This window comes from Streptomyces sp. NPDC017056, assembly GCF_044332485.1.
Lineage (GTDB): Bacteria > Actinomycetota > Actinomycetes > Streptomycetales > Streptomycetaceae > Streptomyces.
This window is the reverse complement of the sequence record NZ_JBIRPD010000012.1, coordinates 54019-111689: the sequence shown is the minus strand read 5'-3', so window position 1 is coordinate 111689 and position 57671 is coordinate 54019. Positions and strand designations below refer to the sequence as shown.

Annotated in this window: 43 protein-coding genes, 1 tRNA gene and 2 pseudogenes (2 of these 46 only partly in view); 23 read left to right on the top strand and 23 right to left on the bottom strand. The window is 70.6% G+C overall.

Annotation, left to right across the window (positions count from 1 at the left end; genetic code table 11):
- The 9 genes and pseudogenes from ACH4OW_RS23025 to ACH4OW_RS22985 form a co-directional block, all read left to right on the top strand.
- On the top strand, positions 1-587 hold the final stretch of the coding sequence (locus ACH4OW_RS23025; protein WP_398029837.1) for a MinD/ParA family protein. Its footprint begins 595 nt before the window's first position; only the last 587 of its 1182 coding nucleotides appear in the window; its start codon lies off the left edge, out of view; it ends in the stop codon at positions 585-587.
- A gap of 53 nt (positions 588-640) precedes the next feature.
- Positions 641-4615 (top strand): type VII secretion protein EccCa, encoded by a 3975-nt coding sequence (eccCa, locus tag ACH4OW_RS23020; protein WP_398029836.1) that lies wholly within the window; start codon positions 641-643, stop codon positions 4613-4615.
- Between the two features lie 82 nt (positions 4616-4697).
- On the top strand, positions 4698-6113 hold the full coding sequence (locus tag ACH4OW_RS23015; protein ID WP_398029835.1) for a DUF6177 family protein: 1416 nt from the start codon (positions 4698-4700) through the stop codon (positions 6111-6113).
- A gap of 193 nt (positions 6114-6306) precedes the next feature.
- Positions 6307-6639, top strand: a complete 333-nt coding sequence (locus ACH4OW_RS23010) for a hypothetical protein (protein ID WP_398029834.1) — start codon at positions 6307-6309, stop codon at positions 6637-6639.
- 49 nt (positions 6640-6688) lie between these two features.
- The gene (locus ACH4OW_RS23005) at positions 6689-7000 is read left to right on the top strand and encodes a pore-forming ESAT-6 family protein (RefSeq protein ID WP_398029833.1); all 312 of its coding nucleotides are present in this window, start codon (positions 6689-6691) and stop codon (positions 6998-7000) included.
- 127 nt (positions 7001-7127) lie between these two features.
- Positions 7128-7562 (top strand): DUF6507 family protein, encoded by a 435-nt coding sequence (locus tag ACH4OW_RS23000; protein WP_398029832.1) that lies wholly within the window; start codon positions 7128-7130, stop codon positions 7560-7562.
- Positions 7559-10087 carry a hypothetical protein gene (locus ACH4OW_RS22995; protein ID WP_398029831.1) on the top strand — a complete coding sequence of 843 codons (2529 nt, stop codon included), beginning with the start codon at positions 7559-7561 and terminating at the stop codon, positions 10085-10087. The genes ACH4OW_RS23000 and ACH4OW_RS22995 overlap by 4 nt, the downstream gene beginning before the upstream one ends.
- Before the next feature lie 9 nt (positions 10088-10096).
- The gene (locus ACH4OW_RS22990) at positions 10097-10741 is read left to right on the top strand and encodes a hypothetical protein (protein WP_398029830.1); all 645 of its coding nucleotides are present in this window, start codon (positions 10097-10099) and stop codon (positions 10739-10741) included.
- A gap of 280 nt (positions 10742-11021) precedes the next feature.
- Positions 11022-12156, top strand: a pseudogene (locus ACH4OW_RS22985) (serine hydrolase domain-containing protein).
- A 173-nt stretch (positions 12157-12329) separates the two neighbouring features.
- On the opposite strand, the gene ACH4OW_RS22980 reads toward ACH4OW_RS22985, so the two are convergent.
- Positions 12330-12809, bottom strand: a complete 480-nt coding sequence (locus tag ACH4OW_RS22980; protein ID WP_398029829.1) for a hypothetical protein — start codon at positions 12807-12809, stop codon at positions 12330-12332.
- 230 nt (positions 12810-13039) lie between these two features.
- Here ACH4OW_RS22980 and ACH4OW_RS22975 point away from each other — a divergent pair, with 230 nt between their 5' ends.
- Both ACH4OW_RS22975 and ACH4OW_RS22970 read left to right on the top strand, forming a co-directional pair.
- Complete coding sequence (locus ACH4OW_RS22975; protein ID WP_398029828.1) at positions 13040-14296, top strand: hypothetical protein; 1257 nt, start codon at positions 13040-13042, stop codon at positions 14294-14296.
- Complete coding sequence (locus ACH4OW_RS22970; RefSeq protein WP_398029827.1) at positions 14262-14930, top strand: pentapeptide repeat-containing protein; 669 nt, start codon at positions 14262-14264, stop codon at positions 14928-14930. Before ACH4OW_RS22975 ends, ACH4OW_RS22970 begins: the two co-directional genes overlap by 35 nt.
- Positions 14931-15802: 872 nt before the next feature.
- Here the strand turns inward: ACH4OW_RS22970 and ACH4OW_RS22965 are convergent.
- Positions 15803-16672 carry a hypothetical protein gene (locus ACH4OW_RS22965; RefSeq protein WP_398029934.1) on the bottom strand — a complete coding sequence of 290 codons (870 nt, stop codon included), beginning with the start codon at positions 16670-16672 and terminating at the stop codon, positions 15803-15805.
- On the opposite strand from ACH4OW_RS22965, the pseudogene ACH4OW_RS22960 reads away from it, so the two are divergent.
- Positions 16605-17925: pseudogene (locus tag ACH4OW_RS22960) on the top strand (tyrosine-type recombinase/integrase). The gene ACH4OW_RS22965 and the pseudogene ACH4OW_RS22960 sit on opposite strands and share 68 nt — an antisense overlap.
- A gap of 45 nt (positions 17926-17970) precedes the next feature.
- Here the strand turns inward: ACH4OW_RS22960 and ACH4OW_RS22955 are convergent.
- The 6 genes from ACH4OW_RS22955 to topA form a co-directional block, all read right to left on the bottom strand.
- Positions 17971-18044, bottom strand: a tRNA-Thr gene (locus tag ACH4OW_RS22955).
- Positions 18045-18103: 59 nt separating this feature from the next.
- On the bottom strand, positions 18104-19726 hold the full coding sequence (locus ACH4OW_RS22950; RefSeq protein WP_398029826.1) for an alpha/beta hydrolase: 1623 nt from the start codon (positions 19724-19726) through the stop codon (positions 18104-18106).
- 227 nt (positions 19727-19953) lie between these two features.
- Positions 19954-21183 carry a DNA polymerase III subunit delta' gene (locus ACH4OW_RS22945; RefSeq protein ID WP_398029825.1) on the bottom strand — a complete coding sequence of 410 codons (1230 nt, stop codon included), beginning with the start codon at positions 21181-21183 and terminating at the stop codon, positions 19954-19956.
- Between the two features lie 237 nt (positions 21184-21420).
- Positions 21421-24612 (bottom strand): dTMP kinase, encoded by a 3192-nt coding sequence (gene tmk, locus ACH4OW_RS22940; protein ID WP_398029824.1) that lies wholly within the window; start codon positions 24610-24612, stop codon positions 21421-21423.
- 65 nt (positions 24613-24677) lie between these two features.
- Positions 24678-24938: a hypothetical protein gene (locus tag ACH4OW_RS22935; protein WP_360130731.1), complete on the bottom strand. Its 261-nt coding sequence runs from the start codon at positions 24936-24938 to the stop codon at positions 24678-24680.
- Positions 24939-24951: 13 nt separating this feature from the next.
- Complete coding sequence (topA, locus tag ACH4OW_RS22930) at positions 24952-27813, bottom strand: type I DNA topoisomerase (RefSeq protein WP_360130733.1); 2862 nt, start codon at positions 27811-27813, stop codon at positions 24952-24954.
- A gap of 331 nt (positions 27814-28144) precedes the next feature.
- Here topA and ACH4OW_RS22925 point away from each other — a divergent pair, with 331 nt between their 5' ends.
- The gene (locus ACH4OW_RS22925; RefSeq protein ID WP_398029823.1) at positions 28145-28732 is read left to right on the top strand and encodes a hypothetical protein; all 588 of its coding nucleotides are present in this window, start codon (positions 28145-28147) and stop codon (positions 28730-28732) included.
- Between the two features lie 7 nt (positions 28733-28739).
- A complete protein-coding gene (locus tag ACH4OW_RS22920; RefSeq protein WP_398029822.1) occupies positions 28740-29150 on the top strand; it encodes a DUF2752 domain-containing protein in 411 nt (136 codons plus the stop codon).
- A gap of 104 nt (positions 29151-29254) precedes the next feature.
- On the opposite strand, the gene ACH4OW_RS22915 is transcribed toward ACH4OW_RS22920, so the two are convergent.
- From ACH4OW_RS22915 to bldG, 6 genes are all read right to left on the bottom strand, one after another.
- Positions 29255-29656, bottom strand: coding sequence for a hypothetical protein (locus ACH4OW_RS22915; RefSeq protein WP_360130739.1), 402 nt, complete (start codon positions 29654-29656; stop codon positions 29255-29257).
- A gap of 244 nt (positions 29657-29900) precedes the next feature.
- Positions 29901-31445 (bottom strand): methyltransferase, encoded by a 1545-nt coding sequence (locus tag ACH4OW_RS22910; RefSeq protein ID WP_360130742.1) that lies wholly within the window; start codon positions 31443-31445, stop codon positions 29901-29903.
- A 204-nt stretch (positions 31446-31649) separates the two neighbouring features.
- Positions 31650-32231: a small secreted protein gene (locus tag ACH4OW_RS22905; RefSeq protein ID WP_360130745.1), complete on the bottom strand. Its 582-nt coding sequence runs from the start codon at positions 32229-32231 to the stop codon at positions 31650-31652.
- A 204-nt stretch (positions 32232-32435) separates the two neighbouring features.
- On the bottom strand, positions 32436-34832 hold the full coding sequence (locus tag ACH4OW_RS22900) for a sodium-translocating pyrophosphatase (RefSeq protein WP_360130748.1): 2397 nt from the start codon (positions 34830-34832) through the stop codon (positions 32436-32438).
- Between the two features lie 881 nt (positions 34833-35713).
- Positions 35714-36187, bottom strand: a complete 474-nt coding sequence (locus tag ACH4OW_RS22895) for an ATP-binding protein (protein WP_398029821.1) — start codon at positions 36185-36187, stop codon at positions 35714-35716.
- A gap of 109 nt (positions 36188-36296) precedes the next feature.
- Positions 36297-36638 (bottom strand): anti-sigma factor antagonist BldG, encoded by a 342-nt coding sequence (gene bldG, locus ACH4OW_RS22890; protein WP_004571875.1) that lies wholly within the window; start codon positions 36636-36638, stop codon positions 36297-36299.
- A gap of 136 nt (positions 36639-36774) precedes the next feature.
- Between bldG and ACH4OW_RS22885 the strand changes: the two genes are divergently transcribed.
- Positions 36775-39162 carry a DEAD/DEAH box helicase gene (locus ACH4OW_RS22885; RefSeq protein WP_398029820.1) on the top strand — a complete coding sequence of 796 codons (2388 nt, stop codon included), beginning with the start codon at positions 36775-36777 and terminating at the stop codon, positions 39160-39162.
- A gap of 21 nt (positions 39163-39183) precedes the next feature.
- Here the strand turns inward: ACH4OW_RS22885 and ACH4OW_RS22880 are convergent, their stop codons facing one another.
- From ACH4OW_RS22880 to ssd, 7 genes are all read right to left on the bottom strand, one after another.
- Positions 39184-39639: an Rv3654c family TadE-like protein gene (locus ACH4OW_RS22880; protein ID WP_398029819.1), complete on the bottom strand. Its 456-nt coding sequence runs from the start codon at positions 39637-39639 to the stop codon at positions 39184-39186.
- Positions 39614-40003: a TadE family type IV pilus minor pilin gene (locus ACH4OW_RS22875; protein ID WP_398029818.1), complete on the bottom strand. Its 390-nt coding sequence runs from the start codon at positions 40001-40003 to the stop codon at positions 39614-39616. The genes ACH4OW_RS22880 and ACH4OW_RS22875 overlap by 26 nt, the downstream gene beginning before the upstream one ends.
- A complete protein-coding gene (locus ACH4OW_RS22870; protein ID WP_398029817.1) occupies positions 39996-40190 on the bottom strand; it encodes a DUF4244 domain-containing protein in 195 nt (64 codons plus the stop codon). Before ACH4OW_RS22870 ends, ACH4OW_RS22875 begins: the two co-directional genes overlap by 8 nt.
- An 89-nt stretch (positions 40191-40279) precedes the next feature.
- On the bottom strand, positions 40280-41089 hold the full coding sequence (locus ACH4OW_RS22865; protein ID WP_398029816.1) for a type II secretion system F family protein: 810 nt from the start codon (positions 41087-41089) through the stop codon (positions 40280-40282).
- Positions 41079-42068, bottom strand: coding sequence for a type II secretion system F family protein (locus tag ACH4OW_RS22860; protein WP_398029815.1), 990 nt, complete (start codon positions 42066-42068; stop codon positions 41079-41081). The genes ACH4OW_RS22865 and ACH4OW_RS22860 overlap by 11 nt, the downstream gene beginning before the upstream one ends.
- Complete coding sequence (locus tag ACH4OW_RS22855) at positions 42061-43209, bottom strand: TadA family conjugal transfer-associated ATPase (RefSeq protein ID WP_398029931.1); 1149 nt, start codon at positions 43207-43209, stop codon at positions 42061-42063. The genes ACH4OW_RS22860 and ACH4OW_RS22855 overlap by 8 nt, the downstream gene beginning before the upstream one ends.
- 134 nt (positions 43210-43343) lie before the next feature.
- The gene (ssd, locus tag ACH4OW_RS22850; protein WP_398029814.1) at positions 43344-44519 is read right to left on the bottom strand and encodes a septum site-determining protein Ssd; all 1176 of its coding nucleotides are present in this window, start codon (positions 44517-44519) and stop codon (positions 43344-43346) included.
- A 436-nt stretch (positions 44520-44955) separates the two neighbouring features.
- Between ssd and ACH4OW_RS22845 the strand changes: the two genes are divergently transcribed.
- Positions 44956-45840, top strand: a complete 885-nt coding sequence (locus tag ACH4OW_RS22845) for an HAD-IB family hydrolase (RefSeq protein ID WP_360130774.1) — start codon at positions 44956-44958, stop codon at positions 45838-45840.
- A gap of 337 nt (positions 45841-46177) precedes the next feature.
- Here the strand turns inward: ACH4OW_RS22845 and ACH4OW_RS22840 are convergent, their stop codons facing one another.
- Positions 46178-46999: an oxidoreductase gene (locus tag ACH4OW_RS22840; protein ID WP_360130777.1), complete on the bottom strand. Its 822-nt coding sequence runs from the start codon at positions 46997-46999 to the stop codon at positions 46178-46180.
- A 110-nt stretch (positions 47000-47109) separates the two neighbouring features.
- Between ACH4OW_RS22840 and ACH4OW_RS22835 the strand changes: the two genes are divergently transcribed.
- A complete protein-coding gene (locus ACH4OW_RS22835; protein WP_360130780.1) occupies positions 47110-48096 on the top strand; it encodes an ATP-binding protein in 987 nt (328 codons plus the stop codon).
- On the opposite strand, the gene ACH4OW_RS22830 is transcribed toward ACH4OW_RS22835, so the two are convergent.
- Positions 48097-49386 (bottom strand): hypothetical protein, encoded by a 1290-nt coding sequence (locus ACH4OW_RS22830; protein WP_360130783.1) that lies wholly within the window; start codon positions 49384-49386, stop codon positions 48097-48099.
- A 327-nt stretch (positions 49387-49713) separates the two neighbouring features.
- Between ACH4OW_RS22830 and ACH4OW_RS22825 the strand changes: the two genes are divergently transcribed.
- The 6 genes from ACH4OW_RS22825 to ACH4OW_RS22800 form a co-directional block, all read left to right on the top strand.
- Entirely contained in the window at positions 49714-52017 is a 2304-nt protein-coding gene (locus tag ACH4OW_RS22825) for a bifunctional SulP family inorganic anion transporter/carbonic anhydrase (protein ID WP_398029813.1), read from the top strand.
- 108 nt (positions 52018-52125) lie between these two features.
- Positions 52126-52257: a lasso RiPP family leader peptide-containing protein gene (locus ACH4OW_RS22820; protein ID WP_398029812.1), complete on the top strand. Its 132-nt coding sequence runs from the start codon at positions 52126-52128 to the stop codon at positions 52255-52257.
- Positions 52258-52535: 278 nt separating this feature from the next.
- Positions 52536-54500, top strand: a complete 1965-nt coding sequence (gene acs / locus ACH4OW_RS22815) for an acetate--CoA ligase (protein ID WP_398029811.1) — start codon at positions 52536-52538, stop codon at positions 54498-54500.
- A gap of 394 nt (positions 54501-54894) precedes the next feature.
- Complete coding sequence (gene nhaA / locus ACH4OW_RS22810; RefSeq protein WP_398029930.1) at positions 54895-56247, top strand: Na+/H+ antiporter NhaA; 1353 nt, start codon at positions 54895-54897, stop codon at positions 56245-56247.
- A 44-nt stretch (positions 56248-56291) separates the two neighbouring features.
- Positions 56292-56750, top strand: coding sequence for a phage holin family protein (locus tag ACH4OW_RS22805; protein ID WP_398029810.1), 459 nt, complete (start codon positions 56292-56294; stop codon positions 56748-56750).
- Positions 56747-57671, top strand: the 5' portion of a protein-coding gene (locus tag ACH4OW_RS22800) for an alpha/beta hydrolase (protein ID WP_360130801.1). 2 nt of this gene lie beyond the right edge of the window; only the first 925 of its 927 coding nucleotides appear in the window; its start codon is at positions 56747-56749; its stop codon straddles the right edge of the window (only 1 of its three bases is visible, at position 57671). Before ACH4OW_RS22805 ends, ACH4OW_RS22800 begins: the two co-directional genes overlap by 4 nt.

The following is a 57671-nucleotide window of genomic DNA, read 5'->3' as shown; positions in this document are numbered from 1 at the left end:
AGACGGTGCGCTGGACGACCGGCGATATCGCGGACATCGTGAAGCCGGACATGTCGCTGCTGGATGTCACCGGCTATCTCGTCCGGCTCCCCAACGGCTCCTGGCTGCTGCCCGCGAGCCGGGGGCAGATCGGTGTGATGCTGGACAGCCGGGCGTATGAGCAGGCCGTGGTGGCGCTGCGCCGGTACTTCGGCGTGGTGGTCATCGACTGTGAGACGCTGCCCGCCGAGGTCGCCCGGGTGGCGATGGCCGCCGCCCATGGCCGTGTCCTGACCGCCCCCGCCACGCCGGAAGGCGTCACCAGCACGTACTCGGTGCTGCGGTGGATGCAGGGGCTGCCCCGGCGTGTGATCACCGGCACGGTCGTCGTGCTCACCGAATTGGTACCCCGCTCCGGGCTCGATCTCGATGAGGCTGCCCGGAAACTCGAGTCCACCGGAGCAGGTGTCCAGATCCTGCCGTACGACCGGCATCTGGCGGCCGGCGGCCCGATCCGTACCGAGTTGCTGGCCCACCCGACCAGGGAAGCCGCCACCCGCCTTGCCGCAGACGTCTTCCAGCTCTGCCTCTCCCGGAAGAGTCACTGACCAGATGCCGAGCCCGACCAGATGCCGAGCCCGATCGTGAACGACGGACGACGATGACTACCCGACTGATACACCGCCCGGCCAGGACCACCAGGCCACCGGCCGCTTCCGAGGCGCGCGTCATCGAGGCCCCGCCCAACCTTCCCGAGGGGAAGTCGGGCAACATCGCGATGTCGCTGCTGCCCGTCGCCGGCGTCATGTCGTCCGTGGTGATGATGACGGTCGTACGCAACAGTCAGTTCGCCGCGCTGGGCGCGATCATTCTCGTCGTCACCGTCATCGGGTCCGTCGCTCTGGTCTTCTCGCAGCGCGGCAAGGCTCAGCGCACTCGGCGCACTCAGCGCGAGGCGTACCTGGCCTACCTGGAGGACCTGCGCGAGGAACTGGCTGCCGAGGAGCGCCGCCGACGCGACCGTGCCGGCGTCCTCAACCCACCCCCGGCTGCTCTCTACGACGTGGTGCGCGACCCGGCTCGCCTGTGGGAGCGCCGCCGCGTCGACGGGGACTTTCTCCGCGTGCGGGTCGGCACCGGCGAGATGCCCGTGCGCGATCTGCAGATCGCTCAGCAGGGTTCGTCGGTGCTCACCCCGCCGGACCGTTTCATGCTCAATGAGGCATCGGCGCTGATGGCGCGCTTCCGCACCGGCACCGAGCTGCCACTGACCGTTCCGCTCGACCGGGTCGGCAACGTCAGTGTCATCGGCCCCCGGGAAGACTGTCTGCGCGTGGCACGTGCCCTGCTTGTCCAGGCCGCTGCCCTGCACGCGCCGGACGACGTGGCGATGGCGCTGGCAGTGCCCGGGGACCGGATCGCCGATTGGGAATGGGGCAAGTGGCTGCCGCACCTGCTCGATGGCGAGCAGTTCGACGGCCCTGTCGCCGCTCGCCGTATCGCTCCCTCTCCGTACCAGCTCGCCCGGCAGATCGGTCCAGAACTGCGGCGGCGCGCCTCCTACGCGGCCGAGGTACGGCGTGGCCTGTCCGGCAACGACGCGCTGTCCATGACATCCCGCCTGCTCGTCGTCGCGGACGGACACGGAGACGACGCGGTCGACCTGCCGCGCCCCGACGAGGCGGTCGGCCTGCGCGAGATGGGAGTCACCGTCCTGCATCTCCTGGAGCACCGGGTTCAGGAGCCGGGGCATGTCGGTGTTCGGATCACCGTGGACGGAGATCAGGTGGTCGTCGAAGACCTTCGTGCACAGGAGCCGGTCAGTGGCCGCGGCACCGTGGACGAGGTCAGCGGCCCGTTCGCGGAGGGCCTGGCCCGGATGCTGGCGCCGATGCGTCTGTCCGCCGAATCACTCGCCGATGCGCCGCTGACCGGGCCGGTGGATTTCGCCGGACTCCTCGGCATCGAGGACGTGGCACAGCTCGATCTGTCGCGTCTGTGGGCGCCGCGCGGCGAACGTGCCTTCCTGCGCGTACCCATCGGTGTCAACGACTCCCACGAGCCGGTGCTCCTGGACCTCAAGGAGTCGTCGGAACTGGGCATGGGGCCGCATGGCCTGTGTGTGGGCGCCACCGGTTCGGGCAAGTCCGAACTGCTGCGCACCCTCGTCCTCGCCCTGGTGACCACGCACCCGCCGGAGGACCTCGCGCTGGTCCTCGTCGACTACAAGGGCGGCGCGACCTTCGCGCCGTTCGCGGACCTGCCGCACGTCGCCGGTGTCATCACCAACCTGGAGAACCAGGCGGGCCTCGTCGAGCGCGTCCACGCCTCGCTCGCCGGCGAGGTCAAGCGCCGTCAGCAGGTCCTCAAGGACGCGGGCAATGTCGCCGACATCGGTGACTATGCCGCGCTGCGCGCCAGCCGTCGGCCCGATCTGGAGGCGCTGCCGCATCTGTGTGTCGTCATCGACGAGTTCGGTGAACTGCTCACGGCCAAGCCGGACTTCATCGACCTGTTCCTGTCTATCGGCCGCATCGGCCGCTCGATCGGAGTGCATCTGCTGCTGTCCAGTCAGCGCATCGAGGGCGGCAAGCTCAAGGGTCTGGACACCTATCTCTCGTACCGGCTGGGCCTGCGGACCTTCTCCGCCGACGAATCCCGTACGGTCCTGGACACCACGGACGCCTTCCACCTGCCGCCGCTGCCCGGATTCGGCTATCTCAAGGTCGACACCAGCCACTACGACCGTTTCAAGGCGAGCTACGTCTCAGGCGCCTACCGCGGCCCCGTACAACGCCCGGAGGAAGCGGACAGCAGGCCCCTCGCCCTCCCCTATGAAGCCTTCAACGCCACGTCCCCTGCGGAGGGTGCGGAGGCGCAGGAGCCGGCGATGCGGCGCCGGGAGATGGGGCCGACCGAGCTGGGCGTCATGGTCGAGCAGCTGGCCCATGCCGCCGGTACGGTGCGCCGCATCTGGCTGCCCCCGTTGCCCGATGCGCTCGCCCTGGACACGGTTGCCGGGCCGCTGGGCGTGGGCGCGCGCGGTACACAGCTCGCGGGGCGCCGCGGCCTCCTGGAGATACCGCTCGGTCTGCTCGATGATCCGGCCAGGCAGTGGCAGGGCCAGTGGTACCTGGACCTGACGGTGGCAGGCGGTCACGCCGCTGTCGTCGGCGGTCCGCAGTCCGGCAAGACCACGCTGCTGCGCACCCTCGTCCTGTCGCTGGCGCTGACCCACACCCCGCAGGAGGTGGGCGTCTACGGCCTCGACCTGGTCGGCGGCGGTCTGCAGGCCGTGGCGGGGCTGCCGCACGTCGGGGGCGTCGCGGGCCGCGCCGACCGCGAACGCGCGGCTCGCACCGTCGAAGAGATACGGAACATGCTCGCAGTCAGGGAGGAGTTGTTCCGCGAGCACGGCATCGACTCCGTGGAGCAGCTGCGCGACCTCCACACGGCGGGCCGGCTGCCCCAGCTGGCCTCCGCTGAGATCGTCCTGGTCATCGACGGCTTCGGCGCGCTGCGGGACGACTTCGAGGCGCTGGAGGACGACGTCGCCGACATCCTCCAACGGGGCGGCGGGTACGGCATCCACGTCGTGGCGGGCATGCTCCGCTGGAACGATGTCCGTATCGCCGTCCAGTCGAACTTCGGCACCCGCGTCGAGCTGCGGCTGAACGACCCCGGCGAGTCCAGCATCGACAGCAAACTGGCAGCGACCCTCTCACCCGACGAGCCGGGCCGTGTCCTGACCGCGGGCAAGCTCTTCGCACAGGTCGCGCTGCCCCGTACGGACTCGCTCGCCGACACCGCGGACCTGGGCGCGGTGCTGGAGCGTGCGGCCCGGACGATCCGTGCGACCTGGAGCGGCGAGGTCGCCCAGCCGGTACGGGTGCTGCCGCACCTCCTGGAGCCCCGACTCCTGCCGGGCCCGGTCGCCGAACCTCAACGGGTGCCGATCGGCCTGGACCAGACACAGCTCGAACCCGTTCTGCTCGACCTGTTCCAGCACGACCAGCACCTGCTGGTCATGGGTGACAGCGAATGCGGCAAGACCAACCTCCTCAAGGTCATCGCCGCCGGCCTCATCGAGCGCTACGGCGAGGACGAGCTGGTCTTCGCCGTCATGGATCCCAGGCGCAGCCTGCGCGGCGCGGTCCCCGAGGAGTTCAACGGTGGCTACGCGTACAACCCCAAGCTCTGCGCGGGCCTGGCCACAGGGATCGCCACCGTGCTGGAGCAGCGGCTGCCCGATGACAGCGCGCGGCTGGAGGACCTGGAACCGGGCAGCTGGGGCGGCGGCCCGCGGATCGTCGTCCTCGTCGACGACTACGACGTGCTCACCACCGCAGGCCAGGACCCCCTGGCCCCCTTCCTGCCCTACATCCCCTCCGCCGTGGACATCGGCCTGCACTTCGTCCTGACGCGCCGTGTCGCAGGCGCTTCCCGCGGTATCTACGAACCCCTCGTCCAAGGACTGCGCGAGTCGGGGTCCTCGGCCCTCGTCATGGCGGGCGACCGCGGCGAAGGGCAGCTCTTCCCCGGCGTGTACGCCTCTTGGCAGCCTCCCGGCCGCGGCGTCCTCATCCGCAGGGGCCGGCCCAACCGCCTGATCCAGACGGTGCGCTCCCCGCGGTGACCCACCGGCGACCGCTCCCGCGCACCAGCTTCACGACACGTACGGCATCCGTGCCACGAATGACGAAGGACCGGACGACCACATGACCAAGGACGTCATCGCCCTCACCCAACGCATGCCCAACCCGTCGGCCATGCTCGCCGGCCTGCTCTCCGGAGGCCCCGACAAGCTGGTGGACACCGCGGGCGAGGGCGCCCTTATGCGGCTGTGCGACGCGGAAGGCCGACCGCTGGTCTCCGTCGAGGCACCGTTGCTCGTGCAGGTCGCCGGTGAGGCCGAGCGGCTGCTGGGGGCCACCCCGCCGCCGGTTCCGTACTGGTGGACGGAAGCCCGCGCCACCACCGGCGTCGAACACGCCGAGCACCTCGCGGGCACCTTCGCCGCCCGGCTGGCCACACTGGCCGATGGCTCCGCCTGGCCGCCCGAAGCCGCGCAGTCCCTGGCCGTGGTGCAGACCGACGACGTGGGCGTCGTGCCCGCACCCGCCGCGCAGCCCACGGTCGACGTTCTCACCGACAAGGTCGCCGTCGTTATCCAGGACCGCCCGGTGGTGGCCATGACAGCCTGGCTCCAGGACGCCTTCCGGACTGCCGGCGACGCCGGGCTGGGACTTCAAATCGTCTCCCCGGCCGGGACCACGCTCTCCCCGGCCGTACTCCATGGCCTGAGCAACTGGCCCTGCCGCTGGGTCGTGCGCGACGAGCGGGACGGCTACTACGACGGGCAGTCCGGAGCCGTACTGCGCTGGCAGGACGGCATGTTCACACCGGTAGCGGGGCCCGCACCGACCGCCGACGACCCGGGCACCCCGGTGGCCGCCTCCTACCAGGAGGTCACGGATACCGGGGAGCGTCAGCTTGCCGTGACGTTCCGCACGGCCCACCCCGCAGACGAGCGTCTGGTCCTCGGCGGCGCGCTGGAGTCGATATGGCGTGAACTGACCGGCAAGCCTCCGGCCGGGTGGGGAACCGCCGAGCCCGCCAACCTTCCCTGGTCACCGCGCCAGATGACCGACATCGCCTACGAAAGGGCACCCGAGCCGACCTGGTTCGTGGTGGTCGGCAGCCCGGGCCGGCCGGGCCTTGCCACGGTGCGCGTCAGCCGTACGAAGGCGGGTGTGGAGGAGCACGTCACGCTTGCGTTCGGCTACGGAAGCGACGAGGAACTGCCGGTGGACGCGCTGCCCGGGGCCGCGGAGATGCTCGCCACCCGCCACAGCCTGCTGTCGATGCTCGTCCAGGTGCGCAAAGCCCGCCGGGACCTGGCGGTGCCGCCCCGCTTCGAGGGGCCCGGTGTTCCCCTGGCTTTCGTGCTCGGCGCGGAGGAGGTCCGCCAGATGCCCGGCGACCGCGCCCGGAAAACCCCGCTGCCCCAGCCGCCCGTCCCGCTCGGCCCGAAGACGCGCCCCGCGATGTACTACCCGCTGCCGGGCGACCCGTTGGACCTGTCGGGCTGGCAGGACTTCGAACGCCTGATGCGCCACCTGAAAGGCACGTGAGAGCACCCGAGCCGGGGTGGGCCGACCGCAGGTCTCCCCACCGAACACGGCGTGCCGGTGCGGCGGCGCACGACGAATCCGGGCGCGTTGTCACACCTTCGTCATAGCATGAGGAAAGCGGATTGCAGCAACGATCCGCAGTTGATAGGCATGGCCATACCTGTGATCGTCACGTCTGGTGGGGGAGCACACAATGAAGTTCGATATGGGAGCGCAGACGCTCTCGACCCTGAGGTCGAAGTCGCAGGGGTCGAGCTCGGAACTGGGGACGTTGATTCACCAGCTCGTACAGGCAGCACAGCCGTTGGAGGGCAAGTTCAACGGTTCGGGCAAGGCGGCATTCGACTCCTTCAAGTCGCGCGCGGACGAGATCACGGCGGCCCTGAACAGCGCGCTGGCCGCGATTGTGGGCGGCCAGTCGGGCATGGAATCGGCATTCAGCTCCGGCGTCCAGGAACAGGCCGACAATGCGCGGTCACAGATGTCGGCCGCGAACTTCGACGCGGCCCGCTTCTCGGGCCGCTGACAGCCGCCGTCCGGCATACCTACTCATATTTCGACGGGGAGTGATTGTGATGGCTGCTGGCATGGACCGGCGCTCGTACGACACGGGAGCCTCGACGGAGGCGCAGGGCAATGTCCAGGCGGTGATCGGACGTCTGGAACAGGTGATCGCGGAGCGCGATGCACAGGTAAAGGCGGCGATGGCGGACTTCACGGCGGATGGCGTCGCCGAGGAGTACCACGGCAAGGAAATGCGCTGGAACCGCGCGTCTCAGGAAGTCAAGAACATCATCCAGCTGCTGAAGACGACGCTGGAGAAGAACGATGCGACCGCGCACCAGACGCTGGCGCGCGCGAAGTCCGCGGTCGACAACATCGGCTGAGTCAGCCCTCACGCACCGGCAGGAGAAGTCACCCTTCACGGTGCGCCGACGGGGGCCGGCCGGTGGGGGACCGGCGTCCCACAGCCGTGACGGGATGCGACGACAGAGAGGCACACAGGGGGCGTTCATGGCTTCGTGGGACATCCAGCCACAGGGCGTGCAGGGGCAATTGAAGGTCGTCGGCACGCACGCCGAAGATCTCGGGAAAGCCCTCACCACACTGCTCACGGACATGCAGGAGGCGGCTGGCGCGGCAGGCACGGCCGTGCCGGGATCGCAAGCCGCCACACGTCCGCTCGGGCCAGTGCTGCCGCAGGAGGCTCCGAAGTGGTCGTCACGGATATCCACAGGTCCGGTCGCCGCAGCACTGTCCGAGTACGCAACGAAGCGCAAGACGGATTTCAAGGCGATGGCCGATCGCTGCCAGGCCGCCGTCCTGGGCGCGGCCAAAGCCACCAATGAGTACGTCCAGGGCGACCTGGAAGCGGCCAAGAACGCGCAGAACGCGGCTAGAGCCGTGCGGGTGGATGCTCTCAAGGACTTCGGGGGGAAGAAGCAGTGAGCGATGCGCCGGTCGATCCGGCTGAGGTACCGGTCTTCACCGGCGATCTGGACCTTCTCGAAACCAAGGCGAAGGAACTGTCCAGCGGCGGCTCCAAGATCCAGACCATCGGCTCGGACATCCACAAGTCCTTCGGTGGACTGGCCGCCTACTACAAGGCGCCCGAAGCGGAGCAGTTGTTCGGCGTCACCAAACCGGTGGCGGACAAAGCACACGACATCAGCGGCGACATGCAGGTCATCAGCAAAGCGCTGAGCACCTACGCCCACGAGATCACTCCGCTGGTCAAGCAGTTCGAGCAGCTCAAACAGGAAGCCGCCGCCTTCCGCGACAAGGAAGCTGCCGACGAGGACTGGAACGAAGACGGCGACCTGATCGAGGAGAACCTCAACCGCCGCAACAAGATCGCCGAGGTCTGGGCCGCCTTCCAGCGAGCGGAACGCGACTGCCACGCCAAGATCGTCGCCCTGGTCGGCGGCAACGCGCTCCACGCGATCGACGCTTCTCACAAGAACGGCTACGGCTACGACGCCGAAGCCCTCAAGCAGTCCAAGCACCTGCCCTGGGGTGACGCGGTCGAGGAGTCCGTGCCCTGGTGGCAGATATGGGAGCACGCCTACGACTTCGGCAAGGGCTTCATCGTCGACGGTGTGGGGGGCACCATCGAGGGCCTGTACACCCTGTTCGGCGGACACGGCTGGGATGCCGCCAAGGAGGCGTGGACAGGACTGGCCAAGCTCACCACCGGAGTCGTCATCGGGATGGTGCCCCTGGTGAGCACCATCTACTGGACGACCTCGGAGGACAAACTCCCCTCCTGGCTGCGGGACTCGCGTAGGGCCGTGGTCGAAACCGGCAAGGCCATGCTGGCCTGGGACCAATGGGAATCGAACGGCTCCCGTGCCGCCGGCGCGGTCACCTTCAACATCCTGTCTGTCGTCCTCACCCGCGGTGCCGGTTCGGCCGTGCAGGGCGCGGGCAAAGCCGGGGCAGTGGCCAGGGGCCTGTCCATCGCCGGCAAGGTGGGCAGCGCCGTCGATCCGATGACCTACGTCATCAAGGGCGCAGGTGCGGGCCTGTCCAAGGTCGGCGATGTGATGACCCATCTCAAGGGCCTCGGCCACGTCGAGATCCCGAAGATCTCCGACGGCGCCTACAGCCTGCCCGAAGGCGCCACCAAGCTGTCGGACGGCACGATCCAACTCCCCAAGGACGCCCCCCTCCCAGAAGGGGCGACCAGCCTCCCCGACGGCAGAATCAAGCTGCCGGAAGACACGGTCACCCTCCCTCCGAATACGGTGAAGGACCCGTTCACCGGAAACTTCACGGACGACGCCGGCAACCTCTACGGCAAAAACGGCAACCTCCTCCAAGACGCCAAGAACGCCCCTCAGGGCAAGCCCGCCACACCCACCGCCGACGCGGACAACCCGCGGTTCGAAACCCCGGCTCACCAGGAGCAGCCGGTTCTGGCCGGTGTCGGTGGGCGGGGGGATGACGCTGTGCGGGGTGGGTCGGACGTCTCGGACCCGGTGCGCACCAGCGACGATACAGGTCACGGCAACACCAGAACGGCCGACAGCACCCCCACGGCACGCGCCGGTGACCATAATGCCCGGAGCGGCAACGCGGGCGACCACACGCCCACGAACAACCTGGACAACAGCTCCTCCTCGCGTGGGACCCGTACCTCGGACACGACGTCTTCAGGTGGAGGTCACAGCTCCGGGGATGCCCAGGGCCTCCCAAGCCAAGACAGTCACGGGAACGGCCCATATGGCGGCCATGACGGGTCGGCTTCGTCCGACGCCGGCTCCGGGAGTGGCGGCTCGGGCGGTGACGTTCATGAGGGGCACGGCCCAAACACCCCTGACAAGCAGCCTCCCGTACATCTGGAAGGCGATAGCGTTGCTCAACAGCCTTTGAACAAGATGGCACCTGAGCAGGAGCAAACGGTCACGGAAGCTCTGGTCGAGTCGAAGGTGCTTCCAGTGGACCGAGAACGCATGTTGACCCAACTCCGGAAGTCAGGCTACGGAGCAGCCGTCGCCGAATACATCGCCAGCGGGCGTTTCTCCGGCTGCCCAGGCTATAAGGACCTGCTCTCTCAGGTGAAGCAGAAAGACATGATGCCGGCTGTTCATCAGGCACTGGAGCACGCGGCTGAACTGCAGGCCAAGAACGTGGGAGACATTGGCTTCGAGTTGAAGCTGCCCGAACAGAATCTTGATCTTGACGTTCTGGTCAGGTCCGAGAATGGCATCGAGTACGGCGCCCAGCTCAAGGACCTGGAGAGCGCCAACGGAATCAAGTCGGCAGTGACGAAGATCGCGAAGTCACAATTGGCAGGGCCGGGCGTTAAGGTGAAGGCCGCGATTCTCGATATCGACGACGTCAAGGGAGAACTGACAGAACGCGCCTTGCATGCAGTTCAGAGGGCCGCGGACCGGACCAATGCTTCCTTTGAGCTACGCTTCAAAGACGGTTCTCTCACTGTATTCCCGACCAACGCGATCACACCGTAAGGAAGTTACATGCCGACTTTGATGCGTGCACCGCGCGAATGCGGTTCATGGTTCTGGGATCTTGAGGACGTAACCGCGCCAGGTCTGGAAGCAGCTCTTGAGACGGCCGCACGCATGTCTGCCGTCCTGCAAGCTAACGAGTTGCTGGAACCTGCCTCCTTGGAGTGGAGCTGGTTTGAGGTGGGCAAGGGCGGGCTCGGAATCCACAGCCGTCTCGACATCGTGGGGCGCTCCCTGGATGACGCCGAGGTCGTCGAACAGGTGAGGGCATGCCAACCGGTCGGCTACCCGTCAGCAGAGATGTCGGAGATCTCGGTGGTCGGTTCGGGTGTCTGGATCGACGCTGACGGAAACCGTAAGCGTGAACACGGCCTGGTTGAACTCAGCGTATCTCCCGATGTCATCGGCCCCTCGGCGGAACTGTCGGTCTATCACGATGTATGGGCCCTGTGCGACTTTCGAGGAATTCCGCATCCTGCCCTGCATGCACGCAATGCCCCTCGCCTAGCGTCAGCGTTGCACAGCTTGGACGACTTGCTGGGAGTCGCGGCCGAGCCCGGCGAGCCGACCTATTTCGGGGTTGCCGAAGGTCATGGGCTCAAGGCTCCCGACATCATCGACGGGCTCGGGCCCGACCTGACCGATCTACTGTGACGAAAGGCTATGCCGGGTAGACCGCCGAAATGCTCGTTTTTGAAATCGCGCGCTCCTCCTGTGCTGGTGCCAAGCTCGGCTATGTGGAGATTCAGCTGTAGGAGGGCAAGTGAGCGCGCATGCCCCCGCCACTACGTCCGCACGGACAACGCGGCGGAAGCCATGAGACCAATCGCCAAGACCGACGACGTCGACCTGCCGATCCCGGCGGAGGGCAACGGCGGGTCCTGGGTCTTCAAAAACAGCCTTCCGCCTGCCGGCTCCGAGGCCAAGTTCGGCCGTGACCCATTCGTCCACGAAGGAGAACTCCGCCCGGCAGGAGGACATCGGCGCGGCAGTGTGCGGATACCGAGACGGCCAGCCGGTGGTGGACCTGTGGGGTGGAGTCGCCGACCCACCATTGGTCGTCCGTGGGCACAGAACACCCTGCAGCTCGTTTACTCAGCGACCTAAGGGGCGACCGCGACCGCCGCGCACATGCTGGTCCAGCGCGGCGAGCTGGACATGGACGTTCCTGTGGCCAAGTACTGGCCGGAGTTCGCCGCGAACGGCAAGGCGGACATGCCGGTGCGCTGGTTGCTGTCACACCGAGCTGGCTTGGTCACTCTCGACCAGCCAGTTCCCCTAGCTGACGCGCTGGCCTGGCATCCGATGGCGGCTGCGCTGGCTGATCAGCGCCCGATGTGGGTTCCGGGCACTGCGCATGGGTATCACGGCCGGACATGGGGTTGGTTGGTCGGCCAGGTGATCTACCGGGTGTCCGGCCGTACGCCGGGCCGCTTCTTCACCGACGAGATCGCAGGCCCCCTGGGTCTGGACCTTTTCATCGGACTGCCGACGAGCGAACGCGACCGAGTCAGCCGCCTGGTTCACCGGAAGCCGGATGTCGGTCTCACCACTGTGCCCCCAGACTCGATCCCGGAAGGGCTCCGCGAACAGGTCACCGCCTGGAGCGTTCCAAACTCCTTGAGTAACAGGGCCTACACGGTCACTGATCCAGCTGCGATCGGCTTCAACTCCCCCGAGGTACAAGCCGCGGAGCTCCCTGCGTCCAATGGCATCGGGACCACGAGCGGACTGGCACGCATGTATGCGGCACTGATCGGCGAGATTGCTGGCGTACGCCTGCTCGGCCCGGAAACCCTCGCATCGGCGACTAGGGAGCAGTCCAACGGAATGGACCAGGTGTTGATGGCGCCGAGCCGGTTCAGTTCCGGGTTCATGCTGCCCACCGGGGACAACCCCCTGACCGGGTCGAACTATTCGGCTACACCGGGCGAGGTGGCTCACTCGGCTTCGCCGACCCGGAACACGGCATCGCCTTCGGCTACGTGATGAACCACGTCATCAGCGACCCCGACGACGTACGGGCCGCATCGCTGGTAGACGCAGTACGCATGTCACTTACGAAATAGATGAACCTCAATGCGGGAGACTGCCTCCCTGCACTCGCCGCCGCACTGCGCTGATGGGTGCCCGCGCCGGCCGAGGTACACCGGACCGCAATCGACCTCGCGGTGGGCGAACGCCTGCACCCCGGCGCCCCGCAGCTGGACCGTCCCGTCACGAGCCCTTCGAATTGTGAAGCTCAGGCGATCCCGCAGTACCCCATGCGGGTGACAAGGAGGGCCCCGTGAACCACGCTCGGACGATTACTCATTAACACACCGTGACCACCAACCAATCCTGCACGGACGCCACCAGCTGCGCGTGCACCCGGCCGGCCTTCATGGTTGAGGTGGATGGCTTCCTCTGCGAAGCCGTTCCTGTCGCCGTCGACCACATGCCCCGGTGCACCCACTGTGCCGCTCCCTACCAGGAGCCCTGGCGGTTCGGCCAGGCTGTGCATCTCGACGATCCACGCGTGTGCGGCCAGCCCAAGAAAAATAGCCTGCCCTGTCAGTGGGACGTCGCCCGGGAACCGTGCCGTAATCACCTGAGCCCACAGGAGCGGGAACAACAGCGTGCCAGGGAGGCCGCTGAGGCCGAACGGCGTGCAGAGGAAGAACAGCAACGGCAGCAGGCCGACGTCGAACGGCGCGAGATCCTTTCCGTTGCTTGCCCCCACTTGCGGCACATCCGCGGCTGCCCTGTGCCGCAGCCCGAAAGGTGTCCCGGTGCGGCCATTGCACCAAGCACGACGCGCGTTCGCGGGCTTTCTCTGGGCTAAGAAATTAGTTCTTGAGGAGTATTCCTTCCGCTCAGGCAGAAAGGCTCCGGATCCTCCGCTGGACGGTGACTCCCGGAAGCCCCTTTGCCATCCTCTTCCGGACAAGACCGCACAGGCCGAGCCACGCTATGCGCGAGAACAGCAGAAGGCGGCGGAACGAAAGCTTCGCCGAGCCCAAAGACACGGTCACCCTCCCTCCGAATACGGTGAAGGACCCGTTCACCGGAAACTTCACGGACGACGCCGGCAACCTCTACGGCAAGAACGGCAACCTCCTCCAGGACGCCAAGAACGCCCCTCAGGGCAAGCCCGCCACACCCACCGCCGACGCGGACAACCCGCGGTTCGAAACCCCGGCTCACCAGGACCAGCCGGTTCTGGCCGGTGTCGGTGGGCGGGGGGATGACGCTGTGCGGGGTGGGTCGGATGTTTCCGATCCGGTGCGCACTGGTGACAAGGCGAGCCACGGCGGCACCGGGCCAGGGGACACCTCCTCCACGTGGCGCGCCGGCGACGGTAACGCGCCAGGCGGCAGGGCCGCCAACATGCCCACCAGCAGCCACTCCCCGGGCGGTGACGGGAGCACCCTCCACACTCAGGATGCCGGCGGACTGGACAACTCGCCGAACGGCGCCCGCCACACCGCCGAAACAAACGCGGGAGGCAGCGGCGACCACGGACACAGGCCAGCTGACGGTACTTCGGGCAGCCCGCTTGAGCAGAGCGGTGGCTCAGGGCATGAGGCAGCGTTTGGCTCAGACGCCAGGGGCGACTCGCCTAGAGGGCCGGACGAGCCGACTCCTGGGGATGCCGGGGCCGACCAAGTTCGAGTAAACGAGGCAGCACATCCACCCTTGGGTAACGGTCCTAGGCGTGCGAACGAACCACTCCCGGAACTGACAGCACAAGAGCGGGCTGACCACTGGAGCCACCTCGACAAGGTGGAGCAGCGCAGTCTTGAGGACTTCGACCACTTGCAGCGTGACCCTGATAAGAACGGGGGGATCTCTGAGCCGTCGAAGGATGAAGCCAGAGTAGGTTTGGACCTTCGGGAGCAGGCGCGGGTTCCTGACGACATCCAGCGCCCCACGGAAGCTGATCGCGGCGAGTTCTACTCGCCGAGTACAGGACGGTACTACGACATCAAGGGTGTCCACTCCGACTGGCCGCCGTTCAACAACGTTCGCGACAAGACGCAGCCCTTCAGAGGAGCGTACGACCCATCAAACAATGGAAGGTGGGTCAAGAAACTTTCCGAGCAGATCGTCGACAAGGAACGTATCGTTATCCTTGACGTCCGGAACGCAAACCAAGCGGCGATTGACGACATCAAGTCCATCGTCCAAAAGAATGACTGGGAAGATGATGTCATCTGGTATCCGTGACGACTGGGCGCCGCACGCGTTCCCTGCTGACCCTGTCGCAGCGAAACGCCTACAGGACTGGCTGCTTGCGGCTGATCGGCAAGGAATTGATGCGGTGGGTCTCGACTTCAGTGGCGCGGATCTTTCAGGGGGTGAGTTTAATGAGTCGTGGTTCACCGACGCGAAGCTTGCCAACGTAAATCTCGCCAGGACGGATTTTTATCGGGCCGACCTGCAGGGAGCCGATCTATCAGGGGCAGATTTGACCAGCGCCTCACTGGTGCGCGCTACCCTCGACGACGCGGTCCTGCAGGGCACAATCCTCGACGCGGCGGATTTCGTAAAAGCTTCACTTTACGGCGTGAACGCCTCGGGGGCAAGCTTCCGCGGCGCGCGACTGATGGGGGCATCTTTTCTGGAGGTGAACCTTTGTGGGGCGGACCTGACGGATGCGGTAGTGCAGGAGAATTCGTTTCAGGTCAAGGTCGACGATAGGACGATCCTACGCGGATTCTCCGGATCACTATTCGGGCCGGTTGAATACCTCGGGCAAGAAGGGGTACGCGAAATCGGTGGCGATGATCTGGAAAATTGGATCAATGGCAGAGGCGGTAACGTAACGGTTATCCCGCGGAAGCTGAAGTCTGGGAGCTGATATGGCCGTCACCGCTCCCCCGCGACGCCCACGACTCCAGTGACGGGCCGCCCACTCGTACCAGTCCGACGCCCTTATCTGTACAAGTAGCGCAACCGGCGACCGGGCAGATCCGGTCCGCGCGGGTAACGACATGGTCGGATACTGGCCGGTTCCACTGGCAAGCAAGGTATGTCTGCCTACGTCGAAGCCCTCATCCAGCGTCAACTGGAGCGCGACCGCCTGTGCGAGCTGACCAGGCAGCCGTCGAGGTCAAGCGAGCGGCCCTGCGCGGCGAGGCGGCCAACTCGACGGTTGCCGGGTGAGTGGGACACTCGTCCTGGACTGTGAAGGGCTGCCCAAACTCGTACGCCGCCCCCTGAGTTCACGCAGTGGCTGACGCAGCCGAGGCTGAGGACATTCGCGTGATCACCAGCTCCGTCACCCTCGCCGAAGCCCGCGGCCTTGAGGTCCACCAGGCCTAGTTCGACTACGCCATCCCCCGGGTGCACATCGTTCCGCCCTCCGAGCTGTCGCCTGTTAATCGAGCAAGCCCCTCGCATCAGCCGGCTGTACAGCCACAAATACGCTCTCGATGCAACCGTGACGGTCACCAGTAGCCTCGCCCGCCCCGGCGACGATTCTGACGTCGGACCGGAAGACCTTCTTACATTGTGCGGCCTAGACGTCCGCGTGGGCGCAAGTCCAAGTCTGTCCCATGAACTCCTCAAGGCGATCGCACTGCCAACGTGCTGCAGCTGACGGGTAGTTAATCCTGTCCGTCGTCTGCGTCAGTGGCCCTCGCGATGAGACTGGGCTTACCCTTTCATGCAAGAACCCCGGGGCCCCCGGCTTCCCGACCACGGTGGTGTGCGCGTCGCTACAGCGATCGTTCACAGGGGCCAGTCGTAGCCGAGGTCCGCCATACGCGCCCTGAGCCGGGACTCTGCAGCCTCATACTGGCGCCCGATGTCTGCCAGCGAGGTCGCATACCGCTCACCCCACGACCGAAAGGCGTCGATCAGGCGCTGCCGTTCCGCGACCAAAAGCTGCCGGACCCGTGAGCACAGGTCACCCCCCAAAGAGTCGAGAACTCGGCTGCGACCCAGGTCAGAGGGGAGGGTTGGCGGCCACGCCCCCGAGCGGTTCGGGCGGGAAGTGTCCCATGCGTCGACCACGCCGACAAAGCCTCTGTGGCCCAGTGTTCTGAGGTCATCTCGGTGATCCGCCCACCAAGCAGACAAAACACCTGCCAATTGATCTCGGTCCAGGATCAGCAAGGGCAGCAGCTCCTCGCAGAGCGATGCCCGGAGGCGAGAGCGCGTCGAGGGCATGAACAAGTCGTTGGTTCCTGCCAACTGTGTGAACAGGTCGCTCTGCTTCTGCCACCAGGCGCGGCAGCTCGACATGAACCGTTGCTCCTGAGCGCCGGCAAGTTCAGGGATCCGGGCTGCTGTCGCCTCGTCCCCCTCCGCGCGGAAGTCCCAGTAACCCCGGCGTGCGGGAACGAAGAGATCGCCAACATTGATACCGAAGGCGCCGAACCGCTCCATCTCCGGCCCGATTTCCCTCCATGGGACGCCACCCGTCAGCGCCGCTCCTATGTCCAGCAAGGGTTCAGCAGACGGGGCGGAATCCACGTACCTGCGAATATTGATTTTGAAGTCTTGCGCCTCGATCTCCGCCAGCGAAACGATGCGTGAGAAGCCCGACGCTGGCTCTGGCCGTCGCCACCGCCGGGCACGAACTGAGCCCGAGATCAAGCGCAAGGTTAAGGAGTTGGAGCGCCAGCGGGACCAGGGATGCGCGCCCGCCGCCGGCCGTAAGCCGACCGTCGCGGCATGGATGGAGACCTACCTAACCGACACCGCGAGCCTGACGCTCAAGCCGCGCTCGCTCGATGACTACTGGTCGAAGACTCGAAACGACATCAGCCCCGGCGTCGGCAGGCACCGCATCGACAAGTTGCAGCCCGAACACCTGGAACGGATGTACCGGGCCATGCTCGACGCCGGTCACGCCCCCTCGCACGTCGTGAAGGTCCACCGCATCCTGTCCCGCGCCCTGAAAATTGCTCACCGCCGCCGCATCGTCGGAGAGAACGTCGCCACACTCGTCGACCCACCGAGCATCGACGAGACCGAGGCCAACCCCTTCACCAAGGAGGAAGCCAAAGCCTTCCTCGAAGCCGCGGCGAAGCGCCCCACCCTCATGCGGTGGATCGTCGGTGTTGGCATGGGATTCCGACAGGGCGAGACGCTCGGACTGCGCTGTGCGTACGTCGACTTGGAAGCGGAGCTATTGCACCCCGCGTGGCAGTTGCAGCGCCTCACATGGCGGCACCGCTGCGACGACCCGCACGCCTGTGGAGCACGACTGCACCGCTTCGAGCCGTGCCCGCCGGCCTGCACCACGCACAAGAGCTACAAGCGCGGCTGCCCGAAACCGTGTAGCAAGACGTGCACCAAGCACGCGAGCGCCTGCCCGGAGCGCAAGGAAGGGGGGGCTCACCTTCACCCGGCCCAAGACCAAGAAGAGCCGGAACGCTGTGCCGATTGCGCCCGTCTTCGTTCCTTTCCTCTACGACCTCCAGGATCGACAGGCGGCGGAACGGGAAGCTGCCGGGGAGCTGTGGCAGGAGCACGACGTAGTGTTCTCGCGGCTGGACGGCCGGCCGCTGGACCCGCGCGCCGACTACGAGGAGTTCAAGGAGCTGCTTAAAGAGGCCGGGATCGATGACCGCCGTCTGTACGACGGGAGCCGCCACACTGCCGGGACGATCCTGAATGAGTTGGGCGTCGACATGCCCACCATCATGGAAATTCTGCGGAACACGCAGATCAGCCAGACCCGGCGGTACGTCAAGGGCCGGTCTCACCTGTCGAAGGACGCCATGCGGCGCATGGGCGAGTTCTTCGTGCCGCCGCCAGCCACAAATCCGGGCCCCACTGAGACCCAAAGTGAGACCGCCGACACCTGTGCGGTCCGCGCGCAGCGCCGTCGTCCCATCCGCTGAACGCAAAAGCCCAGGTCACACTGGGTGTGACCTGGGCTTCGTCTGAGCCGCCTAAGGGAATCGAACCCTTGACCTACGCATTACGAGTGCGTCGCTCTGGCCGACTGAGCTAAGGCGGCGTGGTGCGGAGCCTAGTCTACACATCGGTTGGGGGTGGTCCGAACCGGGTTTGCGGGGGTCAGGTGCAGCGCTTGCCGGTGGGTGGGGGTGTGCCTTCCAGGAGGTAGGTGTTGATGGCGGTGTCGATGCAGTCGCTGCCGCGGCCGTAGGCGGTGTGGCCGTCGCCCTCGTAGGTGAGGAGGGTGGCGGAGGAGAGCTGGGAGGCGAGGGAGCGGGCCCAGGGGTACGGGGTGGCGGGGTCGCGGGTGGTGCCGACGACGAGGATCGGGGCGGCGCCGTCGGCGGTGATGCGGTGCGGGGTGCCGGTGGGCTTGACCGGCCAGTAGGCGCAGTTGAGGGCGGCCCAGGCGAAGCTCTCGCCGAAGACGGGGGACGCCTTGCGGAAAGCGGGCAGGGCGGCGCGTACCTCGTCGGGGTCGGCGAAGGAGCCGGGGAGGTCGAGGCAGTTCACGGCGGGGTTGGCGAACATCTGGTTGGCGTAGGTGCCGTCCGGGTCGCGCTCGTAGTAGGCGTCGGAGAGGCCGAGGAGGCCGCGGCCGTCGCCCTTCTGGGCCTGGGCCAGGTATTCGCGCAGGACGGGCCAGGCGCCCTCGTCGTACATGGCGGCCGTCACACCGCTGGTGGCGAGGGACTCGGTGAGGGGGCGGGGGCTGCCGGTCGGCGCGGGGTGGGCGTCGAGTTTCTTGAAGAGGGCGGAGAGGCGGCGGCCCGCTTCTTCGGGGCCGGAGGTGCCGAGGGGGCAGTCGCGCTTCTTGGCGCAGTCCTCGGCGAACGCGGTGAAGGCGGTGTTGAAGCCGGCGGTCTGGTCGCGGTTCATCGTGCGGGCGGGCAGCGAGGGGTCCGTGGCGCCGTCGAGGACGAGGCGGCCGACGCGGGAGGGGAAGAGGCCGGCGTAGGTCGCGCCGAGGAAGGTGCCGTAGGAGGCGCCGACGTAGGTGAGCTTCTCGTCGCCGAGGGCGGCGCGCAGGACGTCCATGTCGCGGGCCGACTCGGCGGTCGACACGTGGCCGAGGCGGGCCCCGGTGCGGGTGCGGCAGCCTTGGGCGAAGCTGCGGAGGGCGCTGGTGAGGCGGTCGACCTCGGCGTCCGAGTCGGGGGTCTGGTCGATACGGGTGTAGTCGTCCATCTGGGCGTTGGACAGGCAGGTGACCGGTGCGCTGCGGGCGACGCCGCGCGGGTCGACGGCCACCATGTCGTAGCGCGCGCGGACCGCGTCGGGCTGGGGCGCGTACTGCTGGAGGTAGCCGATCGCCGAGGCGCCGGGGCCGCCCGGGTTGACGAGGAGGGAGCCGATGCGGCTGCCGGGCCCGGTGGCTTTCTTGCGGGAGACGGCCAGCTTCAGGTCGGTGGCGGCGCTCGGGGCGTCGTAGTCGAGGGGCGCCCTCATCGTCGTGCACTCGAAGCCGACGATGTCGCACTCGCCCCAGGTCAGCCGCTGGTTGTAGTACGGGCGGAGGTTGGCGGGGACGGTGGCCGGGAGGGGTTTGAGGGTGGCGGTCGCCGCGTCCCGGCCGGCGCCGCCCGGGTCCGTACGGCTGTTCGTCGGCTGTCCGGTGGACGCGCCGGAGGACGGGCTGCCCGACGAGCAGCCGGAGACGAGCAGGGCGGCGGCCGTCAGGGCGGTGCCGGCGGTGCGGAGCAGGCGGCTAGTGGCACGGCTGGTGGCACGGCTGGTGGCCATGGGCGGTCCCTCGGTCCCTGAGTCGGCAGCAGGCGGCGGCAGGCAGCGGCGGGCGGCAGTGGTGGGCAGCGGGCGGCAGTGGTGGGACGGAGCGTATCGGGGTCGGGACGGTGCGTGGAGACCCGTGCGCTCGTACGGGTGAGGGGGGAGGAGCCGGTCAGCCTTCGCTGGCCGGCCTTCGCCGCTCAGCCTGGCCGGGGTCAGCCTTTGCCGGTCAGCCGCGTCGGTCAGCCCTTTCGGAGGGCTGCTGTCATGGCTTCTACCGCCAGGAGCGGTGCCACGTTGCGGTCGAGGGCCTGGCGGCAGGCGATGACGGCTTCTATGCGGCGCAGCGTGCGCTCCGGGGTGGAGGAGGAGGCGATGCGCTGGACGCTGTCGCGGACCTCGTCGTTGGCGAGGGGGACCGTGGCGCCCAGTTGGACGGCCAGGACGTCGCGGTAGAAGCCGGTGAGGTCGGTCAGGGCCAGGTCGAGGCTGTCGCGCTGGGTGCGGGTGGAGCGGCGCTTCTGCTTGTCCTGGAGCTCTTTCATGGCGCCGGCCGTGCCGCGCGGCATCCGGCCGCCCGTGCCCGCCGCGGCGCCGAGCGCGGCGCGCAGCTCTTCCGTCTCCTTGGCGTCGACGTCCTCGGCCACCTGCTTGGCGTCCTCCGTCGCGGCGTCGATCAGCTCCTGGGCGCCTTTGAGGCAGCCGCCGATGTCGTCGACGCGCAGGGGCAGTTTGAGGACGGCGGCGCGGCGGGCGCGGGCCCGTTCGTCGGTGGCCAGGCGGCGGGCGCGGCCGATGTGCCCCTGGGTGGCCCGGGCGGCGGCGGCCGCGGCGTCCGGGTCGATGCCGTCCCTGCGGACCAGGACGTCGGCGACGGCGGCGACCGGCGGGGTGCGCAGGGTCACGTGCCGGCAGCGGGAACGGATGGTGGGCAGCACGTCCTCGATGGAGGGGGCGCACAGCAGCCAGACCGTACGCGGAGCGGGCTCCTCGACGGCCTTGAGGAGGACGTTGCCCGCGCCTTCGGTGAGGCGGTCGGCGTCTTCCAGGACGATGACCTGCCAGCGGCCGCCGGACGGGGACATGGAGGAGCGGCGGACCAGGTCGCGGGTCTCCTTCACGCCGATCGAGAGCAGGTCCGTACGGACGATCTCCACGTCGGCGTGGGTGCCCACCAGGCTCGTGTGGCAGCCGTCGCAGAAGCCGCAGCCGGGGGCGCCGCCGAGCGCGCGGTCCGGGCTGACGCACTGGAGGGCGGCGGCGAAGGCGCGCGCGGCGGTGTCCCTGCCGGAGCCGGGCGGGCCGGTGAACAGCCAGGCGTGCGTCATCTTGGAGGCGCCGGACTGCGCTATCGGGTCCGCGCCGGACACGGCCGCGCCCTCGGCGGTGACCAGCGCGTCCGCGTCGCGTGCGGCAGCGGCAAGCTGCTCCGTCAGGCGTTCCTGCCCGACCACGTCGTCCCACACAGCCATGTCGCTGCCCGCCGTTCCTGTCCGTCCTGCCCGTGCCGTACCGCCACCCGCGACGCCCGTTTCCCCGCGCCGTCGCGCCGCGCCCCGCGTTCGTTCCATTGTGGGGCCTGCCACTGACAGCGCGGCCGCCCCGGCAACGGGCCGGGGCCCCGGCCGCCGCGTTGTGCCGCTGCTGCCGGGGCCCCTCTCGTTCACCACGCCCGCCGTGACACCGGTCGTTTCACCGGCGCACCGGCCTCACCCCCGGCGCCCGCGCCCCCTGCCCCGCCGCTCGTCGTCCTCCCGCGGCCCGAGCAGTTCGTCGGCCAGCGTCGGCAGGTCGTCGAGCGGGGTCTCCTCCGCCCACTCCGGGCGGGAGCGGCCACGCGGCGCGGGGTCGGCGGGCTGTCCGGTGGCCGGGTCGATCTGCGGCAGTTCGCGGGTGCGCTCGACGCCGGACTCGCCGCGCGTCTCCGTGCGGCGGGTGTCCTCGTCCTTGCGGAACATCCACGGCGGCACGCGGTCCGCCGGGTCGTCGTCGCGGCGCGCCTGCTCCCGCTCCTGCCATCCCCGGCCGGGCTCGGGCCGTACGGGCGGCAGTACGGCCGTCTCGTCGGCGGCGCCCGGCGCGTCCCGGTGCTGCGGCAGCACGGCGGTCTCCTCGGCGTCCGAGGACCAGGCCGGCTCCGTACGGGACGCGGCCGAGTCCGTACGGCCGTGCCGCTCCAGCCCGGCCATCGGCGTCTCGGTCGTGGGCGCCTCCGCGGCCTCCGCCGCCCGCGCCGCCTCTTCCTCGGCCTTGCGCGCGGCTTCTTCCTCGGCCCTGGACGCCGCCTCGGCTTCGGCCTTGGCCTTGGCTTCCGCCTCGGCCGCGGCGGCCAGACGCGCCTGCTCGGCCCGCAGCAGTGCCTCCTCGGCCTTGCGCTGCTTCTCCAGCCGGCGTTCCTCGGCCTCCTTGCGGAGCCGGGCCTCCTCCTCCGCCTGCTTGCGCAGCCGTTCCTGCTCGGCCTGCCGCGCGCGCTCCTCGGCCTCGCGCCGCTTGCGCTCCTCCTCGGCGGCCTTACGGGCCTCCTCGGCGCGCTGCCGCGCTTCCTCCGCCTGGCGGGCCTCTTCGCGGGCCTTGGCCTCTTCGATCTCGCGGCGCTTGCGCTCTTCCTCCTCGGCGCGCAGCTTGGCGAGCTGTTCCTGCCGCTCGCGCTCCTTGCGCTCCTCCTCGGCCTTGCGCGCGGCCTCTTCCTCGGCCTTGCGCCGGGCCTCCTCCTCGGCGGCCTTGCGGGCCTCCTCCTGGGCCTTGACCTCGGCCTCGGACATCGGCAGTACCTGGTCGAGCCGGTGGCGTACGACGGTGGTGACGGCCTCCGGCTCCTGGCCCGCGTCCACGACCAGGTAGCGCGCCGGGTCGGCGGCGGCCAGCGTCAGGAAGCCGGACCGTACCCGCTGGTGGAACTCGGCGGGCTCGGACTCCATCCGGTCCGGGGCCTCGGTGAAGCGCTCGCGGGCGGTCTCCGGGGAGACGTCCAGGAGGACGGTCAGGTGCGGTACGAGCCCGTCGGTCGCCCAGCGGGAGATGCGGGCGATCTCGGTGGGGGCGAGGTCGCGGCCGGCGCCCTGGTAGGCGACGGACGAGTCGATGTACCGGTCGGTGATGACGACGGCGCCGCGCTCCAGGGCGGGGCGGATCACGCTGTTGACGTGCTCGGCGCGGTCGGCGGCGAACATCAGCGCCTCGGCGCGGTCCGACAGGCCCGAGGTGGACACGTCGAGGATGATCGAGCGCAGCCGCTTGCCGATGGCGGTGGCGCCCGGCTCGCGGGTCACCACGACCTCGTGGCCCTTGCCGCGGATCCACTCCGCCAGCGCCTGGACCTGCGTCGACTTGCCCGCGCCGTCGCCGCCCTCCAGGGCGATGAAGAAGCCGGTGGGGGCCGGCGCCTGGTCCGGGTCACCGCCGCGCAGGGCTTCGCGCAGGTCGCGCCCGAGGGGGACGCCCTGCCGGTCGTCGACCTTGCCGAGCACCCACGCGGCGACCGGCAGCAGCAGCGCGCCGACCAGCATCAGGGTGAAGGCCGCGCCGCCGTGCGAGAACACGTTCTTGTCGCCCGCCAGGTGGTGCGGGCCGATGGCGCCGGCCAGCAGCGGCGCGACGATGACGGCCAGCGCGACGACCAGCCGGACGACCGCGTGCAGGTGCTCGGTCGTACGGGCCGAGCGGGGCTCTTCGGTCTCCTGGTCCAGGAGCGTGTGACCGGTGTTGGCCGCGACGCCCGCCGCCACCCCGGCCAGCAGCATCAGCAGCACGACCGTCGTGGTGTCCGGGACCAGCCCGGCGGCCAGCAGGGCCAGGCCCGTGACGGCGACGGCGAGGGCTAGCAGGCGGCGCCGGGACAGTGCGGGCAGCACCTTGCGCGCGCCGCGGATGCCGGCGACGGGTCCCGCGCTCAGGCCCAGCACCAGCAGCCCGAAGGCGACCGGGCCGCCTCCGAGGTCACCGGCGTGCAGGACCGCGACCGAGACGGCGGCGGCGATCGCGCCGGCCACCGCGGCGCAGGCCAGGACCAGCAGCGGTACGGCGTTCGTGCGGCCCCGGTCGACTCCCGTGCCGGTCTTGGGGCGGCGCAGCCCCTCCAGGGGGGAGCGCGGGCGCGGCGTCTGCGTACCGGGAAGTTCCAGGAAGTACAGGATCGATACGGACGCGGCGAAGAGGCCGGAAGCCACATACGAGGCGAGCGCGGCCTGGTGGTCGGCGAACCAGTCGATGCCGTTGGCCAGCAGCTTGCCGATCAACGCGACGACGACCAGGCCGGCGGCGGCCAGCGGCAGCGACACGAAGGCCGTGCGCAGCGAGAGGCGGCGCAGCGCGTCCAGGTTGTCCGGCAGCGGACGGACCGACGCGCCTTCGGCGGGGGGCGCGGGCAGCAGTCCGGGCGCCGCGCTCTCCCGCGCGACGGTCCACAGGCGCTCGGCCGCGCCGGCGACGAAGACCGTCACCAGCAGCCAGATCAGCGCGCTGTCCGGTGTCCAGTCGATCCACAGCGGGGCCACGACCAGCAGCGCCAGCCGTACGCCGTCCGCGCCGATCATGGTCCAGCGGCGGTCCAGCGGGCCGGACGGCGCGGTCAGCGCGGACAGCGGTCCCAGCAGCACCGCCCCGAAGAGCAGCGTCGCCAGCATCCGGGCCGCGAAGACGGCGGCGACGGCCAGGGCCGCGCCCCGGTAACCGCCGCCGAAGGCCGCCTGGCCGCCGAAGGGTACGTACAGCGCCGCTTGCAGCGAGAGCAGTACGAGCACCAGCAGGGCAAGGGCATCGCCGATCGCCCCGACGAACTGCGCGCTCCACAACCGCTTCAGTGGGGAGAAGCGGAGCAGAGCTCGCACGGCGCGCTCGCGGGAATCCGCGGCGAGGGCGCCGGATGTGGGGGTCACGACCGTTGGGAGCTCGGCACGCGTCATCCCGCCAGCCTATCGGCCGGATATGACAGGTCCAGCTTCCACCCGAACACACGGGCGGGTGGAAGTCAGTCCTCCAGCAGGATGTCGTCGAAGATCTCGATCACCACGATGACGAGCAGACCGTGTGCGACGACGTACTCGATGAGGAGTCCCGGCGCCACCTGGGCCTTGCGGTCGTCCTCATGCGTGCCGATGTGCGCCGTGGCCTTGTGATACGGGTCGAGCGCGAGCTTGGCCAGCCCGCGTTCGAACATGTCCCGCCGCTCCGGCGCCATGGCGTCAGCGGTCGCCTTCGCCTCAACGGTGTAGGTGACGCGGTACGCCATCGTGCTCCTCTGCTCAGCTCTCCACGCTCTCGGCCGCCGCCTTCTTCGCGGCCGCCGCCGTGGTCTTCTTGGCCGCGGTCGTCTTCTTGGCCGTCGTGGTCTTCTTCGCGGCCGTGGTCTTCTTGGCCGCCGTCTTCTTCGCGGGGGCCTTCTTGGCGGCGGTCTTCTTCGCCGTCGTCTTCTTGGCCGGGGCCTTCTTGGCGGTCTTCTTCGCCGGGCCCTTCGCGCGCTTCTCGGCGAGCAGCTCGTACCCGCGCTCCGGCGTGATCGTCTCGACGTCGTCGTCCCGCCGCAGCGTCGCGTTGGTCTCGCCGTCGGTGACGTACGGGCCGAAGCGGCCGTCCTTGACGACCACCGGGCGCTCGCTGACCGGGTCGGTGCCCAGCTCCTTGAGCGGCGGCTTGGCGGCGGCGCGGCCGCGCTGCTTGGGCTGCGCGTAGATGGCGAGGGCCTGCTCCAGGGTGATGTTGAAGATCTGGTCCTCGCTCTCCAGGGAGCGCGAGTCCGTGCCCTTCTTCAGGTACGGGCCGTAGCGGCCGTTCTGCGCCGTGATCTCGACGCCCTCGGGGTCCTTGCCGACGACGCGCGGCAGCGACATCAGCTTGAGCGCGTCCTGGAGGGTGACGGTGTCCAGGGACATCGACTTGAAGAGCGAGGCGGTGCGCGGCTTGACCGCGTTCTTGCCGGTCTTCGGGGTGCCCTCGGGCAGGATCTCGGTGACGTACGGGCCGTAGCGGCCGTCCTTGGCGACGATCTGGTTGCCGCTGTCCGGGTCCATGCCCAGCTCGAAGTCGCCGCTGGGCTTGGCGAGCAGCTCCTCCGCGTACTGGACGGTCAGCTCGTCGGGCGCCAGGTCCTCCGGCACGTCGGCGCGCTGGTGGCCCTCGGAGTCCTTCTCGCCGCGCTCCACGTACGGGCCGTAGCGGCCCACCCGCAGCACGATGCCGTCGCCGACCGGGAAGGAGGAGACCTCCCGGGCGTCGATCGCGCCGAGGTCGGTGACCAGCTCTTTCAGGCCGCCGAGGTGGTCGCCGTCGCCGTTGCCGGCCTCGGAGGCGGCGCCGGCCGCCTCGCCCTCGCCGAAGTAGAAGCGGCGCAGCCACGGTACGGACTGGGCCTCGCCGCGGGCGATGCTGTCGAGGTCGTCCTCCATCTTGGCGGTGAAGTCGTAGTCGACGAGCCGCCCGAAGTGCTTCTCCAGGAGGTTGACCACGGCGAAGGACAGGAAGGACGGCACCAGGGCCGTGCCCTTCTTGAAGACGTAGCCGCGGTCCAGGATCGTGCCGATGATCGACGCGTACGTCGAGGGGCGGCCGATCTCGCGCTCTTCCAGCTCCTTGACCAGCGTGGCTTCGGTGTAGCGGGCCGGGGGCTTGGTGGCGTGGCCGTCGGCGGTGATCTCCTGCGCGGACAGCGCGTCGCCCTCGGCGACCTGCGGCAGCCGCCGCTCGCGGTCGTCCAGCTCGGCGTTCGGGTCGTCGGCGCCTTCCACGTAGGCCTTCATGAAGCCGTGGAAGGTGATGGTCTTGCCGGAGGCGCTGAACTCGGCGTCCCGGCCGTCGGCCGCCCGGCCGCCGATCTTGACGGTGACGGAGTTGCCGGTCGCGTCCTTCATCTGGGAGGCGACGGTGCGCTTCCAGATCAGCTCGTACAGCTTGAACTGGTCGCCGGTCAGTCCGGTCTCCGCCGGGGTGCGGAAACGATCGCCCGAAGGCCGGATCGCCTCGTGCGCCTCCTGCGCGTTCTTGACCTTGCCCGCGTACGAACGCGGCTTCTCCGGCAGGTACGCGGCGCCGTACAGCTGCGTCACCTGCGCGCGGGCCGCGGAGATCGCGGTGTCCGAGAGCGTCGTGGAGTCCGTACGCATGTAGGTGATGAAGCCGTTCTCGTACAGCTTCTGCGCCACCTGCATGGTGGACTTCGCGCCGAAGCCCAGCTTGCGGCTGGCCTCCTGCTGGAGCGTGGTCGTACGGAACGGGGCGTACGGGGAGCGGCGGTACGGCTTGGACTCGACGGAGCGGACCGCGAAGTCGGTGTTCTCCAGGGCGGCGGCCAGCGCGCGGGCGTTGGCCTCGTCCAGGTGCAGGACGTCGCTGTTCTTGAGCTGCCCGTTGGGGCCGAAGTCGCGGCCCTGGGCGACGCGGCGGCCGTCGACCGTGGACAGACGCGCGGTCAGGGTCGCGGGGTCGCTCGGGTCGCCGGCGCGGCCGGTGGAGAAGGTGCCGGTCAGGTCCCAGTACTCGGCGGAGCGGAAGGCGATGCGCTCGCGCTCCCGCTCGACGACGAGGCGGGTGGCCACCGACTGCACACGGCCGGCCGACAGGCGCGGCATGACCTTCTTCCACAGGACCGGCGAGACCTCGTAGCCGTAGAGGCGGTCGAGGATGCGGCGGGTCTCCTGGGCGTCGACCAGCTTCTGGTTCAGCTCGCGCGGGTTGGCGACGGCGGCGCGGATCGCGTCCTTGGTGATCTCGTGGAAGACCATCCGGTGGACCGGGACCTTGGGCTTGAGGATCTCCTGGAGGTGCCAGGCGATGGCCTCGCCCTCGCGGTCCTCATCGGTGGCGAGGAAGAGTTCGTCGGACTCGGCCAGCAGCTCCTTGAGCTTTTTGACCTGGTCCTTCTTGTCGCTGTTGACGACGTAGATCGGCTGGAAGTCGGCGTCGACGTTCACCCCCAGACGCGCCCAGGGCTCGCCCTTGTACTTCGCCGGGACCTCCGCCGCGCCGTTCGGGAGGTCGCGGATGTGCCCGACGCTGGCCTCGACCACGTAGCCGGGGCCGAGGTAGCCCTTGATCGTCTTCGCCTTGGCAGGCGACTCGACGATGACGAGTCGGCGGCCGCCGCCCTGTGCGGTCTCGCTGGTCGGGGACAACTTCGCTCTTCTCTCCGGTCGACGCTGGGGGTAACCCCCCGGGCCGGAGCTCTGGGGGACACTGCGGTGACGCTTGACGCTGCGGAGTGTGACGGTACATCCCGCCCTCGTGTCAAACGGAAAAACCCCGCAACGCCACTCGAACGGTAACCCGACTACATGCCTTCATGCCGCCCGGACCGGACACGGGCCGGTGCGCGGACCCGGCGCGTTCCGGACAGGCGGCACCGCCGGAAAGGTGCGAGAGGGCTCCTGAGGGCCGGGCGGCGCTGGCAGGATGGACGGTGGCCGTATCCGTTCTCATCACGCACTCTCGGGGGTAACCGCACCGATGTCGAACCAGTACCCGGACCCGCCGCGCGAACAGCCTGCCGCGGGCTCGTACGGACAGCCCGGCTCCGGCCCCCACGAGCAGGCCGGTCCCCACCCGTACGCGCAGCCGGGGCCCGCGTACGGCCAGGCCGGGCCGTACGGCCAGGGAGGGCAGCCGGGGGAGCCCGGCTACGGCTATCCGCACGCGGGCGGCGCGCCGCAGGGCGGCTTCCCGCCGGGAGCCGCTGGCGCCCCGCAGGGCGGCCCGATGATGCTGTCCCTCGGCGACATCGCCGTGTCGGGTGACACGATCATGACCCCGGCCGGTCCGATGCCCCTCAAGGGCGCCGTCTGGACCGCCACCGACATGTCGCGCACCGAGGAACGCATCCCCACGCACGCCGTCGTGCTGGCCATCGTCTTCTTCCTCTTCTGCCTGCTGGGACTGCTGTTCCTGCTGATGAAGGAGCGCACGACGGTCGGGCATGTCCAGGTGACGGTGAACAGCGGCGGGCGCTATCACTCCACCATGGTTCCGGTGCAATCGCCCGAGCAGGTCATGTATGTGATGAATCAGGTCAACTACGCCAGGTCGCTGAGCGTGTGACCGCCCCGTGAACGTTCCCGCCTCCCCCGCCGCCGTCCGGACCGCCACGCTGCGCCGCGCCGCGATCGCCCTGGGCGCCTGCGCCCTCGGCGCGGCCTATCTGTGGAACACCAATCCACACGAACCCGGGCACATCCTGCTGCCGTGCCCGTTCCGCTGGGCGACCGGGCTGCTGTGCCCGGCCTGCGGCGGGACCCGGATGGCGTACGACCTGATGCACGGGGACCTCGTCGCGGCCTTCCACGACAACGCCGTCCTGCTGACGCTGGGCGTGCCGGCCGCCGCGTACATGGTGGGGCGGTGGCTGTACGCGGGGCTGCGCGGCCGCCGCTTCCGGGCCCGCCTGGGGGCGCGCGGCAACGCCGTCGTGCTCGGGACCGCCGCCGTTTGGATGCTCGTGCGCAATCTCACGGGCTGAGCGCCCTGGGCGCCGACCACACGTGGCCGAGCACACGTGGCCGGGCGCACCACGAAGGGCGCGCCCGGCGGGTCGTGCGTAGCGAAAGGGCCGTACGGTGCGCCTCAGCGCACCGTGACGCTGATCACCGGCGAGATCGCGCCACCGCCGGCGACGCGCAGCTGGTTGACGCCCTTGATGCCGAGCTTGACGCGGAGCGAGTACCCGCCGGTCTTGTTGACGGCCACGCTCGCGGGCAGCGAGACCCACTTGGCGCCCTGCTTCTGCTGGACGGTGACCTTGGTGCCGGCCTTGACGCCCGTGGAGGTGCCGGAGATACGGAACTCCTGCCAGGCCCCGACCGTGCCGGTGCTGGCCTTGGCGGTGAGCGTCGCCTTCTGAGGAGCCTTGGCGGCGGCACTGTGGGCGGCGGGGGACGCGGGAGCGGCGGAGGCCGCGGCCGCGGTTCCGGCGACGAGCGCGGCACTGAGAACACCTGCGGCGGCGAGGCGGTATGCACGGTTCATGACGTGTTCCTCCCTGTTGGGCCGGTTGATGGCCTTCACACAGGAACACGGGCACATGGCCGCGACGGTTGCTTCCCGCAAGGATGAGAATTTCTTACGTGCCGGAAGTGAACGCCGTTACACGACTGTGCAGTTGATCGCGCAACGAAAAGGCCGGACGGCGCATCCGCGCACGGCGGCGCACACCGTACGCCCCCGTGCACCTCCGGCCCACGCTCCCCTCACCACCCCCGGGCCCCGCCCGTCAGGGCTGCGCAACCGGCTCCAGGAAACCCTGCCCGACCAGCATCCGGATGGCCTCCGGCGTCCGGTCGCGCAGCAACACCGGATCCTCGCCCACCAGTTGCGCGATCGCGTCCAGGATCCGCCCGGCCGGCAGCGACCCGTCGCACACCCCGGCGAAGCCCGCGCCGACCGTGTCCACCTTCGTGGCCCGCCGCATGCCGCGGTTCTGCCGCAGCACCACGTGCTCCGGGTCCTCCGCGCCGGGCAGCCCGACCTGCTCCTGCACGACCTCGTCGGCGAGCCGGAAATGCCCGGCCAGCAGGGCCGCGTCGTCCGTGGCGCGCAGGTAGTCCTGGCGCTCGAAGTGGGCCACGACCGCGGCGCCCAGCGGCTGTTCGACCGGGTGCGGCCACTCCTCGACCGTGATCGACGGATCCTCCGAGCCGGACTTGCGCAGCGTGATCCACCCGAAGCCGACGGCCTTGGTCTTACGGGCCGCGAACTCCTCCAGCCAGGCGTCGTACCGCGCCGCGTACTCCTCGGGCCCCGCACGGTGGTCGCCGCCGTCCCGCAGCCACAGCTCCGCGTACTGCGTCACGTCCTGCACCTCGCGCTGCACGATCCACGCGTCACAGCCGCGCGGCACCCACGAACGCAGCCGGTCGTGCCAGTCCTCGCCCTCCACGTGCTGCCAGTTGGCGAGGAGCTGGCAGTAGCCGCCCTCGTTCAGGTGGGCGGCCGCCTGCTGGACGAGGGTGCGGCACAGGTCGTCGCCGCCCATGCCGCCGTCCCGGTAGGTCAGCCGCGCGCCCGGCGAGATCACGAAGGGCGGGTTGGACACGATCAGGTCGTACGTCTCGTCCCCCACCGGCTCGAACAGCGAACCCTCCCGCAGGTCCGCTGCGGGCGCGCCGGACAGCGCCAGCGTCAGGGCGGCGATCCGCAGCGCCCGCGGATTCAGGTCCGTGGCCGTGACGCCGGTCGCGTACGCGGAGGCGTGCAGCGCCTGGATGCCGGAGCCGGTGCCGAGGTCGAGGACCTTCGGGACGGGCGTGCGGACGGTGATGCCGGCGAGCGTCGTGGAGGCGCCGCCGACGCCCAGCACCAGCTGCGAGCGGTCCACGCCCGCGGCCTCCTCGGCGGCCCGGATGCCGCCCGCGCCGCCGACCGCGCACCCCAGGTCGGAGACGATCCACCAGTCCTGGCCCTCGGGGCCGCCGTACGGGCGCACGTCCACGCTCGCCCGCACCTCGTCGCCGTCGCGCAGCAGCCAGCCGTCGGCGAGGCAGTCCGCCACCGGCAGCGCGGCGGCGGCCCGGTCGTACGCCACCGGGCGCTGGAGCAGGAACAGCCGCACCAGGGTGGGCAGCGGGCCCTCGCCCCTGGTCGCGCGGAGCGCCGGGACGGTCTCGCTGCGGGCCAGGGCGGCGTAGGCGGGCGCGCCGAGCAGTTCCAGCAGGCCGTCGGCGGTGAAGGCGGCGGCGAGCAGGGCCTCGCGCAGCCGGGCGGTGCGGGCTGCGGAGTCGGGGTCTCGAAGGTCTGCGGTGGGGAGGTGCGTACTCACGCTCCCATTGTCAGGGCAACCACTGACAAACGGCCACGGCCCGGCGCCGGCGACCCGCTCGGGCGCGGCGCCGGGCCGTGCCGGGCGCGGTGGGGGCCGGCCCGCGGCCGGGCCGGCCGGCGGCGTGTCGGTCGCACACCCGGCGCACCTGACGGCGTGTCGGCCCGTACCGGGGCGCGGGCCGGCGTGCGTACCGGTCTTCGGCTACTTCTTCGGAGAGGCCGACCCGCCGCCCTCGGTGGCCTTCTGGTTCTGGCAGCCGGGCTGCCTCGCGATGGCCCCGCCGACGTCGCCGGACTCCAGCTTCTTGAATGCCTGTTCGCTCTTCTTGTTGAGCTTGTTGATGCCGTCGGACAGCGTCCGCAGGCCGTCGGCGAACTTGGCCTTGTCTCCGGTGTCCAGGCCGTCGACCTGCTTCTTGAGGTCCGCGTAGCCCTTGGAGAGGTCGTTGAGCTCCTTGACCGCGTTCTTCTGGGTGTCCCCCGCGCCGTCGGCGGGCGGCGCGCCGGCCTGGTCGAGGGACTTCGCCAGCGACGCGTAGGCGTCGGAGATCTGCTGGAACGCCTTGGAGTCGGTCTCCTGGACCTTCTTGGAGTCGGTGTTGCCGCTGTCGGCCGTCTGCATGGACGTGTTGGCGTCCTGGATCTTCTTGAACTGTGCCTGGGCGGGGTCGCAGAACTTCTTGGCCCAGTCGTCGAGCTTTTTGTTGCCGTCGTCGCTGCAGCCGGTCAGCGCGAGCATCAATGCCGCACCGCCGGACAGCGCGGCCACAAGCGTCTTCTTCACCGGATTGGTCCCTTCCATGGCTCTCGGCCCCGGAACATACACGTCCGAAGGGCCCGCACCATGAGCCGGGCGGCCCGTACGACCCGCATTGCAGCCATTTGCACCAAGCCCCGGGCCATGGCCTGCCACACAGCGAGGCGGGCGGACGGCGCACTCAAAGCACGCCGTCCGCCCGCCCGTTGAGCGGCGCGAAAGCTCCGCCCGTCAGGAGACCACCGCCGGGTCGACGGTCTGGGCCACCTTCCCCGAGTTGTTGTCTTCGTCACCCACCGCGATGCCGCGGCGCTTGGAGACGTACACCGCGCCGACGATGACCCCGATGGCCAGGACCGCGACCACGATCCGTACGCCGATGTTCTTGTCCGCGCCGTAGCTGAACTTCACGACGGCCGGCGCGATCAGCAGCGCCACCAGGTTCATGACCTTGAGCAGCGGGTTGATCGCGGGGCCCGCGGTGTCCTTGAACGGGTCGCCGACCGTGTCGCCGATGACGGTCGCGGCGTGCGCCTCGCTGCCCTTGCCGCCGTGGTGGCCGTCCTCGACCAGCTTCTTGGCGTTGTCCCAGGCACCGCCGGAGTTGGCGAGGAACACCGCCATCAGGGTGCCGGTGCCGATCGCGCCCGCCAGGAACGAGCCGAGCGCGCCGACGCCGAGCGAGAAGCCCACGGCGATCGGGGTGAGCACCGCCAGCAGGCCGGGCGTGGCCAGCTCGCGCAGCGCGTCCTTGGTGCAGATGTCCACGACACGCCCGTACTCCGGCTGCTCCGTGTAGTCCATGATCCCGGGCTTCTCGCGGAACTGCCGGCGCACCTCGTAGACGACCGAGCCGGCCGACCGGGACACCGCGTTGATCGCCAGCCCCGAGAAGAGGAAGACGACCGAGGCGCCCAGCACCAGGCCCACCAGGTTGTTCGGCTGCGAGATGTCCAGGCTCAGGCCCATGCCCCGGGCGGCGTCCCCCACGTCCCGTACGGCCGTGGCGATGGCGTCGCGGTACGAGCCGAACAGCGCGGCCGCGGCCAGCACCGCCGTGGCGATGGCGATGCCCTTGGTGATGGCCTTGGTGGTGTTGCCCACGGCGTCGAGGTCGGTGAGGACCTGCGCGCCGTCGCCCGTGACGTCGCCGGACATCTCGGCGATGCCCTGCGCGTTGTCGGAGACCGGACCGAAGGTGTCCATCGCGACGATGACGCCCACGGTGGTCAGCAGCCCGGTACCGGCCAGCGCCACCGCGAACAGGGCCAGCATGATGGACGCGCCGCCCAGCAGGAACGCCCCGTACACGGCCAGGCCGATCAGTACGGCGGAGTAGACCGCGGACTCCAGACCGATGGAGATCCCGGAGAGCACCACCGTCGCCGGGCCGGTCAGGGAGGTCTTGCCGATGTCGCGTACGGGCCGCCGGGTGGTCTCGGTGAAGTAGCCGGTGAGCTGCTGGATGAGCGCGGCCAGCACGATGCCGATGGCGACCGCCACCAGCGCCAGCATCCGCGGGTCGCCGCTGCGCGCAAGGATCGCGGGGTCCGTGACGCCGGACAGGTCGGCATAGGAGGACGGCAGGTACGTGAAGACCGCGACCGCCACGAGCACCAGCGAGATGGCCGCGGAGATGAAGAAGCCGCGGTTGATGGCGGTCATGCCGCTGCGGTCGGCGCGCCGGGGCGCCACGACGAAGATGCCGATCATCGCCGTGAGCACGCCGATGGCCGGGACCAGCAGCGGGAAGGCCAGGCCCGAGTCGCCGAAGGCGGCCATGCCCAGGATCAGGGCGGCGACCAGCGTCACGGCGTACGACTCGAAGAGGTCGGCGGCCATGCCCGCGCAGTCGCCGACGTTGTCGCCCACGTTGTCCGCGATGGTCGCGGCGTTGCGCGGGTCGTCCTCGGGGATGCCCTGCTCGACCTTGCCGACGAGGTCGGCGCCGACGTCGGCGGCCTTGGTGAAGATGCCGCCGCCGACCCGCATGAACATCGCGATCAGCGCGGCGCCCAGACCGAAGCCCTCCAGGACCTTGGGCGCGTCCACCGCGTAGACGAGCACCACACAGGACGCGCCCAGCAGGCCGAGCCCCACGGTGAACATGCCGACGACGCCACCCGTACGGAAAGCGATCTTCATGGCCTTGTGCGAAACGGCCGTGAGATCCTTTTTCGCTTCGCCCTCGGCCGGCGTGGCTTCCCGGGCCGCGGCCGCCACGCGCACATTGCTGCGCACCGCCAGCCACATCCCGATATAGCCGGTGGCGGCCGAGAAACCGGCGCCGATCAAGAAGAAGACGCTGCGCCCGGCGCGCTGCGTCCAGTTGTCCGCGGGTAGCAGCATGAGCAGGAAGAACACCACGACGGCGAAAACGCCGAGGGTGCGCAACTGCCGCGCGAGATAGGCATTCGCGCCTTCCTGCACGGCAGCGGCGATCTTCTTCATGCTGTCGGTGCCCTCACCGGCCGCGAGCACTTGACGCACCAGCACCGCCGCGACGGCCAGCGCCGCGAGCGCCACCACGGCGATCACCAGCACCATGCCGCGGTTTCCCGACGTCAGCGATGGCTCGGCCAGGTATGAGGGGTGTTCCAGCAACTGAGGGGTGTAAGGCCCCGCCATTCGTCCTCCTTGACGTTTGGCACATGGGCGCGCGGATGCACGCTCAGGCGTCCTGAGCAAAGGTGTGGACGGATTGTAGGTAGCGGCACCGGATCAAAACAGTGCGCCTCAAAGGGAATTCGCCGGTGGCAGCCGAGATCGTTCGAAGCACGGGCGGAGATCGGACAGAGATCAGGCGAAGAAGCGGCGAAGATCGAAAATCGAGCGGCCGGAGAAGCCTCGCCGCAATTCGCCTGGACGAATGAATGCGAATAATTGGCTGACAACTGAGTGATGATCTCAGTGTCTTACCTAACGCCGCTGCTCAACGGAGCCGCGACGCGTGCGCCGACGGGTCGGCGGGGTACCGGACGGCCGGGGACGCGTGAGGACGTACGCGTGCGCTCGTCCGGCCGGCGGGGCGCCGACGGCACGGAGGGTGCGCCCCCGGGGCGACGCGCGGGCCGCGGGCGTCCGTCGGTCCGGACGCGCGACACCGCCTCGGAAGTACGCAGTCCGGTACGGGTGCGCGCGCTCCCGGGCGCGGCGGCGGACCGTACGCCCCGTACGGCCGAGTGGGCGTACCGATCTGGCCTGAAGAACGGGGTGCGCACAGAGGCGGGAAAGAGTCGGGGCGCGTACGGCCGAATGGTGGGGGGTGACGGGGGGTGTGACCGGGGGGTGACGCAGCCAGCGGGTGGCGGGGCGTCCTGGGGCGCGGCGTCCTGGGGGCGCGGCTTCGCGCGGTCGCGTGGGCCCCGGCGGGCCGGTGGTTCGGTTCGGGTAGCCCGGACAGGGCGGTCGGGCCTCGTACGGTGGCGCAGGGGGCGTCCACGGCGGTGCCAGGGGCTCCCGCGCGCTTGTGGAAACGCCGACGCGGCCCCGTGCCCGCTACGTACCCGCTACGGGAGGACCGGCGCCGTCACCGTCGGCCAGCTCATGCGGATGACGCCACCGCTCTCGCCCGAGGTCACCTCGACGTCGTCGACGAGCCCGCTGATGACCGCCAGGCCCATCTCGTCGTCGCCCTCCGCGCCGTCGCCGTTCTCCGAGACGGACGCGCCGGGCAGCGGCTCGCCGTCGATGCCGCGGACGCCGGGCACGGCCGCGGCACCGGCCGGGCTGCCGGGAACCTCGTCGCCCACCTCGATGGAGAACTTCTTCTCGTCCTCCACCAGGGCGACCCGTACGGGCGCCGCGATGTTGTTGGTGCGGTGCAGGCCCACCGCGCGGGTGCACGCCTCGCCGACGGCGAGCCGAACCTCGTCCAGCACGGCCTCGTCCACGCCGGCCCGTCGCGCCACGGCGGCCGCGACCAGTCGCGCGGTCCGGACGTGCTCGGGAAGGGCGCTGAAACGGAGTTCGACGGTGGCCATGCCATCCCCCTCGGTATGCGGGCGTGCAACGCAGGGGGCCGGACCGCCAAGCCCGGTGCCCCCCACTGCTTCCTGCCCCGCGCCCTCGGCGCGGGGCCCCGGAAAGCCGTCAGTCGGTGGCTGCGACGGCTTCGTCGACCGAGGTGTGAATCGGGAACACCTTGGTCAGTCCGGTGATACGGAAGATCTTCAAAATGCGCTCCTGGTTGCAGACCAGGCGCAGCGAGCCCTCATGGGCCCGCACCCGCTTGAGCCCGCCGACCAGAACGCCGAGCCCCGTGGAGTCCAGGAAGTCGACACGCTCCATGTCCACCACGAGGTGGTAGCTTCCGTCGTTCACGAGCTCGACCAGCTGCTCCCGCAGCTTGGGCGCGGTGTATACATCAATCTCGCCACCGACCTCGACGACCGTACGGTCGCCAACGGTCCGGGTCGACAGGGACAGGTCCACGGATCCTCCAGCACCTTGCTATCGAGCGGTCGCCCCCCATGGATCGGCAGCCGCGATGGCATTCAATCACTTACCAGCAGGCGTGCACGACGCCTTGTGAGCATTGTCCGTCACACCGGTGACACACTCGGTGCCGATGGCCTCCAATCAGCTGCCCCCGGACGCGGGCATCAGCCCCTCCCCACGCACGGTCCTGGACCGTCTCACCCAGGGGGCGTCCCGCGCTACGCGCATCACTCATACGGAGCACTTGCCCCCGCGCATCGGCAGCCATGCGGAATGGCCCGCACGGATCCGTCCCGAGGTGACCGACGCCATCCGGGCCGCCGGGATCGAGCGGCCGTGGGAGCATCAGGCCCGGACGGCCGAGCACGCGTTGCGCGGCGAGTCGGTCGTCATCGCCACCGGCACGGCCTCGGGAAAGTCGCTCGCCTACCTGGCGCCGGTGCTCTCCGGGCTGCTGGACGGAGCGGCGGCGCCGAACGGGCGCGGCGCCACCGCCCTGTACCTCGCGCCCACCAAGGCGCTCGCCGCCGACCAGCGGCGCGCCGTACGCGAACTCGCCGCGCCGCTCGGTACCGCGGTCCGGCCCGCCGTGTACGACGGCGACACGCCGGTCGAAGAACGCGAATGGGTGCGCCAGTACGGCAACTACGTCCTGACCAACCCCGACATGCTCCACCTGGGCATCCTCCCGGCCCACCCCCGCTGGTCCTCCTTCCTGCGCGCCCTGCGCTATGTCGTCATCGACGAATGCCACGCCTACCGCGGCGTCTTCGGCTCACATGTGTCCCAGGTCATACGCCGCCTCCGGCGTGTCTGTGCCCGGTACGGGTCCGAGCCGGTCTTCCTGCTGGCCTCGGCCACCGCCGCCGAGCCGGCGCAGGCGGCCGAGCGGCTCATCGGGCAGCCTGTGGCCGAGGTCACGGAGGACGCCTCGCCACGCGGCGAGGTCGTGTTCGCCCTGTGGGAACCGCCGCTGACGGAACTGCACGGCGAGCAGGGCGCCCCTGTCCGCCGTACCGCCACCGCCGAAACCGCCGACCTGCTCACCGACCTCGCCCTCCAGGACGTACGCACCGTGGCGTTCGTACGGTCCCGGCGCGGCGCCGAGCTGATCGCCCTGATCGCGCAGGAGCGGCTGGGGGCGATCGACCGGGCGCTGGCGAGCCGGGTGGCCGCGTACCGGGGCGGCTATCTGCCCGAGGAACGGCGGGCGCTGGAGCGCGCGCTGCACACCGGTGACCTGCTCGGCCTGGCCGCGACCACGGCCTTGGAGCTGGGCGTGGACGTCTCGGGGCTCGACGCGGTGCTGATCGCCGGCTATCCGGGCACCCGCGCCTCCCTGTGGCAGCAGGCCGGGCGCGCGGGGCGTTCCGGGCAGGGCGCGCTCGCCGTCCTCGTCGCGCGCGACGACCCGCTGGACACCTATCTCGTGCACCACCCCGAGGCGCTGTTCGACCAGCCCGTGGAATCCACCGTCCTGGACCCGGACAACCCGTACGTCCTCGCCCCGCACCTGTGCGCGGCAGCCGCGGAACTCCCACTCACGGAGCACGACTTCGCCCTCTTCGGCCCGGCCGCGCCCGGTCTGCTCCCCTCCCTGGAGGCCCGCAAACTGCTGCGCCGCCGGGCCTCGGCCTGGCACTGGACGCGCCGCGAACGGGCCGCCGACCTGGCCGACATCCGCGGGCAGGGCGGCTCCCCCGTACAGGTCGTGGAAGCCGGCACGGGACGCCTCCTGGGCACGGTGGACGCGGGCGCCGCGCACACCACCGTCCACGACGGCGCCGTCCACCTCCACCAGGGCCGTACGTACCTGGTGGAGCACCTGGACCTGGAGGACGACGTGGCCCTCGTCGTGGAGGCGAACCCGCCGTATTCGACGACCGCCCGCGACACCACCGCCGTCTCCATCCTGGAGACCGAGACGGAGATCGCCTGGGGCGACGCCCGCCTGTGCTTCGGCTCGGTGGAGGTGACCAACCAGGTCGTCTCCTACCTGCGCCGGCGGCTCATCACGGGCGAGGTGCTGGGCGAGACCAAGCTCGACCTGCCGCCCCGTACGCTGCGCACGCGGGCCGTGTGGTGGACGGTCACCGAGGACCAGCTCGACGCGGCCCGGGTCAACCCCGAGCAACTGGGCGGCGCCCTGCACGCCGCGGAGCACGCCTCCATCGGCCTGCTGCCGCTGTTCGCCACCTGCGACCGCTGGGACATCGGCGGCGTCTCCCTGCCCCTGCACCCCGACACCCTCCTTCCCACCGTGTTCGTGTACGACGGCCACCCGGGCGGCGCGGGCTTCGCCGAACGCGCCTTCCACACCGCCCCCGCCTGGCTCGCCGCCACCCGTAAGGCCATCGCCTCCTGCGAGTGCGAGGCCGGCTGCCCGTCCTGCATCCAGTCCCCCAAGTGCGGCAACGGCAACGACCCGCTCCACAAGCGAGGCGCGGTCCGCCTCCTGACCGAACTCCTCAAGTCGGCGCCGCACCCGGCATCTCCCGACGCGGAGGACACCGCCTGAGCCTCGCCTCGCGGCCGTCCCTTACTCCTCATCCACCTCCAAGCCCATCAACAATCCCCGGCGTCGATCACACTCAGGGCACGCGTCCAGTGGCCAACCGTTCGGTATCGCGGCGGGTATCGCCCCGGCCGGTGTGGACGTCGGCGGTCCTGCGCGGGCACGGATGTCCGCGCCGAAGGGGCCGGTACGGGCCCGGGCCGTGACGTCCGCGACGTCCCCGCGCACTGTGCAGCGCACCAGCCGGGCGCCCTGGGCCGCCGCCACCCTGCGGGCGTCACCGCAGGCGGCCGGCGCGCCGTGGACTGCCTTGCCGGCCGCGGCCAAAGCCGACAAGTCCGCCGCTGACGCCGCCCGGTGCCGTGCGATCACCGCCTGCGCCATGGCGATCACCACGGCGAACACCGCGCACAGCGCCATCGCCGCGAGCACCGCCCACACCGTGGCCGAGCCCTCATCGCCCCACCGTTTCCTCCGCAAGAGCCGCCGCCTCCCCTCTGAGTCCCACCGTCAGCGGCCCGACGCCCGGCGACGCCGCGTCGACCCGTACGCGGACCAGGTCGCCGTCCCGCGTCAGCGCCACCCGCGCACCGCGCGGAGCCGCGCTACGGGCCACCACGCCGACGACCCCCGGCGTCTCCGACCGGGCCGCCGCACGCGCTCCGGCCCGCGCGGCGTCCTCACACTGGATCTGTGCGCAAGCGACCATCACTCCCCACAGCAGCATCCCCGTGATCAGCACGAGGACCGGGGTGACCAAGGCCGCCTCCGCCGTCACGTATCCCGCGTCGTGGGACTCGTCGCGAGACCTTGCGCGGGACTCGTCGCGCTCGTCGTCAGACATGGACGCCGAGCGCCTTTCCGATCACCGAGCGCAGCGCCGACTCCATCGCGCCGCTCGTCAGCACCTTGTAGAGCAGCGCGGCGGCCGCGCATGCCGCGAGTGTCCCCAAGGCGTACTCCGCCGTGGTCATGCCGTGGTCCGGCCCGGCCTTGCCGCGAGCCGCCGCGATGCGGCTCCGCACAGCCATGCCGACTCGCCTCAACCACCGTCGTACGAACATCGTTTCCCCCTGTCGGTTCGGTCTGTTGAGTTCACTTACTTCGGTTCGTTCGTGCGTCAGTTGTGCGCCATGAGCCCCTGGGCCAGGCCGATCAGGACCGGAATCACACCGAGCACCAGGAAGGCGGGGAGGAAGCACGCGGCGAGCGGCAGCGTGACCAACACGCCCGCCCGGTGCGCCCGTTCGGCTGCCGAGCGGGCCGACTCGGCGCGCAGCCCCGCGGCGATCCGCGACACCCCGTCCACGGCCGGGACCCCCGATATGCCGGCCCGCTCCATGCAGCGGGCCAGCCCCTGCGCACCGGGAAGCGAGCCGAACCGCCGCCACGACACCGCGGGCTCGCCGCCCAGCCGGAGTTCGGCGGCCACGTGTCGCAGCCGCTCGCCGACCGCCCCTCCGAAGGAGCGCCCCACGGCCTCGGTGGACTCTCGCGGCCCGGCGCCCGCCGCGAGGCAGGCCGCCAAGAGGTCCGCGGCCGGTGCCAGCGCCGCTCGCAGGCCCGCCTCGGCCGTCCGCCGCGCCGCCCGGTCTCTCGTACGGCGCTGCCATCGCCCGGCCCCGTACGCCACGGCGAGTCCCAGTACGAGACCGGCCGCTCCGCCGACGAGAATGGTCACGACCGCCGCCACCGCCGCTGCCCCTGCCCACTCCCGGGTTACTTCGGCCCAACGCTTCCGCCACCTCTCCGGCACGGAGCGCCGGAGGCCGCAGCTCTCTTCGGCGGCCAGCAGCGCCCGCGCCCGGCGCCGCGCGGCCCGTACGCCGTGTGCTTCCCGTAGGGACGAGACCGCGCAGGCCCCGGCGGTGAGGACAGGGAAAACAATCCCCAGGGTGTGGATAACTTTTTGGATGCTTTCAGCGGGCATGGCCCACCTCGCCGACCGCCTCGGGAGGCAGCATGCACCGCCGCTCCCCGACCGCCTCGGGAGGCAGCGTGCGCGGCTGTTCCCCGGTTGCCGCGGGCGGGTGGTCGCCCGGCTGCTCCTCGGCCGCTCTGATGATGCGCGCCGTCCAGGCGATGCCACCCCACTCCAAGAGGCCGCCGATCAACAAACACACCCATCCTGCGGGCGTATGCAGCAGCACTCTCAACGGGTCGGCGCCCAGTGCGCTGCCCATCGCCAGGCCCGCCACGGGCAACAGCGCGAGCATCAGGGCCGTCGCTCGCGGGCCGGCCAAGTGCGCCCGTAAGTCCTCGCGTTGGTCGCGCTGCGCCCGTAGCCCCGTCGCGATGCGCTCCAGTCCGGCGGCCAGTCCCGCGCCGCCTTCCACGGCGACCTGCCAGCACGCCGCCACACCGGCCAGCCCTTCCGCGCCCGGCAACCACGCCGCCGCCCGCAGGGTCCGCGGCACATCCCCGCCGAGCCGCGCCGCGGCCACCACTGCCGCACCCGCCCCGCCGAGGCCCGGCCCCCCGGCCGCCACGAGCGCCTGGGCCGGCTGACGTCCGGCCCGCAACTCGCCCGCCACCGCCTCGCACAGCTCGATCACCGCCGCACTCCGGCGGTCCCGCTCCCGCACCCGCTCGCGGGACCTGAGCCACCGCCGGACCAGGAACAGCGCGACCACCGCGGCAAGTACGGGCAGCAGCGACCTCCCCAGCACGCCGAGGCCGGCCCCGGCGGGCAGGCACCACGCCTCCCGGGGGAGGCGGAGCAACCGCCGCGCGGCGCTCGCTACGCCCGCCGCCCTCCCCGGCCCCACCCGGCCACCGTCCGCGAACAGCACGCGCGCCCGCCGCACGCCCTCGTGCCGCACGCCCGACATCCAGGCCGCCACCCCCGCGCACAGCACTGCCGCGCACACCGGCACCGTGGCGACCGTCGTCGCACCGACGTCACTCATCGCTTGTCCTCCCCCGCTCGCACAGGTGCGCCAACCGCCGGCGGCCTGGCGCCTCTTGAAACCCGTCCGGGCCCCACACAGCGGCCGGTACGGTCACCACGAACCCGTCCCGGTCCCGCTCCAGGACGTCCACCCGCGCGAGCCGCCGCCGGCCCGTTCTGTCCCGTACGAGGTGCAGGACCACCGACAGCGCGGCCGCCAGCTGGCTGTGCAGCGCGGCCCGGTCGAGCCCCGCTGCCGACCCGAGGGCCTCCAGCCGCGCCGGGACGTCGCACGGAGAATTCGCGTGGACGGTCCCGCAGCCGCCTTCGTGGCCGGTGTTCAGCGCCGCCAGCAGGTCGGTGACCTCGGCGCCGCGCACCTCGCCGACCACCAGCCGGTCCGGCCGCATCCGCAGCGCCTGCCGCACCAGGTCCCTCAGGGTGACGCGGCCGATGCCCTCCTGGTTCGCCGGCCGCGTCTCCAGGCGCACCACGTGGGGGTGGTCCGGCCGCAACTCCGACGAGTCCTCGGCCAGTACGAGCCGTTCGGCGGGGCTCACCAGGCCGAGCAGCGTGCTCAGCAGGGTGGTCTTGCCGGAGCCCGTACCGCCGCTGATCAGGAAGGAGAGCCGGGCGTCCAGGACGGCCCGCAGGAGCCGGTCGCCGCCGGGTGGCACCGTGCCCGCCGCGGCCAGTTCGGCCAGGGTGAAGGCGCGGGGCCGCGGCACCCGCAGCGACAGGCAGGTGCCCGCGACCGCCACCGGCGGCAGTACGGCGTGCAGGCGCGTCCCGTCGGGCAGCCGGGCGTCCACCCAGGGCCGGGCGTCGTCCAGCCGCCGCCCGGCCACCGACGCGAGCCGCTGCGCGAGCCGGCGCACCGCGGCCTCGTCGGCGAAGCGCACGGCCGTCCGCTCCAGGCCGCCGCCGCGGTCGACCCACACCGCGTCGGGCGCGGTGACCAGTACGTCCGTCACCTCGGGCTCGGCGACGAGCGGTTCGAGCGGGCCGCTGCCGACCATTTCCGACCGCAGGGCCGCCACGACGCCCAGCACCTCGGCGTCGCCGAGCAGGCGGCCTTCGGCGCGCAGCGCCATCGCGACCCGCGCGGGCGTCGGTTCCGCCCCGGCCAGCGCCAGGCGCTCGCGTACCGCCTCCAACAGGGCGGTACCGATGCCCGGGGCCGTGCGGAGACCCCCTTCCGTAAGGGGGCCGGAGTTTGCAGGAGGGGCGAATTTTGTAGGAGGACCGGGTTCTGTAGGAGCGCCGGGCCTCGGGTCGAGAAGCGGGTTCCACCTCATGCGCTCCCACCCCCCACGGCCTGGCCAAGCTCCGCCCCGCCACCCGTCACCTGCTCGCCGCCCGGCAGGACCCGCTCCCAGAAGGCCGTGCCGAAGTGCCGCAGCGGGCCGCGGGGGTCGCCTCCAGGGGGCGCGCCCCGGGCCAGGCCGTCGGCGAGGCCGGATTCCCAGGCGAGTTCGCCGGCCAGCGGGAGTCCCAGCAGTCGGGCGATGTCGTCGGGCGCCGGCTCCGCGGCCCTTCCGACGGCCGGGTCGGACCCGCCGCGCGCCACCACCCGCAGGTCCGGCAGCACCACCTGGACGCCCGCCGCCACCCGCCGGGCCGCCGCGACCGCGCGCAGTTCGGCGGGGACGACCAGCAGCCCGAGGTCGACCTGCGCGAGGGCTTCCACCACGGCCTCGTCCAGCCTCCGCGGCAGGTCGACCACCACGGCACCGCCCCGTCTGCGCGCCGCCGCGACGACCGCCCGCATCGCCTGCGGCGGGATCGCCACGCAATCGCCGCGGTCCCAGCTCAGTACGCGCAGGGAGTGCAGCCGCGGCAGCGATTCCTCCAGGGCGCCGCCGGCCACCCGGCCCCGTGACTCGGCGAAGGCGGGCCAGCGCAGGCCCTCCTCCTTCTCGCCGCCCAGCAGGACGTCGAGGCCGCCGCCCAGCGGGTCCGCGTCGACCAGGATCGTCCGCCGGCCGGCGCGGGCCGCGGTCACGGCCAGGGCGCAGGCGAGGGTGCTCGCGCCGGCGCCGCCGCTGCCGCCGATCACCCCCACGGTCACGGCCGCGGGTCCGACGCCCTCCGCCGCGTCGGCGATCCGGTCCACGAGCCAGCTCTCGCCGTCGGGCAGCGCCAGCACCCGTTCCGCCCCCACGGCGACGGCCAGCTCCCACAGGCGGCGGTCGTCCGCGCTGCGCCCGACGAGCACCACGCCGCCGCGGCGGCCGGCCCCGCACAGCCAGGGAGCGCAGTCGGCCCCGACGATCACCAGCGGCGCCGCCGCCCAGCCGCGGCCCCGGCCGCGGGCGGAGCCGCCGTACGCCACTTCCGGTGTCGCACCGGCCGCCGCGCACAGTCTCAGAAGGTCGTCCAGGAGGTTGTCGTCCTCCGTGACGATCAATGGTCCGCCGGGCCGTTCACCGGTCGCGGGCGGCTGATCGGAAGTCATGCGTCCGGCCACGTTCCGTCTCCCTATCGCTACACAACTCACACATCCGCGAACTCGCGGAGTTTCACCGTGCAGCGATCCGGAAAATCCCGTGGATCTTGGTCCAAAACTGTGGACAACTCAATGGCTGTGAATATCCCAGTCACCTATACCGGCGACCTTGGGGACTTCCTTAGAGCAGCGCCACGACTACCCTGCGTGACGTGTAACGGGCGTCAGCAAGCCGGGGACGTACGGCGAAGGGGAAGCGGCTGATCCGCCTCGGACGGCCAAAAACGCGTCCGGACATGCGACGACCCCCGCCGGGGGGGAGAGCGGGGGTCGTCCCCACGGCCGACTCGGGGGGGGAGGAGTCGGACCGGGTTAGCACGGTCGCGAACGATCCGTGACTTCCATGGTGTACCCGAGAGCCTTCTCAGGCAAACCCACGCGCCACACCTTACGCCGAATGGTGGGCGCCTATGCTCGCCTCGTGGAAAACCACTCCGTGCCCCACTCGGCGACTCACTCGACACCCCGGACAGCCGCGTTCTTCGACCTGGACAAGACAGTCATTGCTAAGTCGAGCACGCTGACCTTCAGCAAGTCGTTCTACCAAGGCGGCCTGATCAATCGCCGCGCCGTACTGCGCACCGCCTACGCCCAGTTCGTGTTCCTCGCCGGCGGCGCGGACCACGACCAGATGGAGCGGATGCGCGAATACCTGTCGGCCCTCTGCCGGGGCTGGGACGTGGCCCAGGTCCGGGAGATCGTCGCGGAAACCCTCCACGAGCTCATCGACCCGCTCATCTACGACGAGGCCGCCTCGCTCATCGAGGAGCACCACACCGCGGGCCGCGACGTGGTGATCGTCTCCACCTCGGGCGCCGAGGTGGTCGAGCCGATCGGCGAACTGCTCGGCGCCGACCGCGTGGTGGCCACCCGTATGGTCGTCGGCGAGGACGGCCGCTTCACCGGCGAGGTGGAGTACTACGCCTACGGGCCCACCAAGGCGCAGGCGGTCAGGGAACTAGCCGCCTCGGAGGGCTACGACCTCGCGCGCTGCTACGCCTACAGCGATTCGGCGACCGATGTACCGATGCTCGAAAGCGTCGGCCACCCTTACGCCGTCAACCCGGACCGCGCGCTGCGCCGCGAGGCCGCGAACCGGGGCTGGCCGGTGCTCTCCTTCACCCGTCCGGTGCAGCTCAAGCAGCGGCTGCCGTCCCTGAGCATGCCGTCGCGGCCGGTGCTCGCCACGGTGGCCGCGGTGGGCGCGGCCGCCGCCACCGCGGGCCTCGTCTGGTACGCGAGCCGGCGGCGCCCGGCTTTTGCCCGTATCACCCGAGTTTGAAGACAAAAGTAAAGAACTGCGGCGAGGGGTTCCGCTTACCCCTCGCCAGGAGTACAAAGGGATTAACGGCCCGCGAGACCAGGGACATCCGAGAGGAAGACCTTCTACGCATCAAGGCCCCACGGACCGAAGCACGGAAGCCGGGCACCCACGCGACGCCGACCCGTCGATTACGGGCCAGCCGCACCAGGTAACGGACCAAGTTCTCCGACCTGATCGGCACATACGGAGCACGCTTGGTAACCCGGCGGACGTGCCAGCGGCGGTGCCGGAAGATTTCGGTACCGCCGCAACCCTTTGCCCGGAGCGCCCCAGGCGCCCCCTCAGGGCGAATCCGTCACGCCGCTCCGCGTTGCAGTGCCTCGCACACCGCCGTGCTCTCCCGCGCCCCCAGCTCGACCGCCCGGCCGCAGTGCGCGATCCAGGCCGCGACGCCCTCAGGCGTGCCGGACACGTAGCTTTCCAGTGCCGCCACGTAAGCGGCCCGGTCCTGCTCCGCGTAGCCGACCTCCGCCGGGCAGACCGACTTCGGGTCCAGCCCGCTGCCGACCAGCACGATGCGCTCCGCCGCGCGCGCGACCAGCCCGTTGTACGACCCGAAGGGCCGCAGCGCCAGCAATTCGCCGTGCACCACCGCGGCCACCACCAGCGCGGGCGCCTCGCTGCCCGCCAGCAGCAGCCGCGCCAGCCCGTCCAGTCGCCCGGCGACCTCCTCGGCGTCCGGCAGCGCCAGCTCCACCAGGGGCTCGTCGACCGGCTCACCCGCCAGCCGCGGCCGCCCCACCGCCTCCTGCGGCGCGCCGCCGCTCGCCGCCACCAGGTGCAGCCGCGCCAGTACCCGCAGCGGCGACTGCCGCCACACGCTCAGCAGCTGGCCGGCCTCGGCGGTAAGCCGCAGGGCCGCGCCGACCGTCCGGGGTTCGCCCTCGACGCCGAAGTCGGTCCGCCGCCGCACCTCCTCCAGTGCCCAGTCGGCGCCGGACAGCGCCGCGGAGGCACGCGCTCCGCGCAGCGCCGCCTCGGAGGTGATCTCGTTGCTGCGCCGCCGCATGATCCGGTGCCCGTAGACCCGGTCCACGCTCTTGCGTACGGAGTCCACGGAGTCGGCGACGCCCGGGAGCGAGGCCAGGGTCGCGAGCGGATCGGCTGTCGTACTCATGGGTACGACCCTACGCACCCCGGGCGCCGCAAGGCCGAACCGCTCGAAGGAGTGGTCTTCTTCACCCGCGGCTCTCACCCAAAGCAACCCGGCGATTACTGTTCGTGAACATGAAGATCGCTTTCGTGGGCAAGGGCGGCAGTGGGAAGACCACGCTGTCCTCGCTGTTCATCCGCCACCTCGCCGCCGCCCGCGTCCCCGTGGTCGCGGTGGACGCCGACATCAACCAGCACCTGGCCACCGCCCTCGGCCTGGACGAGGCGGAGGCCGCCGCGCTGCCGGCGCTCGGCGCCCGGCTGCCGCTGGTCAAGGACTACCTGCGCGGCACCAACCCGCGCATCGCCTCCGCCGAGACGATGATCAAGACGACGCCGCCCGGCGAGGGCTCACGGCTGCTGCGGGTCGTCGAGGAGAACCCCGTGTACGCGGCGTGCGCCCGCCCCGTGCACCTGGAGGGCGAGACGGTGCGTCTGATGGCGACCGGCCCGTTCGCCGAGTCGGACCTCGGCGTGGCCTGCTACCACTCCAAGGTCGGCGCGGTGGAGCTGTGCCTGAACCACCTCGTGGACGGCCGCGAGGAGTACGTCGTCGTCGACATGACGGCGGGCTCGGACTCGTTCGCCTCCGGGATGTTCACCCGCTTCGACATGACCTTCCTGGTCGCCGAGCCGACCCGTAAGGGCGTCGCGGTCTACCGCCAGTACAAGGACTACGCGCGGGACTACGGCATCGCCCTCAAGGTCGTCGGCAACAAGGTCCAGGGGCCGGACGACGCCGATTTCCTGGCCGCCGAGGTGGGCGAGGACCTGCTGCTGACGGTCGGGGACTCGGCGTGGGTGCGGGCCATGGAGAAGGGCCGGCCGCCCCGCTTCGACCTGCTGGAGGCCGACAACCGGCAGGCGCTCAAGGAGCTGCACGCCGCCGCTGACGAAACGTACGAGCAGCGCGACTGGGAGCGGTACACCCGCCAGATGGTGCACTTCCACTTGAAGAACGCGGAGAGCTGGGCGAACGCGAAGACGGGCGCCGACCTGGCAGCCCAGGTCGACCCCGCCTTCGTGCTCGCGGAGGCCGCAGGGGCCCCGCAGACCGTATGACTACTCCGCGCCCTGCCGTACGGGCTTGGCCGGGCTGGCCGAACCGCCGGGAGCGCTCGGCGCGCCGGGCCTGCTCGACGGCGTGGCCAGATAGCCTCCCCAGCCGCCCTTGGGCGCCCCGCCCACCGGCAGCGCGCGCAGCTTCTCCAGGACGCGCGGGTCCTGCGCGTCGAGCCAGTCGGCCAGTTGTTTGAACGTCACACAGCGCACGCCCTCGCGGGGGCAGATCGTCTTGATGGCGTCCTCGACGGCGCGCATGTAGGTGCCGCCGTTCCAGGACTCGAAGTGGTTGCCGACGACGAGCGGCGCCCGGTTGCCCTTCTCGGCCCGGTCGAACGCGGCGACGAGACCGTCGCGCATCTGCTTGCCCCAGGCGGCGTGCATCGCCGGGTCGCCCTTGGTGGTGCCGGACTGGTTCGCCATGAAGTTGTAGTCCATCGACAGCGTCTCGAAGGCACGCCCCGGCACCGGGATCTGCTGGAGGGGGAAGTCCCAGACGCCGTCGATCTGTCTGGGCCACAGCTGCCGGCCGCCGACGGAGCTGGAGTCGTAGCGGAAGCCCATCGACTTGGCGGCCGGGATCAGGTTGCGCTGGCCTTCGAGACAGGGCGCGCGGCCGCCGACGAGTTCCTTGCTGTAGTCGAAGGGCAGCGGCTTCTCTGATTTCAGGCCCGTGTGCGTCTTCCAGTTCTTCACGAAGGACTCGGCCTGCCGGATCTCGCTCTTCCACTCCTCGGGCGACCAGGTGCCCACCCCGCCGTTGGCGCCGCAGAAGTGGCCGTTGAAGTGCGTGCCGATCTCGTTGCCGTCCATCCAGGCGCCGCGGATCTGCTCCACGGTGTCGCGGACGCCCCGGACGTCGTTGAAGCCGATGTCGGAGGCTCCCTGGTTGTGCTTGGGCGGGTTGTACGCCTCCTTCTTGCTGCCCGGTAGCAGGTAGACCCCGCTCAGGAAGTACGTCATGCGGGCGTTGTACTTCTTGCCGACCGCCCGGAAGTGGGAGAAGAGCCGCTGGCTGTCCTCGCCGGCGCCGTCCCAGGAGAAGACGACGAACTGCGGGGGCCGGTCGCCGGGTCTCAGGCGTACGGCCTTCGGCTGCATCGGCTGGGCTCCCGTGTACGCGGTCGAGCCGTCGCCGATGAGCTTGGCCTGTTGTGCGGTGCGCTGCGGCGCCGCTTGGCGCCCTCCGGCGCCGGCCGGCCCGTCCCCGTCACCCCCGGCACAGCCGGCGACCGCCGCCAGCGCCGTCGCCGTGACGATCCCGGCCGTGACCTTCGATGCGGCTGCCATCAGCCACCTCACTCCTTGGACTGCGAACGTGCGGAACGGAAATCGAAAAAGCTGATAAACCGCTTACAAATTCGCATACGCCAAGAAATGGGCACGAAAGGACAAGCGACTCGACGCGATGTTCACTCGAAGGGTTGAACGATTGGCCCGAACGCCCGAAAAGACTTCTCTCTGCATTTACGCGTCATTACGCTTCATTTACCGATGCTTGAGAGTCACTGATCCGTCACCGACCGTGACGCGGTTCGGCCGGCTCGCGTCCCGCCGCAGTACACCGCCGCCCACGATCGCGCCTCGCGCGAGCGCGCCGCCCCGGAGGAGACGGGAATGTCGCAGCTCCAGAAGCCGCCAGGCCCACCGGCCGCACCCTCAGCACCGAGCACACCGGACCCGGACCGCCCGCCGCGCGGCCCCGGGGCCGGGGCCTGGCGCGGGGACCTGTCCGCGTCGGTCGTCGTCTTCCTGATCGCCGTACCGCTCTCACTCGGCCTCGCCCTCGCCACCGGCGCGCCCCTTCAGGCCGGCCTGGTCGCCGCGGCCGTCGGCGGCATCGTGGCCGGGCTGCTCGGCGGCGCGCCCCTCCAGGTCAGCGGTGCCGCGACGGGCCTCCTCGTGGTCACGGCCGAGCTGGTGCAGCGCTACGGATGGCGGGCCACCTGCGCCGTCACGGTCCTCGCGGGCGCGCTCCAGCTCCTGCTCGGCGCCGTACGGGTCGCCCGCGCCGCGCTCGCCGTCAGCCCGGCGATCGTGCACGGCATGCTCGCCGGCATCGGCGTCACGATCGCCGTCGGGCAGCTCCACGTGGTGCTCGGCGGCAGCCCCGACAGCTCGGCGGTCGACAATCTCGCCGCGCTGCCCGACCAGTTGGCGCACCCGCACGGTGCCGCTCTGCTCATCGGCGCCGTCACGGTCGCGGTGCTCGCCTGCTGGCAGCGGCTTCCCGGGCGCGCCGGGCGGCTGCTGCGTACGGTTCCGGCCCCGCTGGCCGCCGTCGCGGCGGCCACGGCCGCGAGCGCGGCCCTGCCGGTGCCGCGCGTCGCACTGCCCGACTGGGCCCCGCAGGCCCTGCCCGCCCTCCCGGACGCGCCGGCCCTGGCGCTCGCCGCGGCCGTCCTGACGGTCACCCTCGTAGCCGGCATGGAGTCGCTCCTGTCGGCCGTCGCGGTCGACCGCCTCGCCTCGGACCGGGACGGTACGCGCCCCCGCACCGACCTGAACCGCGAACTGGCGGGCCAGGGCGTCGCCAACATGGTGTCCGGGTTGCTGGGCGGCCTGCCGGTGGCCGGCGGCGCGATGCGCGGCTCGGCGAACGTACGGGCGGGCGCGGTAAGCCGGCGGGCCACCGTGCTGCACGGCGTGTGGGTGGTCCTCTGCGCCGGGCTTCTCGCCTCCGCCCTGGAGCTGATCCCGCTGGCCGCGCTCGCCGCCCTGGTCATGGCCGTCGGCGTACGGATGGTGAGCTTCGCGCACATCAAGCACGTCCAGCGGCACCGCGAGTTCCCGGTGTACGCGGTCACCCTGGGCGGCGTGGTGCTCTTCGGCGTCCTCCAGGGCGTAGCCCTCGGGATCGGGGTCGCGGTCTTCCTGTCGCTGCGGCGGCTGACCCACACCCGGGTCACGGTCGGCGCCGAAGGCGGCCGCTATCGGGTGCGCGTCAATGGGCAGTTGACCTTTCTCGCGGTACCGAGGCTGACCCGCGCCCTCGCCCAGGTGCCGGCCGGCGCGGACACCGCCGTGGAGCTGGGCGGCTCGTTCATGGACCACGCCGCGTACGAGGCCCTGCGGGCCTGGACGGACGCGCATCGAGCGGGCGGCGGCTGGGTGACGCTCGGCGGACGCTCCGGTCGCCCGATCGCGGAACCGGCGAGCGCCCACTCCTGCCGCCCGTGGACTCCGTGGCGCAACCACCACTGCACCCGCCCACTCCAAGGGGCCGCGACGGCACCCCACGCCATCAGCGACCAACTCCTCAGCGGCGTCAGCGCGTTCCAACGCCACACGGCCCCGCTCGTACGAGAGGAGTTGGCACGCCTCGCCCACGAAGGCCAGCGGCCCACCCAACTGTTCCTGACCTGCGCCGACTCCCGCCTCGTCACCAGCATGATCACCTCCAGCGGCCCCGGCGACCTGTTCACCGTCCGCAACGTCGGCAACCTGATGCCGCCCCCCGGCACGGACGCCGCCTGCGATTCGGTGGGTGCCGCCATCGAGTACGCCGTAGAAGTCCTGAAAGTCGGCTCACTGACCGTCTGCGGGCATTCGGGGTGCGGCGCGATGCAAGCGCTGCTCGGCTCCGACCACGAGCCGGGCGCGCAGACCCCGCTCGCGCGCTGGCTGCGGCACGGCCGCCCGAGCCTGGCCCGCATGCAGCGGATCGGCCGGCTGGGCCGGGGCGAAGTGGCCCTGGCCGACCGCCCGGTGGCCGACGACGTGGAACGGCTCGCGCTCGTCAACGTCCTCCAGCAGCTCGACCACCTCATGTCCTACCCGTGCGTCGCCCGCCGCGCCGCCGAGGGTGCGCTCACGCTGCACGGCATGTACTTCCACGTAGCCGAGGCCCAGACCTACGTATTGGACCGACCCACGGGCCGCTTCTACGCGGTCCGCCCGGAGGCGGCGGTGAGGGCGTAGCGCGCGCCCGCGCACCACTCGGCCAGCCCAAAGAGTGAGTGGCGAGCGCCCCGCTGACGGGCATACAGACGGCGAACGCAGTGCACGCACCCACGAAGAGGAGCCCCCATGCAGGAGCCCCTGGAGGACACCGACTACGAAGCCCCTGAACTGGCCGAGGCAGGCGACTTCGCCGAACTGACGCAGGGCTACTCCGGCACCTATTGGGACGGGTATGCCGGGTTCTTCGGCCAGCCCTGACCGCGTACCGCACAGCCCGCCGGCCCCTATGCCGGTGCCGAGGCGCAGTGGCAGGCCCGGCGCGGCGCGACACGCCCGGGCCGGGCGCCTCGCGCGCGTCAGCTCACGCCGCCCCCTTCACCCCCACCACCCGCCCGCGACCCCAGCCGTAAACGTCACTTGACCTGCGTATCAGGACAGGTCTACACCAATTTTGCCCGGCAACCCTTGTCAGGCCGGGTGGTGGGCTGATGAGCTATGGCCGGGACACATCGCACGCCCCGGGATTGGGAGATGACGTGAGCAACGAAAGCCTGGCCAACCTGCTCAAGGAGGAACGGCGGTTCGCTCCGCCCGCCGAGCTGGCCGCGAACGCCAACGTCACCGCAGAGGCGTACGAGCGGGCCGCGGCGGACCGGCTGGGGTTCTGGGCGGACCAGGCCAAGCGGCTGGACTGGGCGACCGAGCCCACCGAGACGCTCGACTGGTCCAATCCGCCGTTCGCCAAGTGGTTCGCCGACGGCAGGCTCAACGTCGCGTACAACTGCGTGGACCGGCACGTGGAGAACGGGCTCGGCGACCGGGTCGCCATCCACTTCGAGGGCGAGCCCGGCGACACCCGCGCCATCACCTACGCCGAGTTGCAGCGCGAGGTCTCCCAGGCCGCCAACGCGCTGACCGAGCTGGGCGTCACGGCCGGCGACCGGGTCGCGATCTACCTGCCGATGATCCCCGAGGCCGTCGTCGCCATGCTGGCCTGCGCCCGCCTGGGCGCGCCGCACTCGGTCGTCTTCGGCGGCTTCTCCGCGGACGCGCTGGCGACCCGCATCAACGACGCGGACGCCCGCGTGGTGATCACCGCCGACGGCGGCTACCGGCGCGGCAAGCCCTCCGCCCTCAAGCCCGCCGTCGACGAGGCGCTGACCAAGCCCGGCACGGAGAACGTGCGCAGCGTGCTGGTCGTACGCCGTACCGGCCAGGAGGACGTGGCCTGGACCGAGGGCCGCGACGTGTGGTGGCACGAGATCGTCGGGCGGCAGGACGAGACGCACACGCCCGAGGCGTTCGACGCGGAGCACCCGCTGTTCATCCTCTACACCTCCGGCACCACCGGTAAGCCCAAGGGCATCCTGCACACCACCGGCGGCTACCTCACCCAGGTGGCGTACACCCACCACGCCGTCTTCGACCTCAAGCCGGAGACCGACGTCTACTGGTGCACCGCCGACATCGGCTGGGTGACCGGCCACTCGTACATCACGTACGGGCCGCTGGCCAACGGCGCGACCGAGGTGCTCTACGAGGGCACGCCGGACTCCCCGCACCAGGGCCGCTGGTGGGAGATCGTGCAGAAGTACGGCGTCACGGTCCTCTACACCGCGCCGACCGCGATCCGCGCCTGCATGAAGTGGGGCGACGACATCCCCGCGAAGTACGACCTGTCCTCCCTGCGGGTCCTCGGATCGGTGGGCGAGCCCATCAACCCCGAGGCGTGGATGTGGTACCGCAAGCACATCGGCGCCGACCAGGCCCCGATCGTCGACACGTGGTGGCAGACGGAGACCGGCGGCATGATGCTCAGCCCGCTGCCCGGGGTCACGGAGACCAAGCCCGGCTCGGCGCAGCGCCCGCTGCCCGGCATCGCGGCGACCGTGGTGGACGACGAGGCCCGCGAGGTTCCGGACGGTGGCGGCGGCTACCTGGTGCTGACCGAGCCGTGGCCGTCGATGCTGCGCACGATCTGGGGCGACGACCAGCGCTACCTGGACACGTACTGGTCCCGCTTCCAGGACAAGTACTTCGCGGGTGACGGCGCGAAGAAGGACGAGGACGGCGACATCTGGCTGCTCGGCCGGGTGGACGACGTGATGCTGGTGTCCGGCCACAACATCTCCACCACCGAGGTCGAGTCCGCGCTGGTCTCGCACCCGAAGGTCGCCGAGGCGGCGGTCGTCGGCGCCACCGACCCGCAGACCACCCAGGCGATCTGCGCGTTCGTCATCCTGCGCGGTGGCGCGGCGGAGGACGAGGGGCTGGTGGAGGAGTTGCGTGCGCACGTCGCCAAGCAGCTGGGCCCGATCGCCAAGCCCAAGCGGATCATGCCGGTCGCCGAGCTGCCGAAGACCCGCTCCGGCAAGATCATGCGCCGGCTGCTGCGCGACGTCGCCGAGAACCGCGACCTGGGCGATGTGACGACCCTGACGGACGCCACCGTCATGGATCTCATCCAGTCGAAGCTGCCCGCCGCGCCCAGCGAGGACTGAGGGAAGGAACTTCCGTAAGGGCTTGGCGCGCTCGGGCAGAGCGCGTCCGGCGGTCGTCTTCCGGCGCCGCACGCTCGAACGCGTGTGCCGATGACTGACCGCTGACCAGAGGGGCACCCGTCCGCAGACCGGCCGGGTGCCCCTTCGCCCTGTTCCGGGCGTCCCGCACCCTTTCGCCGGGCAGCCGATCGCACCATATGCCCGTAAAGTGAAGATCGCCGGAATGTTCCCCGAGCGGCCCGGGTACAGTGGGGTCGCGTCAAGAACGCGACAAACCCCAAAGGTGCGCCGGGAAGTCTGGTCGGCAACTGCAACAGCCGTATCCAGCTGCCGAGACACCGGAGGTCTTCGCGTGAGCGCGCCCAACAACCGCCGATCCATATTCCTCGGGCGGATGTCCCTGCCCGAGCGGACCTTCATCGCGGATGCCCTGCGCGCCGAGACCGTGGGCGGCGTCCTGCTGCTGGTCGCCGCCGTCGTGGCCCTCGTCTGGGCCAACACCCTGGGGGACGCTTACGAGTCGGTACGGGGTTTCCACCTCGGCTTCGGCTCCATCGGACTGGACCTGTCCGTGCAGCACTGGGCCGCCGACGGCCTGCTCGCCGTCTTCTTCTTCGTCGCCGGCATCGAGCTCAAGCGCGAGCTGGTCGCGGGCGATCTGCGCGAACCCAAGAAGGCCGCCCTCCCGGTGGTCGCCGCGCTGTGCGGCATGGCGATGCCCGCCCTCGTGTACTTCCTGGTCAACACCGTCGGCGGCGGCTCGACGGACGGCTGGGCGGTGCCGACCGCCACCGACATCGCCTTCGCGCTCGCCGTCCTCGCGGTCATCGGCACGTCCCTGCCGTCCGCGCTGCGCGCCTTCCTGCTCACCCTCGCCGTCGTCGACGACCTCTTCGCGATCCTGATCATCGCGGTGTTCTTCACCTCGCAGCTCAACTTCCTGGCGCTCGGCTTCGCCGTCGTCGGCCTCGTCGTCTTCTACCTGCTGCTGCGCAAGGGCGTACGCGGCTGGTACGTCTACGTGCCGCTCGCGCTGGTCATCTGGGGCCTGATGTACAACAGCGGCGTGCACGCCACCATCGCGGGCGTCGCGATGGGCCTGATGCTGCGCTGCCACCGCCGCGACGGCGAGGAGCAGTCCCCCGGCGAGCACATCGAGCACCTGGTGCGGCCCGTCTCGGCCGGCCTCGCGGTGCCGCTGTTCGCCCTGTTCTCCGCGGGTGTGTCGGTCTCCGGCAGCGCACTGCACGACGTGTTCACCAAGCCGGAGACGCTCGGCGTCGTCCTCGGCCTGGTCGTCGGCAAGGCGGTCGGCATATTCGGCGGCACGTGGTGCGCGGCCCGCTTCACCAAGGCGGAGCTGAACCCCGACCTGCGATGGCCGGACGTCTTCGCCGTCGCCGCGCTCGCCGGCATCGGCTTCACGGTCTCGCTGCTCATCGGCGAGCTGGCCTTCACCGACGACCCGCTGCTCACCGACGAGGTGAAGGCGGCCGTGCTGACGGGCTCGCTGATCGCCGCGGTGTTCTCCGGGGTCCTGCTGAAGATACGCAACGCCAAGTACAAGAAGCTCTGCGAGGACGAGGACCGCGACGAGGACCAGGACGGCATCCCGGACGTGTACGAACTCGGCAACCCGGAGTACCACCTGCGCATGGCGAAAATCCTCGAAGCGAAGGCCGCGGAACACCGCCGCCTTGCCGAAGTGGCCTCCGGCGCCGACGCCGGGGACGATGGTCCGGCATGATCTGAGAGGCTTTGCATCCGGGAGAAGACAAGAGGGAGACGTCGATGAGCACAGCCGACGACGGCGCGGACCGCAGCCTCGGGCAGCTGGTGGCCTCGGCCACCGCCGAGATGTCCGCGCTGGTGCACGACGAGATCGCACTGGCCAAGGCCGAGCTGCGGCAGGACGCCAAGCGGGCCGGCATCGGCAGCGCCGCGTTCCTGGTGGCCGGCGCGCTGGCGCTCTTCGCGCTGCCCGTGCTGAGCTTTGCGGCCGCGTACGGCATCCACAATCTCGGCCTCGGCCTGGCCTGGTCCTTCCTGATCGTCGGAGGCGCCTTCCTGATCGTGGCGCTGCTGCTGGTCCTGGTGGCCGTGGCCAAGCTCAAGAAGATCAAGAAGCCCGAGAAGACCATCAGTTCGGCCAAGGAGACGGCCGCCGTACTGCAGAACGTCAAGCCGCATCCGCGCGCGGTCCCTGAGGGCCACCCGGTGCTGGAGTCTGTGACACGCTCCTCCGTATGACGGTTCCCGAAAGTTCCGACTCGGTCGTACGTCCCGACGGGCCCTGGACCCACCGGGACGTCGCGGCCAACGGCGCGCGCTTCCACATCGCCGAGATGGGCGACGGCCCGCTGGTCCTGCTGCTGCACGGGTTCCCGCAGTTCTGGTGGGCCTGGCGCCACCAGCTCCCGGCACTCGCCGAGGCGGGTTTCCGCGCGGTGGCGATGGACCTGCGGGGCGTGGGCGGCAGCGACCGCACGCCCCGCGGGTACGATCCGGCCAACCTGGCGCTGGACATCACCGGGGTCGTGCGCTCCCTGGGCGAGCCGGACGCCGCCATCGTCGGGCACGACCTCGGCGGCTACCTCGCGTGGACGGCGGCGGTCATGCGGCCGAAGCTGGTGCGGCGCCTGGCGGTGTCCTCGATGCCGCACCCGCGGCGCTGGCGCGCGGCCATGCTCGCCGACTTCCGGCAGAGCCGGCAGAGCTCCTACGTCTGGAACTTCCAGCAGCCCTGGCTGCCCGAACGCCGGCTGGTGGCGGACGACGCCGCCCTGGTGGGCCGCCTGATCCGGGACTGGTCGGGGCCGCGGCTGCCCGAGGACGAGGACGTCGAGGTCTACCGGCGGGCGATGCGCATCCCCTCGACCGCGCACTGCACGATCGAGCCGTACCGCTGGATGGTGCGCTCGATGGCTCGGCCGGACGGCATCCAGTTCAACCGGCGCATGAAGTGGCCCGTACGGGTGCCGACGCTGCACCTGCACGGCTCGCTCGACCCGGTGATGCGCACCCGCAGCGCGGCCGGCTCCGGCGAGTACGTGGAGGCCCCGTACCGCTGGCGGCTGTTCGACGGCCTCGGGCACTTCCCGCACGAGGAGGACCCGGTGGCGTTCTCCACCGAACTGATCAACTGGTTGAAGGACCCGGAGCCGGACCGGT

Excerpts from the sequence above, each read along its gene's own strand:
- eccCa (WP_398029836.1), top strand. The coding sequence starts at position 641 with ATGACTACCCGACTGATACACCGCCCGGCCAGGACCACCAGGCCACCG.
- ACH4OW_RS23015 (WP_398029835.1), top strand. The coding sequence starts at position 4,698 with ATGACCAAGGACGTCATCGCCCTCACCCAACGCATGCCCAACCCGTCG.
- ACH4OW_RS23010 (WP_398029834.1), top strand. The coding sequence starts at position 6,307 with ATGAAGTTCGATATGGGAGCGCAGACGCTCTCGACCCTGAGGTCGAAG.
- ACH4OW_RS23005 (WP_398029833.1), top strand. The coding sequence starts at position 6,689 with ATGGCTGCTGGCATGGACCGGCGCTCGTACGACACGGGAGCCTCGACG.
- ACH4OW_RS23000 (WP_398029832.1), top strand. The coding sequence starts at position 7,128 with ATGGCTTCGTGGGACATCCAGCCACAGGGCGTGCAGGGGCAATTGAAG.
- ACH4OW_RS22990 (WP_398029830.1), top strand. The coding sequence starts at position 10,097 with ATGCCGACTTTGATGCGTGCACCGCGCGAATGCGGTTCATGGTTCTGG.
- ACH4OW_RS22975 (WP_398029828.1), top strand. The coding sequence starts at position 13,040 with ATGCGCGAGAACAGCAGAAGGCGGCGGAACGAAAGCTTCGCCGAGCCC.
- ACH4OW_RS22970 (WP_398029827.1), top strand. The coding sequence starts at position 14,262 with ATGACTGGGAAGATGATGTCATCTGGTATCCGTGACGACTGGGCGCCG.
- ACH4OW_RS22950 (WP_398029826.1), bottom strand. The coding sequence starts at position 19,726 with ATGGCCACCAGCCGTGCCACCAGCCGTGCCACTAGCCGCCTGCTCCGC.
- ACH4OW_RS22945 (WP_398029825.1), bottom strand. The coding sequence starts at position 21,183 with ATGGCTGTGTGGGACGACGTGGTCGGGCAGGAACGCCTGACGGAGCAG.
- tmk (WP_398029824.1), bottom strand. The coding sequence starts at position 24,612 with ATGACGCGTGCCGAGCTCCCAACGGTCGTGACCCCCACATCCGGCGCC.
- ACH4OW_RS22935 (WP_360130731.1), bottom strand. The coding sequence starts at position 24,938 with ATGGCGTACCGCGTCACCTACACCGTTGAGGCGAAGGCGACCGCTGAC.
- ACH4OW_RS22925 (WP_398029823.1), top strand. The coding sequence starts at position 28,145 with ATGTCGAACCAGTACCCGGACCCGCCGCGCGAACAGCCTGCCGCGGGC.
- ACH4OW_RS22915 (WP_360130739.1), bottom strand. The coding sequence starts at position 29,656 with ATGAACCGTGCATACCGCCTCGCCGCCGCAGGTGTTCTCAGTGCCGCG.
- ACH4OW_RS22900 (WP_360130748.1), bottom strand. The coding sequence starts at position 34,832 with ATGGCGGGGCCTTACACCCCTCAGTTGCTGGAACACCCCTCATACCTG.
- ACH4OW_RS22895 (WP_398029821.1), bottom strand. The coding sequence starts at position 36,187 with ATGGCCACCGTCGAACTCCGTTTCAGCGCCCTTCCCGAGCACGTCCGG.
- ACH4OW_RS22885 (WP_398029820.1), top strand. The coding sequence starts at position 36,775 with ATGGCCTCCAATCAGCTGCCCCCGGACGCGGGCATCAGCCCCTCCCCA.
- ACH4OW_RS22875 (WP_398029818.1), bottom strand. The coding sequence starts at position 40,003 with ATGTCTGACGACGAGCGCGACGAGTCCCGCGCAAGGTCTCGCGACGAG.
- ACH4OW_RS22870 (WP_398029817.1), bottom strand. The coding sequence starts at position 40,190 with ATGGCTGTGCGGAGCCGCATCGCGGCGGCTCGCGGCAAGGCCGGGCCG.
- ACH4OW_RS22865 (WP_398029816.1), bottom strand. The coding sequence starts at position 41,089 with ATGCCCGCTGAAAGCATCCAAAAAGTTATCCACACCCTGGGGATTGTT.
- ACH4OW_RS22860 (WP_398029815.1), bottom strand. The coding sequence starts at position 42,068 with ATGAGTGACGTCGGTGCGACGACGGTCGCCACGGTGCCGGTGTGCGCG.
- ACH4OW_RS22845 (WP_360130774.1), top strand. The coding sequence starts at position 44,956 with ATGGTGGGCGCCTATGCTCGCCTCGTGGAAAACCACTCCGTGCCCCAC.
- ACH4OW_RS22840 (WP_360130777.1), bottom strand. The coding sequence starts at position 46,999 with ATGAGTACGACAGCCGATCCGCTCGCGACCCTGGCCTCGCTCCCGGGC.
- ACH4OW_RS22835 (WP_360130780.1), top strand. The coding sequence starts at position 47,110 with ATGAAGATCGCTTTCGTGGGCAAGGGCGGCAGTGGGAAGACCACGCTG.
- ACH4OW_RS22830 (WP_360130783.1), bottom strand. The coding sequence starts at position 49,386 with ATGGCAGCCGCATCGAAGGTCACGGCCGGGATCGTCACGGCGACGGCG.
- ACH4OW_RS22825 (WP_398029813.1), top strand. The coding sequence starts at position 49,714 with ATGTCGCAGCTCCAGAAGCCGCCAGGCCCACCGGCCGCACCCTCAGCA.
- ACH4OW_RS22820 (WP_398029812.1), top strand. The coding sequence starts at position 52,126 with ATGCAGGAGCCCCTGGAGGACACCGACTACGAAGCCCCTGAACTGGCC.
- nhaA (WP_398029930.1), top strand. The coding sequence starts at position 54,895 with ATGTCCCTGCCCGAGCGGACCTTCATCGCGGATGCCCTGCGCGCCGAG.
- ACH4OW_RS22805 (WP_398029810.1), top strand. The coding sequence starts at position 56,292 with ATGAGCACAGCCGACGACGGCGCGGACCGCAGCCTCGGGCAGCTGGTG.